Here is a 57,671-nt window from a genome sequence, read left to right as displayed (position 1 = left end):
AAAAATAAATACAATAATTAAAATAGCGAATCCGCCAAATAAAATTAAAATAAAGCTAGAATCCCAGTCATACTTTTGTCCACCAAGTTCGAGCGCAAACATTAACGAAACTACTGCACCAACTAAAGTAATTGCGCCAAACCAATCAATTTTTTGCTTTCTATGAACTCGTGACTCTTTATAAAAGAATGTAATAAAAATAAGTGCTAAAACGCCAAGCGGTAAGTTAATGTAAAATACCCAGTGCCAGCTAATGTAATCTGTAATATACGCACCAAGCAACGGACCAAAAATACTTGATAAACCAAATACTGCTCCGAATAAACCACCCATTTTTCCGCGCTTTTCAGGAGGGAAAATATCAAAAACGATCGTAAATGCGATTGGTACTAATGCCCCGCCGCCAATACCTTGAATCGCACGATAAATACCTAACTGTGTAATGTTTTCAGCAGTACCACAAAGTGCCGAACCAATCATAAAGACGATTAAACCGAAAATAAAGAACCTTTTTCTACCATACATATCTGATAGTTTACCGAATATCGGCATACCTGCCATTTCTGCGACCATATAAGCAGAAACGACCCACACAAAGTTTTCAAGGCCTCCTAAGTCACCAACAATCGTTCCCATCGCTGTTACGACAATGGTATTATCCATTGATGCCATTAAAATACCTAGCAATAAGCCCGCCACAACAAAGCCGATCTTATTATTCTTCTCAACCATATCTCTTGCTCTCCCTCATACTACTTATATTTGTTTATGTTCTTTTACGACTGCATTACCTTTTTGGTTAAAACTAGTATGATATTCTACAACACTAATTTCACACCCAGGGCCAATTGTGACCTTGTTTCCTCTTACAACTTCAGCAATCGTATGTTCTAAATAGATATCATCTCCTTCAATAATTGAGGTTTGGAGGTTTCCGGCATGACTAGTAAAAGGAATGAATCTCGCTTTTTTACGAACTATAATTTTTTTACCGCCAATTTCTCTCACTTTACTTCCCTCATAACGAAGTGAAATTTCAATATTTTCAGCATTAAGCAGGCCATCACTTTCAAGACCACCAGTTAGTGATAATTCTTCTACTTCAATATCACCTTTCACATTTAAAGCGCCTTTTACATCTACGAAATCACCTGAAAACTTTCCTGTAATATCTATCATACCTCTAACTTTTGTTTTTTCAATATGAGCATCACCATGAATTTGAGTATTTCCGTATACTTTTACATATTCTGCATCTACATTTCCTTGTACTTCACTATCTCCATACACGACATAATTTTTCACTTTCATATTACCGTGTACATCACTCGTACCATATGTTTTAAATTCATTACAGCTCATATCATTAGAAATTGTTCCTTCGCCGCGAATCTTCACTTTGTTATAATTCCCACCTGCTGAACTACCAGAACCATTGACAGTAAGACTATGTTGATGTTCCATATTACTTTCTCCCTCCCATTAAACCTGTTTAATTTCTTTTACATTTGCGCTTTTATCAACAGTAAGAACACCCGTATATTCAATGATTTCAATCTCACAGTTCGGTCCTACTGTAACATTGTTTCCTCTTACCGTTCTTATATGAGCATAATCAATATCGATATTGTCACCTTCTAATAGTTCAGCCTCTAACTGCAAACCAAATACTGATTTAAACAGTCTACTAAAAGTACTTAGTCTATGTTTTACTTTGATCGTTTGACCACCAATTTCTTTCGCTCGACATGTACCGTGAATATTAATATTTATTTCATCGGCGCTTAATAATCCACCAATTGTAAATTGTCCTTCTGAAGAAAAAGTATCCACTTCACAATTACCATCAATTGTCGCTTGACCATTGACTTTAAATTCTTCACCAGTGACATTTCCACCTATCGTACCTTTTCCTGCAATTTTCAAACTGTTCGCCTTCACATCTTGAGTGATTGTTGCTTTCCCATCAATTCGCATTGTTTCTGCATGAACTGTACCATCGACTTTACCTGATCCACTAATTCTTGCATTTCTACTTTTCAAATTTCCAGTAACGGCACCATAACCGTTACATTCAAAATGATCACATTCAATATTTCCAGTAACAGTCCCTTTTCCGTTTAATTGCACTTTATGAAACTCGCCGCCATTCGATGAACCGTAACCATTTATAATCAAATTATCTGTACGCATACTTTCTCTCCTCACTACAACAGTTTAGTTTTTAATGCTTCGGTATATTTCATAATCGCTTCGCGTAAAACAATTTTGGTTCCTTTTTCAAAAATTAAATCGTCCACGTTTGAAACTAAGAAACATGTAGAAATCCCTAACTTTCGGACGATGATTAAATCACAAGTTTTATGCTTAATCGCTTCATAATTTTCACGTAAAACTTGCAAGACCATTTTTCCTTCTTCTAAACTAATCTCTCCCGATTGTAGTAATTCTTCTAACATATACACATAAAGAATATCTACAAATTGAAACTCTGTTGCTTTATTCGTTTGTTCTATAAAGAATTGTAAAACTGTTTCTGATGCAATCTCTTTACGTAAGACGTCTTCCTTTGTTAAAAGGATTTCTCTCACACTCGGTGAAAACATATTCGCTAGTTCATCAAGTGATAAATCCTCTTTCATCGTTTGGATTTTATCAATACGCTCTAATATCTTTTCTTTCGGAAAAAATGTCTCTTGACCCGTGAATGTTGACTTTCGTACAAACCAATCTTCCGGTATTAAATTTTTTCTTTTCCACCTATATAACTGTCCGTATGAAATACCAGTTAGTTCTAATAAATCTTTTTTTGAAATTAAATCTGTACTCAACTGTATAACACTCCTTCCTGATAACAATGTAACATAACACTGTTACGCTGTAAATGGACTTTTATCATAAGTAGCGTAACAATGTGTAAAACAAACTTACTTCACATACAAAAAAGGCCCTTATACATCTCATGAAAAATGCATAAGAACCTTTATGTATCAAGATTTAAACCATGTTTCATAAAAATCAATCCACCCTTGTGAATTAATCATTATATTTTGTACTTTTTCGTGAGAAGTTACTTGTTGTTTGTTACGATATAAAGGAATAATATGAATTTGACGTAACAAAGTGCTCTCAATATCACATAACAATGTAACTCTATTCTCTACTTGTTCTTGTTTAAAATACGGTGACAACGTTTTATGAAAGTCCATGCTGCTTTGACCATGAATAAAACTGTTTTTTGTAAGAAACATATATAGTAGACTATCTTCTATTTGTTCGCTAATTGTTGCACTATCATGCATCATATCAGCCTTTTGTATCGTACTTATTTCCAATAGCTCTTCTGTTTCAAGAAAATTATATTCTACACAAATCCCGTACTTCGCACACTCTTTTTGTATCCATTGTGCATCTTCAACGTGATCTCGTCCTGTAAATGTGTAGAGCTGTAGCACTTCATTATGATAAGTACTCCTTTTAATTAAACTTTCTACATCTTCCTCAATCTCTACAATGCTTTCGCCTGCTAATATTAGTTTTTTTACCACTTCTCCACGTTCTCCGCCAAGTTCTTGAACGATTTTATCACCATGAATAATTTTATATAGCGCCTTTCGAAACAGCTCGTCTTGTATTGGTCCATCTTTTACAAGATTGCACGTTACATATGTCACGTTCGATTCAAGCCGAGACAACTCTTTATTAGGAGTTTCTTTATCTTTATACTGCGCCTTTACTAACACATCATATGTATTTACATTTTGTTCTACATTCAATAGTTCAATTCGGTCAAAAAAAGGTCTTTCACGGTAATATAAATCATGTACTTCCAATACAAATAAATGTGCATTTTTCCCGCGTAATATAAAAGGCCCTGTACCAATGAAGTTTCCAGCTTCATCTTCATTTACGATAGAACACTGTTCTGCACTAAGCATATGTAAAAACATCTTATTCTCCGCAAACAATTGAATTTCAACAACATATTCATCTACTGCACGGACACTTTCAACATGTTGTAACATCCATGCGTGTGGGTTGTTTTCAGCTTCCATAAATCGATTCAATGAATGTATAACATCACGTGCAGTCAGTCGTTTTCCATTATGAAGATGAACGCCTTTTCTTAAATAAAATGTCCAAACCTTTTCAGCATCATTATATTCCCAGTGAAAAGCAAGTCTTGGTTCTATAGAGTTTGTTTCCTCATTTGCATATACGAGTGTATCAAAAATATGTTTAACCATATGACATTCTGATCGCATCGTAGCGTAAACCGGATCTAAAGCGATGTCTAGATTCATTTGTACTTGCAAACGAAGGACATCCCTTCTCCCTTCGGATGTCCTTTCTATTTTATGACCAAATATTGAATCAATCCATGACTGATATTCACTTTGTACTGATGGAAATTGCGAGCTATAGCGTTCCACAAATTCAATTCCGCTCCTCACATCCCCTTTTTTAGTTATTTCTTTTCTCTTATCTAAAATTAATGGCGCTGGATGCTTTTGAAATATTACTTTAGAACGATTCCCTCTTCCTCGTCCAGGAAACCAAGTAATCCAGTTGAACTCATTTAATTTTTTTATAATCAATTTGCTATTACGCTCTGTACAAAATAATGTTTCGGATATATTTTGCACTGTTATTTCTAATTGTTCTCCTTCTTTTTTCCCTTTCCCATAGGCAATCCATAGCTCAATGTATTGATCTAAAATAAACATCATATTCCCCCTAAAAGGTGAAAAATACTTCTTATTCTTTCTACCCTTTTTCCAATTCTCCTTTCATCTTATCATTTCAATATAGAAAGGAGGAAATAATATTGAATCATCTCTTATTACGTTACAATAAACCAATCATCATTAGACTGTGCGGTGAATTATTAACTCGAACAACTGAATCAATGTTAGCTATCATTATGATTATTTACGTTAATAAGATGCTAAACGGCAATATTATGATGACTATGCTTATTTTCGGGTTACAACCACTTTCAGACATTATATTTACACTTATTGCTGGAAGAGTGACTGATAAATATGGGCGAAAGAAAATTATGTTACTCGGCTTATTGCTACAAAGCGTTGCAATCGGTAGCTTCATCTTTGCTCAATCCGTTTTTATATTTGCTTTGTTATATGTCATAAATGGGGTTGGCCGTTCCTTATATATTCCTGCTCAACGTGCACAAATAGCTGATTTAACAAAACATGGGCAGCAAGCAGAAGTCTTCTCTCTTCTGCAAACGATGGGAGCAATAGGTACCCTAATCGGCCCTTTAATTGGTACTATTTTTTATAAGACTCACCCTGAATATGTATTTACGGTGCAAAGCATTGCACTTATAGTATATGCAGTCGTTATTTGGACGCAGCTTCCAGAAACCGCGCCAACCATGACAAAACCAACGCAAAAACTTGAAGTATCATCTCCAAAACAATTTGTACACAAACATTACACCGTTTTAGGACTTATGATTACTACACTTCCTATTAGCTTTTTTTATGCACAAACTGAGACAAATTATCTTATTTTCGTGAAACATACACTTCCGGATTTCGAACGCATACTCGTTTTTATTACAACATGCAAAGCTATTATGGAAATCACTCTACAAGTTTTCCTCGTGAAATGGTCTGAACGATTTTCTATGGCTAAAATCATCATTATTTCTTATGCCTGCTATACAATAGCTGCAATTGGCTACGGGCTTTCAGCAACAATCGCGTCACTATTTTTTACATTACTCTTTTTAGTCATTGGTGGAAGTATTGCTTTAAACCATTTACTTCGATTCGTTTCAGAAATCGCTCCTACAGATAAACGTGGATTGTATTTTTCAATTTACGGCTTACATTGGGATGTATCTCGAACGTGCGGTCCTGTACTTGGTGCAGTTTTATTAAGTAAACTAAACGGTAGCATGCTATTTTATATTTGCGCTTGTTTCTTAATAATTGGGGGCATTATTCAAGCTCTTTTTGTTCAAAATTTAGAGCGTAATAAAATAAAAAAAGACATTTCAGAACATACTCCCCATGTTTTATAGGCTGCATTCCTCACCCTTTTAACAGTAAAAAGAAGGATGTCACAAAAGTCTCGATGACCTTTGTGACATCCTTTCTTTATTACCCTGCCATTTTATTAATACTATCCTCAGGCGAAAATACCGAAATATGATTTACCTTACCAGTCGATTTTGGAATAATGAATTTTAACTCAAACTGATTGTTTACTTTATATACATATATTTTATCTTCCCCATTTACTTTAACTGAAGCTGGTTTTCCTAATGCTTTTTCTATTTCTTGTAATGTAATTGATTTTAGTTCTGCGTGATAGGAGCGTACATCAAAAACTTGTGATCCTTTATTAAAACCAAAGGAAACATTTTTATTTGTAAAGGTAGCGTACATTCCATTTCCTGCTTGTTCCGTTGTATCTGCTTTCCCCCACGCTTTTTCTATTTCTTCAATATCCCCTGTATGAGCTGCGAACGGAACGTTAGGTGCTTTTCCTTCTTTCGCTAATTCAAATAATTCTTTAACATAGTTAATTGATTTTTGATTTATTACTGTATCTTTCGTGCTTACATCTGTGCTTGATTTTGTTGATCCTTCATTATTTGATTTTTCATCAGGCTCTTTCTTTTCTTGAGAAGTATTATTCTGTTCATTTTTACTATTTTCCGTTGTTGGGTCTGTTTCCTTTTTTTCGTCCGTCCCTTTACATGCTACTAATGCAAAAATGCATGTAAAAGCGAGAAATAACATACCTATCTTTACATACACTTTCATACATTTCAGCCCCCCTATCATAATCCGATTCATTTCGATAACCAATCCATTACACTACTTTTTAAATTGTGTTTGTTCCAAAAAGTAAATACTTCACTCTCTCCCAATGCTTGTGCAACATATTCTACAAAAGCTGTTCCTAAAAAATAACCGAGTCGGTTGTATCCAAAATATTGTCCACCAGATAACCGAAACCACTCTTTCTCTTTTTCCAACGTCCAGCCTTCTATATAATCTTCCCAAAAACGATCCTTTATTTGTTCTTCATTTTCTATACAATATTGTAACCAACGTTCACCATCATTGTCATAGGAGTAATATACTGATTCATTTAAACCTTTCACAATTTGCTTTGATAAATAAGTTGCAATACCTTCACGATACAAACTAACTGCCGCGTCGGTCCACTCAGCTTTTCCCCAATCCATTCCATCATTTTGCAACATAACATTATGATATATATGTCCTATTTCGTGAGCGACAATAACGTGAAGATGATTTGAATCTGGAGATAATTTTTCTGCCGCAAAAAATATGTCTCCAATAATCTCCCTTTCTACAAAGGCATTAGAGCCAAAAGCTCCAACAAATAAATGAAATTTCATATTTACATCAAAGTTAAATTTGTTATGATATTCATTCGTTATCACTTGAATAATAGTCGGTAATGTTTCTGCAATGATACGAATATCTTCTACTTTTGTGGGATATAGGTTAATGGCATTAGAAAGACGTTCTTTCGTTTTAGGACAATGATACTTAAAGTATTCTTCAAATATCTCTGGATACGAAGTGAAGTATTGATTAAGGACTGTTAATTCTACGTCGGTGCTTTCCCATAATTTTAAAAAACTTGGAATTGTATTATTTATCATTTTTCCCATCTCCTTATATATCCCTTCTCGCCATTTACACTACAATCCTTCCTTAAATATAGAAAAAGCAACAAAGAAAGATGAGCTTTCTTTGTTGCTTTTTCTGTTTAATCAAACCATCTATCACCATCAGAAATCCATTTACCATTTCATATCATATAATTATCAAGATATTTATAAATTAAAGTAAAAGTATTGTATATTTTGCTTGAGAAAAATGAAAAAAGCTACCCAAAAAGGCAGCTTTAAATATGTATTTTTACACTTCGATTGACTTACCATCTTCAACAATATGGTAAAGTAAGTGAGCTAAATGATGAATCGGACCATACTCTTCCTCTTCTTCATCTGTTTCACCTTGGAATTCAAGATCATTTAAGTATAGTGCTAAAAATTGATAGTATAATTTTAAATCAAATCCGTAGCATGCAGTTGGCTCTTCATGATCTCCTTCGTATTGTAACATTAAGTATTGATCATTTCCTTCTGCATCTTCTGCATCAAAGAATACGAAGAATCCAACGTTTGTATCTAAATCAAATAGATGACGAGTACCTTTTTCTGTCGCTTTATTAAAGTCTTCTTCACTTAATTTATGTACTATTGTCGCTTTAGCATTATCTTCTTGATGGAAATTTACTGTAAATGTTTTCAATGCTGACACCTCCTGATTGTATAATACTAGCATAACATATAAAAAGGACTGCTTACAAATGTAAACAGTCCTTACATTCATTTTCTCATTGCTCGTAATAAGAAGCTTACAATGAAAATTAAAATAATCGCACCAATTAAAGCTGGAATAATTGCAAATCCGCCGATTACCGGGCCGAAACTACCAAGTAATTTCGTACCAATCCAAGAACCGATAATACCAGCAATAATATTACCAATTACACCACCTGGTACATCCCTGCCAGTAATTAAGCTAGCTAGCCATCCTAATATACCACCAACAATTAATGACCAAATCATATAATAACCTCCTTTAAATTCACCAATCAAAATATAATTAGAAACAATTGCTTACCATTAGTTATGTTACATTTTTCATTAGTTATTCATACAGATCAACTATTAGATCATTTCAAAATAATGAACGAACAGTTTTTTCAATTTGCGGTTGATACCCTCCATATTTCACATATTAGGGACAGTCAGGCTTTAATATTGTCCGCATAAACTCTTCTTTAAATGCAGGATAGTTAAAACCAACCGCAATTCTTTGTATTGGCCGATCATCAAACCTTGTTGGCTCAGCTATTTTTCTAAAGTCAGCCACACTTTGTCCTCTTGTTACGTCATTTGTCGTACTAATCCAAACTGCAGATTTTTTATATTCAAAAATATCATCATTTATAAACGAAATGAACGGAAGTAAATCGTGAATCGGACTTCCAGCAATACCCGGGTATTCTTTTTTATAAAAGTTCTCATAATAAAAATCAATCATTGTTTTAATAAGCTTTGCCTGCCCTGTTCCTTCTTTATTAATAATATCCACCATTTTTGGAGTAATAAGGGCTTCTTGCGTTACATTTAACGGATAAATTGTCGCATTCTTTGCATACTTCATTACAATATTTGCGGCGATTGAATCTCCATAAAAATTCGCTTCTGATACAGGAGTAACGTTACCAGGAAATAAAAAAGCACCTCCCATTATATAGTAGGAATATACTTTATCCATTACATTTGGATATAATAAAAATAATGTTGCCAATGTTGTTAATCGTCCTGTCGCTACGATAATAATATCTTCTGGACAAGGCTCAATTAATTTAATTAATTCACAAAAATTTTCCCGTTTACAGATCCTCATATCAGATGGAATAATTGGTCCTAAGCCGTGATCTCCATGAATTTCAGGAAAGAACAAAGGTTCTTCAGCTGTCATCGATCTTGCTGCACCTTCAATGATTTTTACTTCTGTAGCATAGTATTTTTCTAAAAAGTACACATTTTCCGCTACGATTTCTCGCGACACATTTCCATATTCAGCAATAATACCTATAATATCTAATTTACATGTTTTATTTGCATAAATTAACGCCACAGCATCATCAATACCAAAGTCTCCAAAAAAGATGATTTTCTTATTAACTATCCTCACCCCTCTTCAGCATACTCTACTATTATTATTATGTAAAAAAGACAAGGCTGTGAAACGATGCAAACTAAAAAAGCCGCCTATTTATTGGCGACTTCAATCTTTTTATAAGATAAATATGCTAATACATTTTTACTTGAATCATATTTTGGATTATTTCCTTTTCTCGGTTCTCTCATATGTGTTTTTTCAAATCCAGGAATATCCGGCATTTTCTCCATAAATTCAAGCATTTCTTCTTCAGTTCCTTCAATACGTACGCGAATCATTATTACTTTTCCTCTATTCTCATTTTCTCAGTACTAAGTATAACGTACTTTGAAAAGACTTCAAGAAATTTATCTTTTTAATGTCGCACTTTTTTTACATATAAACAATGCCATTTCAGTATAAAACGATATAATTTTATTATTTTCATATTGGATGTTAAAGAATTCTTGCATTTCAAGTGATGTTTTCATCATACATTCTGTTAACTTCACGCGTTTTTGCAAAGGTACATTCATCATATCGCACCACCAGTCAAATTCAAATTTCTTGTCAAAAGTAAGACATGACTGCATTTGCAAACCGTTTCTTTCTAACAAGGTAATCCATTCTGTTTTTTTCAACGCTCGTTCATGACTCGGATCCCGCTTTTTTTCTATAAAATTATAAAATGTATCGTATTCATTATTTTCCGGTGAAACATTATCTATTAAAATAAACAATCCATTATCTTCTAACGTCCGATTTACTTCATAGATAAACTGAGCTGGATTCGTAAAATGATGTGCTGCAATTCGGCATGTTATCACATCAAAAGAACTATCAGAAAACGGTAAACTTTCAGCATTTCCAGCGACAAAAGATACATTTTCATGTCCATTACTTATAATAAAGTTTTTCGCATTCTCTAACATTTTTTCTGTTAAGTCTAAAGCAACTACTTCTTGAAACAATGGAGCTAATACATTGGCAACATGTCCTCCGCCAGTAGCAATATCAAGAAGACGATTATTATGACGAGACTCAACTTGTTGAACTACATATTGTAAATCCGGTCCTTTAGCATGAATTTTACTCTTTACATACTTTTCCGCATTATTACCAAACTGTTGTTTTACAAGCTCTTCTTTACTCATTTTATCATCTTCTTTCTATTGTTATTTACATATATGATTCATATAATAATTAAAGTTCTCTTTATTTATTTTCAAATCCTCTTTTCAGCTCACTTCTTATCACTCTGTCCTATCATCAACATAATATAATTTTTACGTTTTACTATTAAACAAAAAAGCTGACTTCCCTTTAGAAATCAGCCTTTATATTTGATCACCTTTATACTTTTACAAACTATTATAATGTTTCTTTCTCCTTATCCTTTCCGGAAACTAAATTTCCTATAGCATCCGCTGTTACTTCTACTACAAATTCACAAATACCTGCTACAACTTCTCCAATTACTTCATCCATCTTTTTACCCCCTTATTTTATGTAACCTATTTGTAGTATAGAAGAAATTAGCGATTGTAAACTATCTGAAAAGATGACATAAACCTTACAAATTTGTAAGCTCTAGCATTTTATTACTTAACCGCTTTGAAACTCCAAGTATTTTTAGCAGACATATAGGCCATCATAATACGAAGCAAGTAATAACACAGTGTAAGGAGGCGTTTCATATATATTACGTAAAATTAATTAAAGGTCAATCTTTCTACGCTTTTAATCATCGTTTTTTAGTGTCTGAAGAAGAAAAGGTTTCCGAAAAAGTTTATAATTACTTACGGCGCAATGAATTTTTCGAAGTACGTAAAGAAGAATATTCTGCTTAATTACAAAAAGCATCCAGAAAAACCTCACTTTATTGTGATATATTCTTGATGCTTTTTTGTGAATTACTCCTTTTCAACAATTGTTATCGACTCTATTAAAATATTCTATTATTTGTCCAAGCTATTTCATCACTACTTTCATATTTTAGTATATGAGGAGGTGACGAATATGACTCATATCATTGATTACCAAGCTACTCAACCTATAAGTAAAACGGGTGAAACCACTTTTGCAATCCCAGCTTCTCCAAATAAAGCAATTCTAGCAAATTTGAGATTGAGAATTTCAAGTAGAGATTCACGTAATAATCGAGTAGAATTAATCGCTACAGTCGGTGTAGAAGGTATAACTGGGACTTCACAAGTTTTATTCCGAACTTTCCGTGATAACTTTGAAATTTTTAATGGACAAGTAGGTATTGAATCTACAGATTCTGAACAATTCTACGTACAAACATTTCAAGCTATAGATCAAAACGTTAGCAGTGGAACACACCAATATTCATTAACTGTAGAAAACCTTACTAGCGGTGCAAGTGCCGAGGTTGTTGGTCCTATATCTTTTAGTGCTTTAGCTATTGGACAAGAGCGTAAATGCTGCTAAGTGAATCTAAAGTATAATTTTGTAATTGAGAAAAGCGAGACGTAGTTATACGTTCTTGCTTTTTTATTTTTTCGATATTTATCCCTACTATTAGTTATGTTTCAATCATCTGGTATTTACATTTTGATTTGCTTATTTCATCAATTAACGAATCATTTTTTGACAAATCAAAAAGATTGAAATCCACTCATGAAACACGTAATATAGACTCTGACTCTAAAAAAGTTCGTTAAAAATAATACATAAAATAAGGAGGTTTTATATACGAGTTTTTCATTTTAAAAGACGGAGAGGTTTTATATTATGTGGCGTAATAAAAATGTTTGGATTGTTTTAATTGGGGAGTTTATTGCTGGTTTAGGTTTATGGCTTGGTATTCTTGGTAACCTTGAATTTATGCAAAAATATGTCCCTTCTGATTTCATGAAATCAGTTATATTATTTATCGGACTATTAGCCGGTGTTCTTGTTGGACCTATGGCTGGTCGCATTATTGATCAGTACGAAAAGAAAAAAGTTCTTCTTTATGCTGGGTTTGGTCGCGTTATAAGTGTTATTTTCATGTTTTTCGCTATCCAATTTGAAAGTATCGCCTTTATGATTGCATTTATGGTTGCTCTTCAAATTTCAGCAGCATTTTATTTCCCTGCATTACAATCTGTAATCCCACTCATCGTACGCGAGCATGAGTTATTACAGATGAACGGTGTACATATGAATGTAGGTACAATCGCCCGTATTGCAGGTACTTCACTAGGTGGAATTCTTTTAGTTATAATGAGTTTACAGTATATGTATGCCTTCTCAATGGCAGCGTATGCTTTATTATTCCTCTCAACTTTCTTCCTACAATTCGAAGATAAAAAATCAACAACACCTAGTAAACAAGCTGCAAAAAATAATAGCTTTATGGAAGTATTTCGGATTTTAAAAGGAATTCCGATTGCTTTTACAGCACTTATATTAAGTATTATCCCTCTATTATTTATAGCTGGATTTAATTTAATGGTAATTAACATTAGTGAAATGCAACATGATCCAACGATTAAAGGATTTATATATACAATTGAAGGTGTCGCATTTATGTTAGGTGCCTTCGTTATTAAACGTTTATCTGACCATTTCAAACCTGAAAAATTATTATATTTCTTCGCTATTTGTACCGCTTTTGCACATCTATCATTGTTCTTTAGCGATATAAAATGGATGTCTCTTACATCATTTGGTTTGTTTGGTTTTAGTGTCGGATGCTTCTTCCCTATTATGTCGACAATTTTCCAAACGAAAGTGGAAAAAAGCTATCACGGCCGTCTCTTCTCATTCCGTAATATGTTTGAGAGAGTTATGTTCCAAATTGTCTTACTTGGCACAGGCTTCTTCTTAGATACGATTGGATTGCAATATATGGTTCTCATTTTCGGTGTTATTTCATTATTAATTATTTTCATATCGCTATCTAAACAGAAACAGTATGAAAAACAGCCGTCGCAATCTGCGAATTTATAACATAAATATTTTAGGCATGGATTTATTTTTATATTAATCCATGCCTCTTTCTTTTATTATAATCCCAATTATTACGTTTATTGAAATTATTTAAAGGAGTACTCTATTTTGATTTCGAATATAGTATATAAATAAGATATATAGGAGGTGCGCAAGTGTCTGATGGCATCCAGTTATTTATTATCTTTATTTTTGTAATAGTTATGTTTAGTATCCTAAATTTTTTAGCCCTCTCCCTCTCTCAACATAACTTTAAAAGAAGAATTGTAGCGGGTTTCACATTTTTACTATTAACTCCCATTGTTTTTTTGACCACTTTAACATTTGCTCCTATTTTTAACAAAGATGGATTTGGATCTGCTACTTTAGCTTTTATCGTTGCTAGTATTTATATTTCAAATGGAATAATCATCCTTATTTCCTCTACCTTTATCCCTAAAAAAACATAATAAAATATATGCTACTAGGCATACATACTAGTATTACGCTAGATTCATGCCTTTTTATTTTCACTATGCTTTTCCAAATGTTTATGTGAAATTAAATAATTCTTTATAAAAATTTAAACTTTATTTATTACAATATTCCTATCGTATTCGCACGTTTATTGAAAATGAAAAGAAAGGAGTACAAAATGAAAAAGGTTCTATTAATTATTCCATTATTTATTATACTACTTAGTGGATGTAGCAATAATGATATATACGGTTCTTGGGAAGTCGTTAACAACAAAAATGGTCTTTGTCCTACATCTTATAAATTTGAAACAGTTGTAAAAGAAGAAAAGAAAGAAAAAGTTGTTCAAAACTTAGTGGAGATGCAAACAACAAAGAAAAAAGAAGATTTATACAAAGGTTCATTTGTAAAGGATTCTAATGTATATCACATTGATTATGGTAATTCGTTTACATCGGATCAAACTTTAGAAGTTGTCGATGACAAATTAAATGTATACTTTTATGCAGTTGAAAAATTATGTACATATAAAAAGAAATGATGACACTTCATATAAGACGCAGAAAATATTTTCTGCGTTATTTTACTTTACAACGCTTTCTTAAAAATGTTACCTCTTTTAAATCTTTTAATTCGAATGTAATATTATATAAGAACCTTTTTTACTGTGAAGTGGTTTTTTTGAGAAGTTTAAGTTCATTAATTGTATCAACAATTTCTTCCATTATCCTAACCCTATGGAATGTACTTTCATTTTATGAAAAATTCACGACAGGAAATTCATACTATTGGCTTAGTGGTATAGTAGGCTTCGTTTTCGTGTTCTTTTTCATCCAAAATATGTGGGATATACTTAACAAAAACTATAAAACATCCTAAACCGTATAGAAAGATATAATGGACAGTTCAGCTAACCGATTTACCTTATTTACAGCGCCCTTTCAAAAGAGACTAATCCTTCCTCTAAATTTGTCAATCGTTTTAATTTTCATAAAAAAATGATAAAATGTAACCATGTGTTTTCAGAATAATTAAAAACGCAGAAAGAAAACACTGTTTTTAGGAGGGGTTTTGATGACTTACACGTTAGCAACTAGAATGAATGCATTCCAATCTTCTATATTTAGTGAATTAGGGGCCTATAAAAAAGAAAAAATTGCAGCAGGTCATAAAATGATTGATTTAAGTATCGGGAATCCTGATATGCCGCCTGCTGATTTCGTAAGAGAAGTAATGGTACATACAGCAAATGAAAAAGAAAGCTATGGATACACATTAAGTGGTATTCAAGAATTTCACGAAGCTGTAACTGAATATTACAACAACACTCATAACGTTATATTAAATGCTGATAAAGAAGTTTTATTATTAATGGGTTCACAAGATGGACTCGTTCATTTACCTATGGTTTATGCAAATCCGGGAGATATTATATTAGTTCCTGATCCAGGATATACAGCTTATGAAACAGGAATTCAAATGGCTGGAGCAACATCTTACTACATGCCTTTAAAGAAAGATAATGATTTCTTACCAAACTTAGAAGCAATCCCTGAAGAAATCGCCGATAAAGCGAAGATGATGATTTTAAACTTCCCAGGAAATCCCGTTCCAGCAATGGCTCATGAAGATTTCTTTAAAGAGGTAATCGCATTCGCGAAAAAGCATAACATTATTGTTGTCCATGATTTTGCTTACGCTGAATTTTATTTTGATGGTAATAAACCAATTAGCTTCCTCTCTGTACCTGGTGCTAAAGATGTTGGTGTCGAAATCAACTCTTTGTCAAAAAGTTATAGTTTAGCAGGTAGTCGTATTGGATATATGATTGGAAATGAAGAAATTGTTCGTGCGCTTACTCAGTTTAAATCAAATACAGATTACGGAGTGTTTTTACCAATTCAAAAAGCGGCATGTGTTGCACTAAGAAATGGTGCTGCTTTTTGTGAGAAAAACCGTGGTATTTATCAAGAACGTAGAGATACTTTAGTCGATGGGTTCCAAACATTTGGCTGGAATGTCGATAAACCAGCTGGTAGTATGTTCGTCTGGGCTGAAATTCCAAAAGGCTGGACTTCTATAGACTTCGCTTATGCATTAATGGATCGTGCGAATGTCGTCGTCACACCAGGTCATGCATTCGGACCTCACGGTGAAGGTTTTGTACGTATTGCACTCGTTCAAGATAAAGAGGTGTTACAACAAGTTGTTGAAAACATTAGAAATAGCGGCATTTTTTCTCTTGAAAAAGTAAATGAATTAGTTAAAAATTAATGGTAACTCCCCTGCTTAACTGTAGCAGGGGTATTATTCATTGGAGGTACTTTCATATGCATATTAAAGACACTCTTCCCCATCGTTATCCATTTTTAATGATTGATAAAGTAACAAATGTAAAACAAGGTGAATCCGTTACGGGATATAAACTCATTACAAATAACGAGTGGTTTATAAATGATAGTCAAAAACATATGCCTCATATGTTAATTGTAGAAGCACTTGCTCAGCTTAGTGCATTTGTACATACAAGTGACTCTGAAGGATTAGGCTTTCTCTCTTCTTTAGATGGAGTTGCATTCCACGGAAAAGCATATCCCGGTGATAAACTTGATTTACATTATGAACTAACTCGCAATCGCCGAGGTTTTATTCTCGGTAAAGGCACCGCAACTGTTAATAATCAGCCGATTGTAACTATAGAAAAGCTATTAGTATATCAAGCAGAATAAAAATGATGTAATTCGACGGGGGGTCTATCTCCTACAAATTCGTCTCATCAACATGAACAGAGTAAACATATTACGTAGTTAGGAGCAGGCAAATGGAAAGTACTATCGGTATCGATGCTGGAGGAACATTAACGAAAATTGCTTATTTGAACGAAAAAAAGCAATTAGCTTTTGAAAAATTTTATTCAAATGAACAAGATAAAATAATAGATTGGCTCAAGAACAACACTCGTATAAAACAAATATGTATTACAGGTGGTAAAGCAAAAAAATTACAGCAACTACTTTCAGATTCATATAAAATAGTAGAACTAAACGAATTTGAAGCTACTCTTGTAGGTGTCCGATACATATTAAAAGAAGAAAAATATGATATAAACAACTTTATTTTAACAAATATCGGTACAGGTACTTCCATTCATTACGTTTATAATGACAAATATATTCGCGCTGGTGGAACCGGTGTTGGTGGTGGTACTATTATGGGACTTTCAAAATTGTTAACAAACATAGATCATTTTGAAGATGTGATTCCTTTAACAAAAGTAGGTTCTAGAAAAGAACTAGATATTACGGTTGGAGATATTTATGGTGGCATTCTCTCACCTATTGATAATAGCTTAACTGCAAGCAATTTTGGTAAAGCCGCTATTGCAGAATCAAATTATAATAGCTCAGATATACTCGCTACTGTACAAGGACTTGTCGGTGAAGTTGTTACTGCATTAAGCCTTCAATTCGCCGAAACAAAAAACATTAACCATATTATTTATATCGGGTCCACTCTATGTAATAACGTACACCTTCAAAATATTATTAGTAGCTACACAAAATATCAAAATAAAACACCAATCTTTTTACGAGATGGTGGTAATAGTGGCGCGATTGGTGCTTTACTTCGTGTTACGAATTAAAAAAGCTGACTTTTGTCAGCTTTTTAAAATACGGATTTTAGACGCTAATACAGTCTATAGATGTAAAATCTTATCTTTGCTACTGTAAAAAAACAACTAGTTCCCCTGCAAGAGGTGCTTATTGGAGTAACATTCGTTAACTGTAGTAAAAAAACACTTATTACCTTTTTTAAATAACATTTCAAAAATCCATTAATTAACATACTAACTTAATTATTAAATTACTGTAGTTTTTTTGAGTAATATACTGAGAGTAAATTAAATTCCACATGCAATAATATTGAAAAAGCAATTGATAGTGTGGAATCCGTAATCATACCATATATGACTCCTCCTAAAAATGCGAACAGCATAAATTTTATGCTAGTTTGATTAAAGCTGTAATATTGCAAGTGAGCTATAGCAAATAGAAAGGAAGATATTAGGATTGGTACCGTAACTGGTATGTAAGCTACTTCAGAATAAGGTAATGTTGCGAATGAGTTGTTAAGTATTGGTATAATCATCCCTCTAAAAATTACTTCTTCAAAAATAGGGTACATAATTACAAAGTTTAAGATATTCTTTTTTCCACTTGGATTATATCCTGAGTATCGTGAAATGAAAATATTCGTTACTACAGCAATCAAGATTAATACAACAATTGATTCATAGTGAATTGGTAAACGGAATACATAATTATCTTCATAAAAATAACTAATTATCGTCAGTAGAGTTCCCCATATATAAATAATCTCATTTTCTATCTTGCGGTACAACGTTTTTCCAATAACAACGCCAACTGTAATATCAACAATTTTATATGAAAAAGCTAATAAAACAGCAAGTGCTAATGTAATAAAGTAGCTCATATTAATTTATCACTCATCTCATAAGAAACTCTTTTCAATTCATGCATTTGATTCACTCCAGCACCGCTAACTTATTCCCTATATTATAAAATTTTACCATATAGTGGTGGTTTCGAGTGGAAAATTAGTTATATACCATATAATGATTACATTAAAACAAAGACTTCTCTATTGAGGAGGCTACTGAAAAAGTCCACATAATAAGAAAAAGGAGCCCATCACCTACTATATACAGGTGGTGGGCTCCTTTGTTTTTCTATATACTGATAAAATACACGTTATTTTTTCAAAGCAATCACTTTTTCAGTGCCTTCCTATTGAGAAGTCTTTGTTTTTACACTGTGTGATTACTATTTTCCCTCCAAACCTTCCTGAATTTCATATAACAAGCAATTCTCCAAGGAATAATATACGAGACTGCAACGACGTAAAATAATAAACCAATCGTTTGTTGATCTAAATCAACAATATATTGCCTTGAACCATATCTTAAAATAACGATTGCAATAAAAGTAATTAAAAAAGCTGCACTTTTTTTCGTATAAATATTCCCATCCTCTCTTCGTTCGTAATTTGTTAGAATTATAAGTGGTACGGCGAAAAGTACACCAATGAATACCGCCATTATAACTTGTAAGATAGCTAGATGTACGGGGCCAAAAAACCATATAATCCCCGGGGTTAAAAATAGTAATGGCCATAACATACGTTTTCCCGTTCCCTTTATTGGCTTATACATAGAGCGGTAACGACGCCAAAATATTAGTAGTGCGATGCATAAAAAGACGGTTATTAATGAGGATGTATCTCCCATTTGTTTTTCCTACTCTCCCAAAAAATATACTTAATTACACTTTAAATCGTTTGCTCAAATGATACTTTTCGAATAAATATACCGCTAGTCACGATATAGACGATAGTTAATACAATTGAAATAACAATAAAGTATGGGATATCTATTAAAGATAGATTAGATGTAGCATTTAAATCCTGTATTCCTACTTCTGCATAAAGCACACTATTCAATGATATAAAAAATGTTCCGCCTATCATAAGACCAATCCACTTAAAACGTTTCTTAATTACTACTGCTACTTGAAAGAAAGTTGCTATTGTAACATACAATAATAGTTGTACAATAAACTGTTTAATTGAGTGTTCTCCAAAACTAATATTTACTGTACTATACAATGTATTTTGTAAAAAAATTACTTGAAGGAATGAGAAAACCGCAGCTTGTAATATGATATAGCAAACTGATCCAATGAAGAACTGTAATCTCGTTACTCCAAATGAAACTGCTAAACGAAACACATCATCTTGTATAATAAAAGTACTTACTACTATAAACAATGTAATTACAATCGAAGGATTATTTAATATATGTTGTAAAAACCCTGCTCTTATTTCTTTTAAATCCATTACACTTGTAATTCCTTTTATAAGTAATACTGTAATCCAAAATATTAAAACTGCTTTATAATGAAAATTTATATGTAACTTTAACTGCTTCATTAACATCGTCATTTCACTTCACCACCAGTTATGTGAATAAATAGTTTTTGTAATATAATTCTATCAACTACTAAACCTTCTTTTTCAAGAAAATAATAATCTTCATTAGAAAGTTCTTCCCATAAAACAACAATTCCCTTATTTCCATAAACTTCTCGATTTAGAACTTTTTTATTGATTGAGAACGCATCCACTTTATCTTTTTGTCCTGAAATAATATGGCCTTGTTGCAATAGAACGTCCACCGATGATTGAACAACAAGTGCACCTTCTTTTATGATGATTACCTCTTCGATCACATGAGTTACTTCTTCTACTAAATGTGTTGATAATATAATTGTTCTTGGATACTCGCCGTAATCTTCTAATAGTAAACTATAAAATAACTCACGATGTGCTGCGTCTAAACCTGTCGTTGGTTCATCAAAAATTGTAATTGGCGCTCTACTTGCCAGTCCTTGAATAATTCCGACGACCGTTTGCATACCATGTGGTAGTTTGTGATATTTCTCTGTCATATTAAGCTGAAATTTGCCCGCTAGTTCTTCAGCATACTTTCCATCCCAATTTTTATAAAACATGCTACACATCTTAAAAATTTCTTTTACTCTATAACTTAAATGAGCTTCTTCTTTCACCTTAACGAAACAAATATTTTGCATTGCTTTACTATTTTCAAAAACATTTTCACCAAATGCTAATACACTTCCACTACTTGAAATAATTTGGCCTGCAAGTAAATTTAATAGTGTCGTTTTTCCTGCTCCGTTTCTTCCAAGCAAACCATATATTTTATGCTCTTCCAATGAAATCGTTACTTCATTTACTACTACTTTCTTTTTATATTTTTTCGTTACACCTTTCGTTTCAAGTGCAATCATCCCTCTTTCCCCTCCTTCGTAATTTTTTGAATCATATCCATTAATTCATCTTTCGATATTTCTAGCACTTTTGCTTCTTCCCACACTTTCGGTAAATATTCAGTCATAAAAGTATTTTGTCTTTTTTTTAGTACGACTTCTTTCGCTCCTTTTGCAACAAACATCCCGATCCCTCTCTTTTTATATAAAATTCCTTCATCAACTAATACATTCACCCCTTTAGCTGCAGTAGCTGGATTTATTTGTAACATCTTCGCAAATTGATTTGTTGATGGAACTTGTTCTTCTTCAAGTAATATGTCTTTTAAAATATCAGATTCAATGGTTTCTGCAATTTGTAAGTATATTAATTTATTTTGCTCCAGAGTAGGTTTCACAATTTCACCACCTTAGGTTCTTAGGTTCATTACTTATGTAATTAACCATATCACATTAAATTATTTATTTCCATAAATTTCTTAAAAAAGAGAATCATTCATTTAAGAATGACTCTCTTTCAAAAGGCTAGTAGTTTCAACTTTTGTTTTCAAATTCTTTTCATTTATACCATTTTGACAAAAGTTAAATTGTTGTCCTTTTATTGACTTTGTACGATCTACTATTTGCCCTAAATGATAACTTGTATGCTCCACTAAATGTAATAAACTATGAATTTCAATATGTCTTTTTTCTTCCCATGCTTGTATATATGCTTTTCCACATTCATCAAATACTTTTTCAACAGTTTTTAGCAAAACTTCAGTACGTTGTCGTTTTACTGGAAAATACTCCTCAATTCCCTTTCAAAGACTATATTTGGATTTTTATAACGACTAGTATTTCTCTGTATATGTTCACAAATATGCAGTACGATTCCACCAATTGAATTGACAGAATCCTCTTGTTTCCATAAATCTTCTTCACTAACGAAGCTAATTGCCTGTACTAACTTAGGTAAATAATGATCCTGCATTCTATGATAAGTAATTTTGTATACTAACTCCACCTTTTCTCCTCCCATCATTTTAACTGCTGCACTGGATATTTAGTAAATAAAAATTCCCGAAACTCTTTATCATTCATAACCATTGTAATTTTTTCGTTATTATCGTTTAGGAACTTTACTACTTTCTTTTTATCCCCTATATCATTTTCTTTTGGGAAATTATCAAATTTTCCATACAGGATTGATAGTATTTCTTCTCTTTTTATCGTAAAATTTTTATTTTCTACTTGAAACTCGTAACTTTTCGCATTTGGTACTAAAATAGCTAAATAAATAACGTTAAAGAGAAAATTCTTCTCCATTGTGTCCTTGCCATCAAACCAATACGTCTCAACCATGTCTTCTGTCAGAGTTCCATTCCCTTTTGCACCATAATTCACCTTTATGCTTTCATTCTCTAAACTTATACTTTGAAATGTTTCACCACCGGGTAAATTTTTAACGATTGCAACCACATCTGCATTATTACCAACATATGTCCCAGCATATTTCTTAAAATCACCAGGTTCAAAATCAGATATTTCTTTTATTCTTTCTCCGCTAGAACAAGCAGTAATAAATAAAAAAATTGTTAGCATAACAATTACATTACGATGCATATATTTCATTTAGCATCCCCCATTTTTATCGCTATTTCGTTAATTACAATACTTCTCGTCAAATCCCTTTAAAACATACGCACTTTAATCAAAATTAAAAATTTTCAATTTTCATGTTTACAATTATCCATTAATTGTATATACTTACTAACGTAAGAAAAATATTTTAAAAGGAGGTCGAAGGAAATGATGAAATTACAATTACATGCTTTAACTTTAGCGTTAACTACACCTGTGTTTTCTGGACAATTAAATATGAATTCGACCACCCTAATGGAGAATTGAAAATCGTACTTTATTTCTATTAATTCTTAAATTCGCCACAGGAGGTCGTATACTTTCCTGTGGCTTTTTCACGCCTGGCCATAGGAGAACTATATCTTCCTGTGGCTTTTTTGTGCGATTTTTTAGTCTCTTACATTATTTTTTAAAGAAAGGAGCAACATTCGATGACTATTAGCGTATTGTTTTTAAGTATTACGATTCAAAGAAATACAATTTCCAAAGATGAATTTCTTCATAATGAGCAAATTGAAAAAGCTATGAATGATGTTAAGGAGCGCCAAGCGCTTTATTGTGATCACCTGTAATTCCTTTTTGAAAGGAGGAATTCATTTATGACTTTTCATATTTTCTTTTTTACAACTATACTTCAGAAAAACACTTTATCTGAAGTTGAAATCATTCGTAAAAAACAATTAAAACAACTGACTGATAAAATGACTGACATTAAAAGTTCATACTATACGCATATGTATTAAAAATATAGTTTAAAGGAGCAATACCTTCATGAAATTTAAAGCATTCTTTTTAACTATCACGATTCAAAAACGTAAGCTTTCTCAAAACGAAATTTTACGTGAGCAACACATTCAATCCATTATGGACGAAGTGAAAGAGCGCCAAGCTTCTTATTACAGTCGTCTTTTCTAAATAACTTTTAAAGGGGCAATACCTTCATGAAATTTAAAGCATTCTTTTTAACAATCACCATTCAAAAACGTAAACTTTCTCAGAAAGAGATTTTGCGTGAACAACATATTCAAACTATTATGGACGAAGTAAAAGAGCGCCAAGCCTCTTATTACAACCGTCTTTTCTAAATAACTTTTAAAGGAGAAAAAACTAATGAAATTTAAAGTATTCTTTTTAACAATCACGATTAAGAAAACTAAGTTCTCAGACAGTGAAGTTTTGCATGATCATCAAATTAATAAAGCTATGGAAGATGTAAAAGTGCGTCAAAGTCACTACTGTAGCCATCTATAATTCCTTTCGAAAGGAGGAATGTATCATGAAGTTTCACCTTTTCTTTTTAACAATTACAATCCAGAAAGAAATCTTTTCTGAAGATGAATTAAAACAAGAACAACAATACAAAAAGATTATGGACGAAATTCGAGATCGTAGAAGCATATACTACACTCACCTATAATCCTTTAAAAATATAAAACTTGAAAGGAGTCGATTATGATGTTGATAGCACGTTGTAAGGAAATGATTTGGATAGTTCAGAGGGATTCCACATAGTTTTATTGAGGCTATATCATACAAGTTTACCGTTACATTTGATACGTAATAAATATAGTAAAATTGTATTCATACACTTTTTAACATTGATTAACAAACAAAAGATACACCACTTAAAAAGCGGTGTATCTTTCTGAACATATACTATTTTCGATTACTTCGTTTCGTCTTAAACAGTCTCACTAAGTTCGATACAACTGTTTTTGTTACTGCGTAAACCGGAACTGCTAAGATCATTCCGATAATTCCGGCAAAGTTACCTACCCCTAAAATTAAAATTATAATTGTTAACGGGTGGATATTTAATTTTGAACTCATAATACGCGGTGAAATGATGTTACTTTCAAACTGCTGTACAATTGTTACGATAATAATTACGTACAACGCTTGCATCGGAGATACGAACAGACCTACAATAACAGCTGGTGCTGCACCGATAAATGGACCTAAGTTAGGAATGATATTTGTAAATGCTGCTATAATTCCTAAAACGAAAGCGTACGGTAAGTCGATAATTAAATAACCGATAAAAGTAAAAGCACCTACAAATATACAAACGAGCGCTTGCCCTTGAATATATGCAGATAACGTTTCGTTCGTTTCCTTAATGATACGAAGTCCTTCTTCACGGTAAGACTCAGGTAATAGACTAACTGCTTTCCCTGGAAACGCATGTCCATCTTTAAACATATAAAATAAAATGAACGGTACTGTGAAGATAACTAATGCCACGTTCGTGATAATACCAAATAAAGCCGTTGCACTCGACGTAATTGTGTTTGGTATATCCTTTAAGTATTCAATCGCATTTTTCTCAATTGTTTCAATGGAAACATAATTTTGTGTAGATAACCATTCAAACAATCTATGATGGGATAAATCTTGTATGTATAGTTTTCCCTCTTTTATATAACCTGGCATATTTTTTACTAAATCCATTAGCTGTTGTGAGATCGTTGGAACAACTACCCCAACTCCAACCGCAGTTAATGTTATGATAAAAAGATATAACAGCAAAATCGCTAAATTTCTAGGTACTTTTTTATCCTCCAAAAAGACTAATACCGGATTAAATATGAAGTATAAAAAAAGCGCGATTAAGATTGGGAAAAACAACGTTGATATGAAGATACCAATAGGTTGAAATAGAAACGATATTTTTGTGCAAATAAATATGATCGCTACAACCATTAGCACTTCTAATGTCCAAAAGTGCACTTTCGATTTCAAAAAAACGTCCTCCTTTAAACTAGCACTTCTCTTCATTGTACCAAAATAAGCAAGAATTTTACATAATATTTTCCTTTACAATATTCCAAAATACCAATAAATACACTACAATGAGATTACATACAAATTTGCAGGTAAAGGTGATAAAAATGACACAATGCATCATTTGCAGAAAAGATACGAAAGAACTTAGTGAACAATATGTCATCCCAGAAATATTATGTGGATATTATTTCACAAACTCAATTTGTGATACTTGTCATGAACAAATGACAACAAATATTGATCGCCCCTTAATTCGGCATAAATTAAGTCAATTTAAGATTGAGCAAATGAAAAAACAGATTGACTCCCCACTCTATACGAATGAGCATGGTGAGGAACTTGCGGCCGCTGAGACAGATGTTGTTGAAGTAAGTGATGAAATACTTTATTCCAATGCATTAATTATGAAACTATGTAAAAAGCACGATATTTCACTACATAATGAAATTTGGAAGGAAGAACGTGTAACGAAAGTAGCCAGCTCTATTCAACGTGAATTACTTTTAGATAACCGTAAGTATAAAATGAGTGTATTAAAAATGGCTTATACTTTCGCTGTACAAGCAGTCGATAGCTATTTTGAAGATCCAGATGCGATTGATATTTCTAACATTCTATCAAATGCGGACTTCATGGAATTAAAAGAAAAGAATATTGTTCGCGATTTAAGCAAAAGTTCTTTATGGAATACATTAAATACAAATAGCGAAAACCATTACTTTATTTTATTAAGTGATAAAGATGGCCTGTTCTGTTTCATTCGTCTATTTGATATTTTTGACGTTGTCGTTCATTTATCAGAAAAGAGATATGAACTTCCATCACCAATTGTCGGCGTAAATAATGTAAATAAGCAAGAATTTTACGTCCAAACTTTAAAACAGTATATGGACGGGCTCTTTAGAGAAAAAGCACCTTCTATTTAATCGGAAACAGAACATACGGTCTCCTTTCTTGATGAAAAGACACTGTGTTATAATAAGTATGAAAAGAACAATACAATCACATAAACTAATTATAAATTGTATATAAATAAAAAAGACTAGTGTGCGGCTACACACCAGTCCACGTAACTTAGCAGATTGGATTGTTCATTTATCCTATTTGTTTCTTACAAACAAAACAACCCACATTCTATTGGCATAGGTGGGTTGTTATTTTTTGAGTTTGTCTATTAAAACGACGACGAACGTTAACAATGCAATGAGAAACAGTCCACCTTGCAGTAACAACGCTATTTCACTCACTTATTATCACCCCCCTCCTACTCGGAGAAGTGATAATTGAACAACCAACCGTACCTTAAGTTACTATTTAATTTTACCATATTTTCTAATAGTTTACGATGAAAACCCGTAAGTGAAATACTTGCGGGTTTTTTTATTTCTCATTATTTTTTTAGTACATATGCATCAGCTATCATTTCACCAACAATTTTATTTTCTTGTTGTTTATTCAAAAAGTATTTTTTATGGTTCTTAATCCACTGTAACCAATAAGAAAACTCACATGCCAAATGCATTTGATGCGATTTAATAAGGCTATTAGGACAAAGTACTGGGAACTCAACAACTAGAATTATTTACATCTTAATATATGTATATTTAAATTTATATTGAACTCCATCAATAATAGTACCGTCTTTCATACGTGCAACACCTGTTGATTGGTATTGATAACACTTATTTCTATGTGTTTTCAATACCGTTTCGTCACTAAAAACAATAAAAAATGGAACTAGGAGTGGAGAATTACCAGTAGTTTCGATAACTTCTAATTCATTTTCCCCAAAGGGTCTTAGTACATAGTGATCCGGACAAGCCGATAAATTCACTTGATTATTTTCATGTGATTGTTCAAGCATAAAACTATCAGTTCCATTAATCACGTATTCTATTTTCAAATCGATTACACTTTATTTTAGCCGCACCATTTCTGTCTCTACAATCATTTGAGGAAGCGCCTTTTGAATGATTCTCTCTAATACATAAAGAGCTTCATTCACATAGCCACCCTCAAAACCCTCTAAAGGCTCAGGTAACTCATCTTCATCTAAAATAAAATATTCTCCGCTTGGAAGTATCAAAATATCAATAATTAAGTCTTCAAATGAAACTAGTTCGTCTGTTATTTGCGTATTTTTTACAATATTAAAATAAGAGCCTAAATACATTCCTTCCTTATCTCTCCATATGTATAAATTGTACGGACGATCTTCCCAGTAGTATGCAATGGTGTAACTTCCTTTTGGGATTGTTAAACTTGCACTATGTACAGTCATTGTAAATGAATACTGAACCTCATGAAATAACACGACACTTTGCAACTGCTTTTCAAGTAATAAGCAAGTGTGATCTACTATTGTCGAGTCGTACCGGATTTTTCTTTCTACAATTTCACTTTTAGGTGTTAGTAATTTATTCATTCTTTGTTTCCCCTTATGCTATTTCTAATCTTAATTATATCTGTTTATATAGTGATAAAGAAGTGTTTGGTCCCAATTAAACAATAAAAACTCCCTCTTATTTTAGAAGGAGTTTTTCACAGTCCATGTTTCATATTTTTTTACTTCTAATGGAAGCTCATTTGTTTTCAGCCACTCTAATGCGCTACATACAAGCGGAGATGAATTGTCTTCTGTAATGCTTTCTATAGGAATCCATCTAGCTCCTAATGAATCTTGTTCTTCAAATTGTTCCGGTACTACGAATTCACCTTCGCACCTTTCAACACCATAGAAAACTGCGATATGATGTACATGTGTGTACTCCTTAAAATTTAATGGAAATTGAAAATCCATTGTACCTATTTGTTTTACTACCGTTACATTTAACCCAGTCTCCTCTTTAATCTCTCTACGAAGTCCAGCTATTAATGATTCCCCATCTTCTAAACTACCACCAGGTAGATCATACCGCTTTCTATATGGACCCTTAATTTTATCGATTACTAATATGTTATTGTTTTCGATATAAATGCCGTACACACCAAACGCACGATGAAAATTAGTAGCATTATTCATGATTCAATTTCTCCGTTACCACATCATAAAATTTCTGCTCCTCATCAACATTTAATTGAACACGACTTACTGTTTTAGAAAATCCATATAACAACTGAGCTTTCATTGGCTCTTTTAGTATTATTTCAAATGTTGGAGGTTCCTTTATAAATTCCATTACAGTTGCGTCAAGAACCTCTTTCTTTTTCTTTAAAAGACCTCCTTTATAAAACGTAATTTTATCAATTTGTGTAAATGGTATAATGATTTTCTTTCCTAATCCAATTTGAATAATTACTTTTTCTTCCGCAACAATAATTGGATTTTTACGCATTGCTTGTATTTCAGCTAAAAAATAAAACATTGCATATACGTTTAAAATAAGTAAGATCCATGCTACAACTGGATTCCATTGATGAAGCAAATAATGAAAACCGATACTTTCTATTAAGGTCGCATGGATCATCATGATATATACACCTATTGCACCAGTCTTTTTGTGATAAGAGTATACGGATTCACCTTCTGGCACTTTTTCACGCCACGATAAAAATGCATAATAGATTAACTTACACTCTGTTACAATGACATCTACTAATTTATTTCTTTTCATAGTAGCGTCAAACGCAGCATCAATCGCATAAGAAAATGAAAAATACTCTCTTTTATATTCTTTATATCTTTTTACTATGTTAGGAAGCATTCTAACAATTTTATACAAAAGGAATAACTCTAAGCATACAAATGCAATTTCTCCCGCAATTATAATATAAGAAATATATGAAAAAGCTTGTAAATAGTCACTTGGAATAATAAACTTTGCAAATATATAACCTGCTATTACAACAGGAAATATATATGTTAATGAGTATCTTTTTCGAATAATTAAGAAATACGTGATGACCGGAATTACAAACATACAATCTAACAAAGAACCAAACACTACTTCTTTCGGAGCATCTGACACAATTGGAAGGGCATACAATAAATAGTTTGATAACAAGATTAAAGATATTAGTCCAAACCAAATACCTTTTCGCCTTCGCGATAGTACGACATTCCTACGTTCACTCCTTTATTTAAAAACCTCGTTTAAATGGTCTTTATAAAAAATTATTTAACTCCGTCTACTTTTACAACTGTTTCAAGTAATAATTTCATTGCAGATTCATGTTCGTTTACATTATATTTTGCTATTGATAAAAACACTTTCATCACGTCATTCTCCGGGAACTTTTGTAACCCTGCTTCTAAAATAGTAATTGCTTTGTCATACTCACCTATACAACGATATGTACTGCCAAGACCAATATAATCACCACAAAGCGATTCACCTTCAAGCCCCATTTGCAATTGCCTGTTCATAATACGGCTCAGCCTCTGTTTCAAGTTCCATTACATCATGTATCCAGACACATTGATAAAGTACTTCTGCATCCCTTGTAAAGTTTGTTAATCCAATGAGTATCTCTTTAAACTGCGCATATTTCTTTTCGTTCCGGAGTTTAATATTCACTCCTCACCAATTATTCTCTGGCTTCACATTCAATTAAAGTCTCGCTCATTTATATACTATGCGGATTCATTCTTATATAAAAACTAAATTTTACAAAGTAGTAATACGATTACATAATACCTCTAACCTTTTAACAATTTCTTTTGCTGTTTCATCTTTCCCATTACATAACTTCCCTGTACCATCTTGTCCAATTACGTAGTGTACAGCTCCGCGCGAATATAAAGAATGTGGTGAATTTGCAATCATTACACTCGCCTTCGCTTCTTCCATTCTATTTTTCGCTCTTTCAAACAGTTCTTCTTCATTTACATCGCTTTCAAGTTTAAAGCCAACGAGTACCGTTTCTGGATCCCACTCTTTTATTTGTTTTAATACTTTCGGTGCCTTTTGAAAATGTATAATTGGCGCTATATCACTTGAGATTTTTCCATTCATATCAAGAACATTACCCTCTTGATCACAAATCTTGTCCACAATCCAATCAGATCCAGCCGCTGCCATAATAACCGCATCGACTTTTTCATGCGTAATGATACTTTTCATTTTATCTTGTAAATCAACAATTCCTTCAAATGGGTGTAATTCCAATTGATTATTTATATCGTTCGGTTTTTCAGCGAAATAACCGTGTAAATATATAACATGTGCCCCTTTATTTATAAGCTCTTCGGCGATTATTCTCCCAATTGTTCCTTTTGCCATATTTGTATGTCCGCGTACTTGATCCCACTTTTCTAAACAACCACCGCTTGTAATTAATACCTTTTTCCCCTTCATTGTAACCATCCCTTACTAATTTTTCTTACGAAACCATTCTGTTCCAAAGTCAACTATATCACGTTGTTTCATAAGGCGACACGTTGCGTTTCCTATTTTCCCATTTGTTACAGTTCCCTTTTGCTCAAACTCTACACCGATTTCAACAAACTTATCAGAATCGTAATCCATATCAACAAACTCTTTCCAAACTCTTTCACCATTTTCAATAATAGGTGCTCCTACTTTTATTAACTCACATGCACCAGAACGTACTTCAGATAAATGTACAGAAGTATTGGAATCATATCCAACACCAATTAATAATATGGACCCATCTAAATCATATATTTTTCTTAATGGAGATTCCTCTCCTAAACTCATCGATAGTGACTGCTTCATCGTTATTTCTTCTGCATGTTTTCCCCATGCAGCGAAACTTCCTAATGGATGGTTGCTACGTACTACATTCGGATATGTACGAAAACATCCAACTACTTTTCCCATTGCCCTTGTTGGTGTTATATGTGGCTCAAACGCTGGGACATTATCTCGAATAATTTGCCACCATTCTTCAGGTACAGGCGGTCTTGACCAATGTTTCGGATCAGATAAATCCGAAGATTGAGTTGGCATAATAATTGTTCCCTCTTCCGTAATCACTTTCATTAATGCCTCTACTACCGCAACTGCTCCGCCAGATACCCAGCCAATAGAACTTAACGAAGAATGTACAATAACCGTCATTCCTTTTTCTAATCCTAATTTTCTTAAATCATTTGTAATTGTTTTGATTGTATTCGGCAATGGTGTACTTGCCACTATATCATTCATTTTCACGATTGTTCCCCCATTTTTTTAAACTACTACATACATATATTATCATATTTTTCTTAATTTTTAACTTAATCATTTTTATCAACACATTAAATGGTAATATATTGATTTTATATAACAAAAGAAGAACAATGAAGGCGTTACATTAAAACAATAAAAACACTATATAAACGAAAGAACCCATCAAAAAAGATGAGCTCTTTGTTTCATTTATCCTTCAATCGTAACCCCTGTAAACATCGATAAGTTTCCTGTTATTTTCTCACCTATACGTAAAAATAACCCTGCTGCTCTCCCGCTAATACAGTGTGAACCAACTAATAGTTTACCAGTATACGGACCGTCCCATGTGTCAATTGTATAGTCAGGCATTTCTATGTATTGTTGATATATTTTACGCTGTTCAAAGTAATACGCTGTTTTATCTTCAGCTAATAGTTCATTATTTTCGAATATAGATACCCCTCCGCCTTCACGGCCGTATAAAGGTTTAGAAACATATGATTCATTTCTTTCTATAAAAGGTTTATTTGTAAAATATGTTGGCAGGAAGTAGTTCTGAATGGTTCCTCGCTCTTCTTCCTCAAAGAAAACTTCATCTTCGTAAAGTTGCCAAATTAATGCAAGTACACTTTTATTTTGCATAAGAAAAGCTGCCGGTGGATTTATAATTTTCACTCTTCCTTGCGCTATATGATCTAAAAACTGAAGTCCAATTCTTTTTCCATTTTTATCGGCATCTGAAACTAAATATTCAATTGGATATAGTCTATATAAATAATGGATTCGTTCACCATTTGGCGTATATAGACCATCATCTGCAACGACAATATCTTGTACACCTATATAATCCGTTGATTGATCTAAACAATAGCTTCTTAAAAATTCAACTGTTTGATGGTCTTCATCGTGCCAATCATAACTAGTAAAATATATTGTCTCTATAGGACTTATATTATAGTCATGTTTAATTTGTTCCCATGCCTGCACAATATGCTCTTCTATATGATTGGGATGATTTACATCGTGATAACGGCACAACACTTCATTTGCGACTGATGGCTCTAAATAACCTGTCGGTGTATCACAATTTACTTCTATTAACTTTATATCTTCACCATTTACGATAAAGTCAAATCTTGTAAAATATGAAAACAAACCAGTATGTTTCATTCTCGCAATTTCCCACGTTTCAGCTGGCAATCCTAGTGTTTGAAAATCTTCTGTCGAATTTACAATATATTGATACGTTCTATATAACACATGCATAATTTCTTCTGTCGCTTTTGAAATAGCAGTATAAGTATTTACCGGCATACGATACATACCCGTTGCCATATATTGATTCCATTCTTCATTTTCTAATAGACTCGGCCATGTAAAACCATTCCGACCAGCCTCTTCCGCAAGTGAAAACCATACTTTCATATACTCTTTCTGCTCTTGTTCTGTATACATGATCCTATTATCCTTTCGTGTTATGATCCGGCTGGAGCTTTTGCATTCCCAATTCCACTAGTACCAGAATTCACTTTCGGCGTTTGTGTCGTAGATGATTTCGGTGTATTTGTATCTGGTGTCACTTTATTTGAGGAATTTGGCTGTTGTTTATTTAAATCCACTTTATTGGAAGCATTATTATTGTTACTATTAGTTCCTCCGTAATATCCTCCACCACCGCTGCCACCAGTTTTACTTTGGTCTTTTTCACGATATGGAACAATATTATTTGCATACGGTTTCTTCATTATATTTGGTTTTGCTGTATAATTCATATTTGAAGTTCTGCTTGCTAATAAATATCCTGCGACGAATGGAAGTATTGGTAAATGTGAATTTTCATTATACGATGAAAATGATGGATTAATTTCCTTGCATAACTCATCATTTTCTACATTTTCATTAGTAGGAGTTTTATCGTCACAATTTAATGTTTCTTGTTCATTCCCTTGTTTTCCACCATCTGTTTTAACAGCAGTACTTTCTTTCTGTGCAGTTTCTTCTTCATAATCACCACAGCCTGTTAATAAAAAAGATGACACCCCTATTGAAGTAGCGATTTTTATAAATTTACTTTTATCCATTCTCATGTGTTACACACCTAATTTCTATTATCTATATTTTTCCAGATACCTTTATTATATAATGTAAATATCATTTTTTTCAAACTAAACACAATATGTACATTTGCATATTTTCATACTATTTTTCCAAATAACAATGAAACCTTTCAATCCCCAGATATTTTTCTCCTAAACTTTTAACCTGAAAACCAATTTCCTTATAAAATTCTACTGCCTCATCGTCTGTCTCTGCCTCGAGATAAGTCAATTGATGTATTCTTAATACTTCCTTTATCATTTGCAACGCAATTCCTTTATGACGGTATTGCGGAACGACTGCTATGTGGCATATTCTCGCTTTATTTTCTCCGATTATTTCAATACCTATGCAAGCCTTTTCTTCATATCTATGCAAAATCCCTTTATTCCTTTCATAAAATAAAACTGCTTTCTTTTTGCTAGTTTCACTTGGGCCGACTGCATACAGTAGTACATTTAAAATGGGATCTTTCTCAATTTGTTCAACGTGTTGCAAATTCATCTCTTCATTCCTTTCTATGAAAAAAGATTAGCTCTTTATATAAAGAACTAATCTCATCACGCAGTTATTTTTTCTTCTTTCTTCACAACGACCGCTACATAACTATGTAGTATCATTCCGATAATAACGAGACTCATACCAATCCAAGATAAAGATGACGGAATTGAAGCAGATAGCAAGATGAGTTCTCCTACTAGAGCAAATAAAACTTCACCGGACTGTGTTGCTTCCACTGTTGCTAGTTTTTGAGGATCATCTTTTACAAGATCTGTCGCAAAGAAGAATAATACCGTTGCGATTAAACCAGAACTAACTGCTACAATAAAACATTGGAACACTTGACTACTTGACGGTAGCCCGCCTGTTAATACTTCATAACCAGATAGTAAAAACCAAAATGGTAGGCTTGCTAATGTCATACCGAGAACTCGCTGGAATACATCTAGTTCCCCATTACAAACTTGCATCATTTTTCGATTTCCAAGAGGATAGGCAAACGCTGCAATAAGTACTGGAACGACACATAAAACGGTTTCACGAATTCCTAATGAAGAAGCATGTTCTACTTGCATAAGTACAACACCACATAAAATAATACCCGACATAACTAATTCCTTCATAGGAAGTTTTTTATGTAATGGATCTACAGCAAAAAATGGTGTTAACAAAATCCCTGCAACAATCGTAATTTGCCATGTTGATGCAACGAGCCAACCAGGTCCAAAAGCCCCAGCAAAACTAAGTGGTGCATAGAAGAGACCAAATCCAACAATGCTCCATACTAACCATTCTCTCGGATTGTTTTTCATATATTGAAAGAGTTGCTTTAAGTTTCCTCTATACATGACAATAAGTAAAAGCATTGGAACCATAAAATAATACCGTAATGATGCACTCCAAATCCAGCTTCCACCTTCTAAGTCCATCGCCCGGTTTAAAACGAAGGTAAAGGCAAAGAAAAATGATGCCAATATCCCTACTGCAATAGCTTTCATTATAAAACTCCTTGTTTAGTTTGTTCTTATACTATACAACAAATTCAATATAATTAAAATTCGAAATCTTTAACACGTATGTATTCTAGCTCTATATTGTTTCCTTAAATGACTAATATGAGCTTGATGGTACCGATTATGATCAGCCATATGCCATATCCCCCACCTTATAGTCGCATTTTCTCCCTTTTCGTAAAAAACTTCTCGTGTTAAATCATTTTCTGTTAGTTTCATACATTCCTCATAAAACATAAGTTGCACAGCTTCATAATCTTGCATTAATTGTTGCAATGTCTGTTTTCTTAAACTTGGCAGTTCCCCTACTTCATTTAACATAGGTCCATATATATTATCAAGTGCCAGTGGAACTGCTTCTCCTTTTAAGCGGTACACCCAATGTAAATCGACAACTGCTAAATGTTGAAGTAGTTGTCCGATACTATTTCCATTATTTTCTGACCCTTTAAAAGACAGTTCTTTCTCATCAGTACCTTCTACTAACTTTTGCAATCGATTAAATGTATTAGCAACTGTCGCATATAGAATTGCTACTTGCGGGTTCATATTTTTTTCTAAATGGAGATCTTTCATAATAAACTCCCTCTTTTAAAGGAATAAAACCATATGTTCATCATCACTATACACACCATTCATCTTTATAGCTCTCTTTTCAATCCCATACGTTTTAAAGCCCATTGATTCATACAACCTTTTTGCTGGCTCGTTTGTGGATACAACACCTAAAGTCAATTGTTCCAAGTTCATTTCTCTTGCTCTTTCAATTGCCTTACGTATTAATTCACGTGCAAGGCCACTTCTTCGATTGCTTGCATCTACATACATCGCAACAATATGCCCTTTATGTTTATATGCCTCTTTTTCTTCTGTTAGTAAAGTGACAACTCCAACTAATTGATGCCCCTCATTAAAAGCACCAAATGTACAGCTTGTAGTAGCTGTTAAATTACTTTCCACTCGCTTAATTGGATTTTCCTGACGAATCGCCTCTTCATAAGTTGTTACAAATGCCTCCGGGTTTACTTGTAATGCTTGTAAACGTAAGTCCCAATATTTTTTTGCATCTTCTTTCATAAGTAATCGAATCATATTTCTCCAGCCCCTTTATGTTAACATAATATTTTTATAAACTACTATTTAAAGAGTCGTATTCTTCTCTTAACATACTATAACGATAACAATGAATGAACTTCCCTTGACGTAATCGATCATTTCTCATTAACCCTTCACAAACAAAACTAGCCTTTTCATAACTCTTTCTAGCTTGAAAATTATCTTCATCTACACGTAGCCAAACTTTTTCTAATTCAAATTCATAGAACGCTAGATGTAACATACTATATAAAGCCGCTATCCCATATCCTTTACCCCAGTATTCTTTATCACCAATCGCGATTCCCAGTTCTGCATTTTTATTTGTTTTATCAAAGTTTTTAAGATCTACCCATCCAATATGTATGCCGTGCTCTGTAGTGATAGCTCTTTGTTCATAGCCATTTTTCCGATTTATACATGCTTCAATCCATTTTTTCGTTTCTTCACGAGTAAACGGTGGATATTGATCTGGTACAACTAAATGTTTTGTTACTTTTGTATCTAATGACCATTGATATCGATCTTCTACATCATCTAGTGTCAGTTCTCTTAAATGAACGAATGGTACATTCATTGTGCTATCCCCTTTTTATTTTCCTATAGAAAACCCTTCGAACATTCTTCCTCCATACTGTTCTAGCGTTTTTTCTGCAAAAGTAATTAATTTTCTTTTCTCTCCCGTTGTATAAAAATGATCAAACGCCGCTACAAATTGTTCTGCGTATTGTTCATCATATCTTCTAAGTACCCTTATAAACCATTTTGAATTTCCAAGCCATTTACCATTTACTCTTAATACATATTCATGTAATAAATCAGCTAATAAATTCGCGATAAATAATTCTTCTTCTCTTTTTGTTGCCCCAATAAAATCATCCAAAGTATCCGTAATAAAATATCGCTTCTGCTTCATCATTTCTTCGGTCCATTTAGCTGGTCCTTTATTTAGTAAATCATTTGCTTCTCTTTTTAATTCCTCAACAATTTCATTCTCACCTTTTAATACAATCCCCTCTGAAACTAATTGTGGTAACGAAGGTCTCCCGCGATCACAATCCATTTTAAAAAAGGTTTTATAAGTTTCAAAATTATGTACAAAAACTTCAACAGGCCATCCATTACTATAGAAAGATTCTCGATAACAAGACGTTAAACTTTGATCAACTATTACAATGTCCAGATCAGATGTTTTTGTCGCTTCTCCTCTTGCAACGCTTCCTCCAAGTAAAGCTACATCACAATTCGGAAATTGTGATGTAATTATGCTTTGTGCCGCTTCCATTGGTTTCATAACCGTTCCCCTTTTCTTATTTCACTCTCTTTTTTTCAGCTCTTTCTCTCGCTTTTTTTATATACGACTCTGCGTCTGGTGTCTTGCATGACGTTGCCCCGTGATCAACCTGTACTTTTCCAATTTCATGTGCAATGTCAATCGCTTTTCTCTCTAAGTCTTCATTACGAATCCCTATCGCAATTAAAGCACTATTCATCGCTTCTTTTTTTCTATTTTTTTCATGATGTATATTTTCTTTAATCTCTTCTAGATATGGAGGGAAGAAATCATCATGTAACGTTTTATTTTTAATCGCTATATTTGCTAATAAAGACCAGCCTGCTCTTCCAATCCATTCATCTTCAGACTTTGTCCATTCTTCCATTCTTTCTATCGCAATTGGCGACGTACAAATAGCGGTCATCAAAACGTCCATTAAACAATAATAATTAACTTCCTGCACCCATTTATTTAGCTGTTCTGTCGTAACTTTCTTTGAATCTACAATCATCGTTGCTAAAGTCATTGCATCCATATTTTTTGTTTCCCATAATAAAATTGCTAAATCATGATCTTTTTTTATCTTCTTTTTTAACAATTTTAAATTGGCAAAACTAACTCCGAATAGTGGCTCTTTCGCTCCGTGATTTTTATACGTTTTACGATTTTGTTCTGTTCCATATTCCTCTAGTTGCTGCATTACTTCATCAAGTAACATATGCCCACCTCTTTATCTTTTATGTTGACTTCATATATGTATGTACGATATATTCTACATTACTTTTTGGTTTTCCTATATGTATTTTTAAAATACGGTATGTGAAATTTTAAATTTGCTGCAGATAACTAAAACAACCATGAAAAACCTGTACATTTTACATACACAGGTTTTTCATTTCATCAATTTCACATAGTGTGAGAAATTGAATATGAAAGAACATTTATTTGTTTGATTTTCTCTTTATTTTTTGTAGACTCTTTACATCTGACCACTCTTCTATAGACCCTGCGTCCGGAAAAACTGTAACTACATTAAAATTCGCACCTTTTTCTTTTCCTATTTGTTTAGCAGCTAATAAATTCGCTGCCGCAGAAGTTCCTATTTTCATACCAGTTTCATTATAAAGTGAAACTTTAATCAGTGGGGGGTTTGTTCATCCCCCACTGATTATTAGTTGAACCAATCGGACTTTTACGGACAGTTGATCCCCCACCTAACTTCTTTGCTTCCGCTGAATTTTGAGGTGGGGGTCTTACTGCCGTTAAAGCGGGATAAAAACGTGCCATTTCATACAAGGTCTCTTCATATGAATAAGTCCATTGTTTTTCTATCAAATTGTCTTCCTGTTCTATAAAATGCTGTTTCCTTCCTAAGCCCAACCCACCTGATCCAGCATATTTCTTTAAATCATTTGGTGGTTGTTCGGAACCATAAGGCAATTCAGCAGGCATTACTAAATGTAACTCAACATTTTTAGCAAACTCATCAAAATACTTTAATGTCATACTTCTCTACCTCCTTCATAAATCATATATATTGCATTTATTTTTAGCAAAAATACTATCTACTTTTTAATAACTCCCTTAACTAAATCTTCTTATATAAAAATCCCTACAAATGCTGTAGGGATTTTTGACTAAATCATTTTGTTACATACGAATAGGGCTTTTTTATTCAAATGCATTCATAAGCACAATTCTCCAACCATCTGGATCCTCTATTGTGGTCCCTTTCTCTATCCAATACGGATTTTCTGGTTCCACCTCATGATAGCCCATATTACTTAATCGATTCACTATTTTTTCAATTTCATCTTTATTAGGCATATAAAAAACTAGTAAATTATCTTTTGTCGGTGCCGGACATGGACTTCCATTAACATACGTTGTAAACTCCAAATGATACTCGGCATCCGGTAATCCAAACATAACCCCATCATATCCTTCATGATTGTGAAATTCTCCTATACGCTTCAATCCTAACCCCGTCTCATAAAAACTTATAACTTCTTCAAATTTATCTGTTGGTCTTGCAATTCTAAATTGAACCCAATTCTTCATGCAAATCTCCTCCTTTTCATTTTCCAAAGCTTTATAATAACCATTGTATATTACATATATTTCCTTTAACATCCCTCATTAGTGTGAGAACTGCCTAAGTTAAAAGACCTATTAGTTTATAAATAGTAGGACTTTAGTATTAAATTCATCCAAAATTAATTATATAAATATCGAAATAAAATAAATATTTCTTCCTTATATTTTATTTCGTATGAAAAAGTTCTCCTTGCAGGGCCTTTATATACCGTTCAGCAGATCTTTGTACAACCTTATTTGCATCTTCCACCACACCCTGAAATGCATTATATAGCCGACTAAATTGGATAGTTTTCACTTTCTCTGCTATATCTCTAACTTTATTCGCTGGTAATGGGATGAGATTTGGATAACTATACATAAAACTTACCCATTTTTGATCGGAAACTACTTGTATAATATCACCTGATAACAAAATTCCTTTCCCTTCGTTACCGTCTTTCCAATGCATAACAGTCCCGCCCTTAAAATGGCCTCCTAAACGATGCAATGTAAGTTCTTCTGATAATATCAAATGTTCCCCAGACCAAAAACTAATTTGTTTACTCGGGCGAACTACCCACTCTTTATCATCTTCATGAATATAAATAGGTACATTGAATGTTTCCGCCCATTTTACTTGTGTAGAGTAATAATGTGGATGAGAAAGTGCTATTGCTTGAATACCACCTAAATCATATATACTCTGAATCGTTTTATCATCTATATAACTAATACAATCCCACATAACATTTAGAGCTTTACTTTGTATTAAAAATGCTGTTTGTCCAATTGCAAATTTAGGTTTTGTAGTAATGCTATACAAACCACTTTCTTCTTTTATTATTTGATTTTTGTATAAATTGCTATTTTTCATAGTTTCTAATGTTGTCCATGACTGCCCAAATGGACTAACATATTGCCTTTCCTCATTACAAATTTTACAACGAGAAGGTGCTTCTTCATTTTCGGGATACTGTACTCCACATGTAGTGCAAATATAATTAACCATATTCCCACTCCCTTTTTGAATTTAATTGTTTCTATACCAATATTTTAATAGAAAACAAAAATATTCGAATCAATAATTAGAACGAAAATGAAGTGATACGAAAGTATGAAATCTTGCATACTTTTGACCAAACTTTTTTACTCTTGTAAAAAAGTTTTTTTGCATTTACCTACCTATAATTGCTAATATAGTAGAGTAGAACTTTTATAGAGAGAAGGAAAATTATGCACAATGGAATTCGAATGACAACTTTAGTAAAAAGGGCTATGTTGATTTGCGCGGGGGTATTATTTACATACGAAGCGACTTTAGGATCAGCACATACTGCTCTAGCAAGTACAGAGGATGAAGCAAAATCTGTTCAACTTGTAAGCGAAATTCAAACATCTCTTGCTCCGAAAGAAGCTCCAAAACAATATAATGGGCAAGTTAGAAAAGTAGCTTACTTAACATTTGATGACGGTCCTGGAAAATATACAGCTGAGCTTTTAGATATGTTAAAGAAAGAAAATGCAAAAGCAACATTTTTCCTAATTGGTTCAAACGTAAAAGCATTCCCTGATCTTGTAAAGCGTGAAGATGCTGAAGGCCACTACGTTGGGATGCACAGTATGACTCATAACTACAAGAAACTTTACACAGAGGGTCATTACGTAGATGAGATGAAAGAAGATCAAGGCTTAATCGCTGGCGTTCTAGGTAAATCACCAGTATTAACTCGTCCTTCTTACGGGTCAATGCCAGGATTAAATGAAGCTCTTCGCAACAAAGTTGTCGAAAATGGGTTAAAAGTTTGGGATTGGACAATTGATTCTTTAGACTGGAAATATAACAAAATGCCTGTTGATGCTGCATCAGCTAAAATTGTGGAAAACGTTCTAAATGGTGCTAACAAACCGACAGAAGTTATTCTTATGCATGATATTCACCCGCAATCCGTTAAAGCAGTACCTGGAATTATTAAAGGACTGAAAGAAAAAGGATATGAATTAGAAAGTTATAGTGAGAACGAACATTTCCCATTAAACTTCTGGCACGATAATCGTATGTAATGAAAAAGACTTGATTTCCTTTAGCAGGGAATCAAGTCTTTTTATCGTTTTGGGAATTACTCCTCGTATATTCGACTCAAAATCCCCCTTTCCTTCGTAAAAAAGTACGGCGTTTTCATGCTAAGGAAGATAAATCTATTAATAACATCAGAAGTAATAACTGGGATAATAGAAAAGAAAACCGTATTAAAAAGATGAATCGAAAATTAAGAAAAAGAATCGAAAAGCAAAAAAGATTGCAAAAGCGACTTATACATAATTAAAACATATATATCAAAATACAGTAAGAAATTATGGATTGAATATACAAATTCAATCCTGTTTTTTATATTATCAACACTTTAGCACATATTACTCTTAAGGAGTGATATGTGTATGGATTTTCTTTCAGCTGAATATTTGTCAGCTTTGCTTGCCATTATTGTAATTGATTTAGTTTTAGCGGGTGATAATGCCATTGTAATTGGATTAGCAGCAAGGCGATTACCGAAAGATCAACAAAAGAAAGTTATTATATGGGGAACTATCGGGGCAATCGTGATTAGAGCCCTCGCTACCTTAGTTGTTGTTTGGTTATTAAAAATACCTGGATTACTTCTAATTGGTGGTGTACTCCTTATATGGATTGCTTACAAATTAATTGCTGAAGGCAAAGATCACGATATTAAAGCTGAAGAAGGTTTTTGGTCTGCTATTAAAACCATTATTATAGCTGATGCGTTAATGGGTATTGATAATGTACTTGCTGTTGCTGGCGCTGCGCATGGCAATTTTTCTTTAGTAATCATCGGACTATTGGTTTCAATTCCAGTGGTAGTTTGGGGGAGTACATTAATTTTAAAATGGGTCGACCGGTATCCTATCATTATTACAATTGGAGCAGCTGTTCTAGCTTATACTGCCGCGAAAATGATTGTAGATGAAAAATGGTTCGCTGGATTTTTCGAAAGTAACCCTTTTATAAAATGGACATTCATCATTATTGTCATTGCCGGTGTAGTATTCTTTGGAAAGATGAAACAAAAGACTAAAGATGTTTCTATTTAATAACTTCGCTCTATTTACAAACAAAAGCGCTACTCATATGAGTAGCGCTTTTTAATATTTATTTCGTTTCTCCGTCTTCAGTCGTCTTTACCTTCGTTTTATTTTTATCACGATGGTTATAATTGTACTTCGAACGATCTACCGGTGTAAATCCTTCCGGTGTGTAGAATCGTAATAAGTCACCATTTACGACTTGGTCAGAGTATTTTAGTGATTTTTGAACCATTTGTTCATTTTGTTTTATTTCATCTGTAAATTCTACTGGTTTTCCAGTCATTGTATCATAGTATTTGCCGTTCAGTGCAGTAACTGTTGGACTTACGTAGTTACCGTTTCGGAATGGAACAACTTGTTTATGCTCTGGTGATAATAAATCTGATCCGAATTGGACATAATTTTTCGTATCTGTACCTAGTAAGTGTAATAACGTTGGCAGAACGTCAATTTCACCGCCGTATTGATGTTGGACGCCGCCTTTCACTCCTGGTACACGAACGATTAACGGTACACGTTGTAACTGTGCGTTTTCAAATGAGTTCATTTCTTTACCCATTACTTGTGACATTGCTGCATTATGATTATCTGAAATACCATAATGATCACCGTACATAACGATAATTGAGTTATCGTATAAACCAGATTGTTTCAAGTAATCGATGAAACCTTTTACAGATTCATCTAAATAACGTGCTGTTTGGAAATACGTATCTACAGATGAGTCACCTGTGTTCGCTGGTTCAATTGTCGCTGCCGCTTTATCAATCGGATAAGGGAAGTGGTTCGATAACGTTATGAATTTCGTATAGAACGGTTGTTTCAATGTTTCTAATAACGGAATGGATTCATTAAAGAACGGTTTATCTTTTAAGCCATAGTTTACTACATCTTTTTCGTTCATATCGTAGTATGACGCATCAAAGAATTTATTGAAACCAAACGATTTATAAATATCATCACGGTTCCAGAACGTTTTGTAGTTACCGTGGAACACTGCTGATGTGTATCCTTGTTGCCCTAAAATAGCTGGTGCTGATTGATACGTATTATGAGATTTCGTTGTAAATACAGAACCTTGTGGTAAACCAAACATTGAATTCTCTAGCATAAACTCCGCATCAGATGTTTTCCCTTGCCCTGTTTGATGGAAGAAGTTATCAAAGTAAAGCGTATTCGTATCTTTTGTAAATGAGTTTAAGAACGGTGTAACTTCTTGACCATTTAATTTATAATCGATTAAGAAGTTTTGGAATGACTCTAAATGAATATAGATTACGTTCATTCCCTTTCCTTTACCGAAATACTCAGGATTTGGACTTGCATAAGTTGATGTTAAATAGTTTCTTACTTCTGTCATATTATCTCCATCAGCTAATGCACGTTCTGTTGATGCTTTCGCACTTTGAATTCCATCATAAATTGTGTAGTTATACGCCCCTAAATATTTCACAATATAATTTCGGTCAAATGTTCTTGTTAATAATTCAGGACGGTCGGATTCTGCAAGTCCTAAGTTAACACTGAATAATAAAATACCTGCTACAAATACTAAAGATAATTTATGTTTCGCAACACGAATTGGTTTTGGATTTGCAAATTTCGTTGCTACTAACACAATTAAAATAATTGTATCTAAGAAGTATAGCGGATCATAAAGATGTAACAACGCAACGATACTACCACCTAAATCTCCAAAGTTATTCGTTTGTGTTAATGTCGGGAACGTAATAAAGTCACTGAAAAAGCGATAGTATACGACGTTTGCGTATAAAAGAATCGACAATAACAAGTTGATAACAATTAACCAAATATAAGATCGTTTCCCTTTTGCAAATAATGCAAGCCCTAAAAATAGAACTGCTGAACTAAGCGGGTTGAAAAACAGCAAGAATTTTTGGATTGTGTTTGAAATTCCCAAATTAAATTCTGTTACATAAGCTGCATATGTTTTGAGCCAAAATAAAATAACGGCAAACAGAAAGAATCCAAAATGATTGCTTAGCACACTTTTGCTCTTTAATAAGAATTGTTTCATTTCTCCACCTCTTTTGATCATCCAAGGCTTATTTTTTTATAAGTCTGTCTCTCTATTCAATTTTTTATCTTCAAATAGATTTTATTTATTTAACTATATGAAGAATACTAGTAATTATAATTTGAAGCTAGTATTTATTCAACTATTTCTTTCTAGACATTTTGACCTTGGTTTCTATTTAACAAAATAAATTTGTAACATTTCCTGTTTTCTCCCAAGATTCATCCACTAATTATGACATCACATACTATAAACCTTTATTCACTGCTTCGCAAATAAATATGTCTCCAGTTCTGGAACATTAATGTAATATAATAAAATTCACAATAGATAGCACTTGTTTTTTCGGTGTATATTAAATTCCTTCCTGTATTTCAAGTTTATTCATGATGCAGCCATTTCTCTATATGCAACATCAAAAGGTCTTTCCTCCTCTAAAGTTATTTTTGTATAATTATTCACAATTTATAAAAAAAACCTCACTCTCGTTATGAGAGTGAGGTTTTTCATCATTTATTATTGACCTTTGTACATTGCATCTACTTGTTTTTGAAGTTCTTCATTTTCTAAGAACTCATCATAAGTAGCCTCTTTATCGATTACACCGTTTGGCGTTACTTCGATAATGCGGTTTGCAATTGTTTGTACGAACTGATGGTCATGAGATGTGAATAACATTGTACCTTTGAATGCAATTAAACCGTTGTTTAATGCTGTAATAGACTCAAGGTCTAAATGGTTCGTTGGGTCGTCAAGTGTGATTACATTCGCACCACTTAACATCATTTTAGATAACATACAACGAACTTTTTCGCCTCCAGATAATACAGAAACGTTCTTCTTAACTTCTTCACCTGAGAATAACATACGGCCTAAGAAACCACGTAAGAAGCTTTCTGACTCATCTTGTGGAGAGAATTGGCGTAACCATTCAACTAGGTTAAGATTACTGTTTTCAAAGTACTTAGAGTTATCTCTTGGGAAGTAAGATTGAGAAGTTGTAACGCCCCATTTGAATGAACCGCTATCTGGCTCCATTTCACCCATAAGAATTTTAAATAATGTTGTCATCGCAATATCGTTACGACCGATAAATGCAACTTTATCACCTTTATTTAAAGTGAAGTACACATTATCTAACACTTTTTCGCCATCAATTGTTTTAGAAAGACCTTCAACAGTTAATAAGTCATTTCCTACTTCACGCTCAGGTGTGAAGCCAACGAATGGGTAACGACGTGATGATGGTCTAATATCATCTAATGTAATTTTATCTAATAATTTTTTACGAGAAGTTGCTTGTTTCGCTTTAGATGCGTTTGAGCTAAAGCGCGCAATGAAGTTTTGTAACTCTTTAACTTTCTCTTCTTTTTTCTTATTAGCATCTTGTGTTAATTTTAAAGCTAATTGGCTTGACTCATACCAGAAGTCATAGTTACCAACATAAAGTTGAATTTTACCGAAATCAAGATCAGCCATGTGCGTACATACTTTATTTAAGAAGTGACGGTCATGGGATACAACGATTACTGTATTTTCAAAGTTCATTAAGAAGTTCTCTAACCATTGAATCGCTTTTAAGTCCAAGTGGTTGGTAGGCTCATCTAGTAATAGAATGTCAGGTTTACCGAATAAAGCTTGAGCAAGTAATACTTTTACTTTCTCTGCCCCAGTTAATTCTGACAATTTCTTATCATGAAGATCTTCACCAATACCAAGTCCTTTTAATAAGATTGCAGCTTCTGACTCAGCTTCCCAACCGTTAAGCTCAGCGAACTCACCTTCAAGTTCAGCAGCACGCATACCATCTTCATCACTAAAGTCTTCTTTCATGTAAATGGCATTTTTCTCTTGCATTACTTTGTAAAGTTGCGTGTGGCCCATAATTACTGTTTCTAATACTGGGAACTCTTCATATTCGAAGTGGTTCTGTTTTAATACTGCTAGACGCTCACCTGGCGTAATATGTATGTCACCTGTTGATGGTTCAATTTCTCCAGATAAAATCTTTAGAAATGTTGATTTACCAGCACCGTTTGCTCCGATTAAACCGTAGCAGTTACCTGGCGTGAATTTTATGTTAACATCTTCAAACAATTTGCGATCCGCGAAACGCAAACTAACGTTACTTACTGTAATCATTTGTGTCCTCCTACTAATACCGCTTATTTCAGCGTTTTCTCACCGATTGTCTTAAAAAATCGTATATTACGACTCAATTATTGTAGACTATAGCTATTATATAGTAGAAGCTGGATGAATAGCAACGATTGATTGCTATTCCTTTCTTTCCAAACTCGAATAAAATCTTTGTTTTTAATTATGTCAAAGTTACATACACACTTTAAGTAGGGGGTATTTTGAAGAAAATATTTATAATTGGAGTATTATGTTTATCAATTGAAATAACACAATAATTTGTATGCATTTCGCATTATAAATAGCAAACTAAAACGCTCAAAAAATATTCTGAGCGTTTTTATTTCCTTCTTCAACTAAAGCATCAGTTGTGTAAAAAGCTATTTCACCATTTGTATTGTTAACTTATCTTTTAACATTGATCTATATGAGTCAATTTCATATTTTGTATTATTGATTTTTTCTTTTTTCATTTTTAACATATCGAATATTTCTAACTCTAAATTCCTTCTAGCTTCAAGAACTTTTATCGCTCCTTCTACACCTGAATGGTTATGTTCTTTCCCATAGCCTTGGTTCGTGTAATAATCGACAATTCCTGTGGACCATTCTGGAGTTCTTTCTTTTAATGCCTTCCTAAATGAAAATTCAAGATTATCTTGTTCTACATACAACAACATTGGATTTAAATTCTCTATGATTTTTGCAACTTTCATTACATAATTTATTATTTTTTCTTTTTGTTCACCATATTTAATCATCCCAATCGTTAATGGATTTTGTATGAAACAACATTCAAAGATATAAACCTTATTGTCTTCTAGAGCAATTTCAGCAAAGTTATGCCATTTGTCAGCAATTAATTCAACATTTTTATCGAATGGTAATTCATATATATCGTTTTTAAAAATATCATTAAATAATTCGTCCGAAAACTGGTCACCAAACTCATTTTTTATCTTTCTATATGGTAATAAATAATTGCTTCCTTTTTTTAGAACTCTTTTAAGAAGCACTTCTTTAAAATCTCCACTGTAAGATACTAATCTATCGAATTCAAATTTATTAAAACAAGATACACCATCATAGTCGGCTGGATGGTTCAAATTTCCCTCTAAAAATAGTTCAACTTCAATTTTATTTTGGCTTAGAATTTCATTTATTAGCTTTGCAGTGGTTGATTTTCCAAATCCAGGTAAACCTTCTACTATTATTAGTTTTGTATTCATAGTTTTAAATCCCTTCCTTCAAAGTATTTAACCAAGAATAAAAAAATCACTTACTCCACTGCAATCACCCCTTCAAAATATGATATTCACCATTTCCTTTGAAAAATCATTCTTAAAGCAACCTGACCGTTAGTTTAAGAACATTTTTTCACAATCTCTATTATTATTTTAACATAAATTTTCCATTTACCTTTAAAAAAAGATAGTCCACCATTATTTGAGTGAAATATCTAAAGTAAATTATATCTTTTAAATCAAATACTTTGTCAGTAATCCCCTATCGTTGTGTTGGTGTTTTTACTGTTTTCTTTTTCTCTTCCTTTGCTATTTAACTATATAAAAGTGCTTAAACACTGTAATAAAAATAAAAAAAGGATGCTAAATCATATGTGATTTACATCCCTAATTTGTGTGTTATTTTATATTTTCTCTTCTATAACTGAACCAGTTACTTTTAAAAGGGTATTCTTTTATTTCCTTTCGCTTAATTTCTTTGCATAATCCTTCATTTTACTCGTTAACCCTATTAAAGCAGGTAACAATATTGGCATCACAATGATAGCTAATAGTAATAGTGCAACACCAACAACGGATGCTACTTGTATAAGCGTCAATACACCTGAAGGGATTAATGCAGCAAATGTACCACCTAAAATAAGTGCCGCTGATAATACGACTCCTCCAATATGACGAGAAGCAGTTACAATTTTCATCGCTAGGTCCCCTTCTAACTCATTGTATCTCATCATTACAAAAATACTATAATCCACTCCTAAAGCGACAATCATTATGAAACTAAAGAATGGGACATTCCAGCTTAATGAATCTACATGTAATACATGCGTACTAATTTGTTCGCTTATACCTAGTGATGCAAAGTACGCTAATATTAACGATCCAACAATAAAGATTGTGTTTAATAATGAACGTGTAATCACGATTAGTACAATCGTAATTCCAATTAACATAATTGTAGCTGTACGTAAGAAGTCTTGCCCTGTTACTTCTTTTAAATCAACGTTTCTAGCTGTCGTTCCTCCAATTGCTGTTTTCGCATCATTTAATTTGGTCCCCTTCAAAGTACCATCTATCGTATTATTGATTTCTTGAATAATTGGCATCGCTTCTTTTGAATACGGATTCGCGTCTAAAATGATTGTCATTTTAGCAGTTTTTCTATCGTGTGACATGTACGTATTCAAAGCTTTTTGGAAATCTTCTCCCTCTAAAACTTCTTTTGGAATATAAAACTTCTCAGAGCTTTTTGATTCATTTAGCTCGCCTAAATATTTCTGTGCGTCATTTAGGCCGTTACTTACTTTTCCAAGCCCTTCTGTACTTTTAGATAAGCCTGATTGTAATTGCCCCATCTTTTCTTGCAAGTCTTTCAGCCCAGTTAATAGCTGGCCTTGCCCATCATTTATTTTTGTTAATCCGGTTTGTAACTCTGATGACTTGTTCGCAATTTGTTTTGAACCTGAGGCACCTTCATTTAATCCATTTTTAAGATCAGCTGCCCCTTTTTGTAATTTAGTAACTCCATTGCTCATTTCTTTTAAGCCATTATCGACTTTCAATAACGATTGATTCGCTTCTTTAAATGAACCCATAGCTGCTTTATGCTGCGTCGCTAATTCATTTAATTCTTTTGATAGTACACTTAATTGCTTTTGAGCCTCTTTAGCAATTCCTATCGTTTGCAGTATGTTCGGATCATTTGCTAATTCTGGTTTCGTTTGAATGAAATTGGTCATTAACATTTCAATTTGTTCGTATCCTTTTTTCGCACCATCAATCGCTTGAGAAATGCTTCCGAAGTATTGATCGTAAGAACTTAAACCTTTTTCTAACTGTGCATAACCAGCATGAAGCTGTGATATTGCATTAGATAGGACATTTATATTTTCATTTACTGAAGTTAACCCACTCTCAATTTGCTGTGCTCCTTGTGCCCCATCGTTTATTCCATTCGATAATTGATTCAATGCTGTCCCTAAAGCAGATACACCATCTTTCGCCTCTTTCGTTCCATCAATTAACTTTTGAACATTTGCGAGGCCGTCTGAGTCATTACTACCCATTTTATTTTTAGCATCCGTTAAACCATCATTGATTTCTTTTATGCCACCATTTGCATCTCCTAATCCTGTATTTAGTTCTCCTGCTTGTTTATTTATATATAATTCTTTTATTTTATCTCCAGTTGGACGTGTCGGTGCATATACCTCTGAAACACCTTTCACTTTCGAAATTTTATCAGTTAACTCATCTAAAGTTTGTAGAGACGTTCCTTCATCTAATTTTTTGTTAGATTGAATGACTAACGTACTTGGTGAAGAAAAACCAGGCGGAAAATACTCTTCTATTACGTTAATCCCCATCTTTGATTCGTACTTATTGTCTACTTCAAATAAATCATTGTAATTAAGTGTATTAGAATATTTTAATACGAAAGGAATCGATATCACAAATACAATAATTAAAGCTACAAATGGTCTTGCTACTGAGTTTTTCGCAAAGAATCCCCATAAGCGACTATCTTCATGACCTTTAAATGTTTTAACTGGATAAAACATTCCTTTTCCTAAAAGTACCATAAAAAATGGATTTAAAGTGGTTAAAACGAGTAATAATACGAAAACACCAATCGCTACCGCTGAAGTAGATTGATATAGTTTAAAACTTGCTAAAGCGAGTGATGCAAAACCAATTAGCACTGCTATCCCGCTATATAAAACGGTTTTACCTGCCGATTTAAATGTTTCTTTCGTAGCTAAAAATGCGTTTTCTTGTTTACTTAATTCTTCTTTAAATCTCGTAAATAATAAAATGTTATAGTCTGTACCCACTCCAAACAGAACGACAACTACAAAGACTTGCGTAAAGTTTGAAAACGGAAAATTAAATTGATCTACAAGATGAGCAATAATCCCCATTGAAACTAAGTACGATACACCAACTGTAAGAAGAGAAACAATCGGAACAACAGGTGAACGGAATACAGTGATTAATACTAAAAGAATGAAAATGATTGAAATAACTTCAGTCTTTTTCACTCCCTCCTGAGAGGATTTAAGAAAATCACCCGCTATTAAGTCACTTCCTGTTAAGTACGTTTTTACCCCTTTCGTTTTTATTTTTTTATGAAGATTATTTGCAACTTTTGATATTTCACCATTCTTTTTATCTATTGATATTTGCGTTAAAATAGTCGTATTATCTTTAGAAACTAATTGTTTCTCTAAGTCTTTATTATCTAAATGTGAAACAACACCCTTTATTCCTAATTGCTCTTTTTCATTTTGCAGAGCGTTGATTGTTTTTGTTATTTCCTCTTTTTGCTCAGTTGTTAAAGCTGTTTTACTTCCACTATTAAAAACAGCTATAATGTCATACTTTTCAGTCCCGTCTTTATCCATTTCTTTTATCATTTTGTCAGCAATACTACTTTGTTCTGTATTAGGAATCGTAATGTGCCCTTTTTCTTTCACTAATTTATCCATATTTGGCATCGTTACGATCATTGTAATAGTAATAACTATCCATAATAGAAAAGATAAACTTCTCCAATTTCTCAGCTTGCCCATTTTAATCATCTCCCGTTTTGAAACTATCTTTCGGAATGAACGTTCATTCCTATCATTTCATTCTATTACATTATTTTGTAAACTCTATTAAACTCCCCTTTCCGGAATGAATATTCATTCCTATCCTTATAAAGCTATAGAATCAAATGATTCTAATAGCGTTCCAAGAGCTTTCTTCCAATTCTTTTACTAATTCTTTTGAGTATTCTAATTGCCCTGTTGCAATTACCTTCGTTAGTTTTTCTAGCGGTTGATATACAATAATAATTAAAGCAACTGGAGGCAATGGACGAAGAAAACCTTTTGCGATTCCATCTTCAATAATATTCATAAAGAAGCCTATAAAATCGTCAAATATTTTCTTACTCTGTTCGTCAAGAAAATAACTATCGCAGTGGGAATTGGTAAATAAAAAAGCATCCACATTATTTCTCGCAAATTCAAATAAACGGTTATACGTATGACTAAACTGTTCACGAATATTTGCTTCAACAGGAAAATCCGTTTTTATTATTTCAGAAAGCTGTAACATACTTTTTGAAAATAATGAGTTAACAAGTGCCTCTTTATTTGCAAAATAGCGATAAATAGTACCCGCACCGACATTTGCTTTTTCAGCGATCATTGGAATTGTCGTACCATCGTAACCACGCTCTGCGAAAAGTTGCATCGCAGCATCAAAAATATCCTCTTGTTTGTTTTTAGCCATTTTTTCCACCTCTATTTTCAGGAATGAAAATTCATTCCGTTTTTAATTATAAATTACATGGATTAAAAGTCAAGTGCGTGACAAAGTATCGTTACGTTTTTAATTCCTTGTTTGTGAATAAAATTATATCAGCGATTTTCAGGATATATCGACTTCCCGACAAAAACTGACAATATAACAGAAAGCCGTCCCAAGATTTTGTTTAGGACAGCCCAATTTCCTATTTAAAACTTAAAAGAAATCATAAATAAATGCTTTACGTACTGGAACTATATTCTCAAATGCTTGTATTTCCTCTTCGCTTCCGCTAATTAATTCTAGTTCATTAAGTTCTAACGGGCGTTTATAGCCGAAGATTATTGTAGATAATGCGTTTATATCCAGTTGAATTCCTTTATCTATTGTTTCCTCTTTCATAATTGTTATTTCATGATTTGCAAGCCTCACTGAAACGTTATTCCACGGTGCAAATGAATCTGTAATATGTAAAATCACTTCTTGCTGTGCATTGTTCCAGTTCAACTCATATTGTTTGAAGAACTTCTCCACATCTACAATTCTGCCCATAAAATACGGCTTTATTTCTGCCTTCACTCGCGGCTCTTGCAATGTATATAACAACGGTTCGTTTTCACTTACTGTCATTTCAAGTTCTTTAATCATAGAATCATGCTGGCAAATATAGTTCCATAGACCATTTCGCGCTTCATTATGCAGTGGAACAAATTCGTCTACTGTCATTTTGTTGTTTTCAATTTTATATAACATGTAGCCAGCTGCCGTTTTATTTTCATCGTAGTAAATTGCTAATGTTAAATAATCATAAACAGCTTGTAACCACCATTTTTCACCACGAACTAGCATACCGGAAAAACGTCCTGCAAATGTTTCATAAAGCTTTTCGACCTCTTCTGGGTGATTTTCTTTATTGAAACGTTTCACAGTACCATTCACTTGTTTTTTCATAACTAAATCAATCTTTGTCATATGACATACAAGGAGATCCGCACAAAGTTCCCAGCCGTATTTACGGTAAAATGCAACAGCAAATGGATGTAGCATCGATACTGTATATCCATCTTTTTTCATCGTTTGAAGTGAGTGTTGAAGCAATTCTTTTACATACCCGCTTCTTCTGTATTCTGGATACGTCGCTACCCCTGCAACGCCTCCCATTTTAAATTTTTCTTTTCCTATGTATATATGAAACGGAATAAGATGAAGTTTTGCTGCTAAATCTTCACCTTCCATAATACCGTATATTTCATGACTTTCTTTCATCTTTGTAAGTTGTTGCTGCAATCGTTCCTCGACAACTGTATATTGAAAAGCGTATTCTGATAGGCGTAATGCTTCTCTAAATTTATCTTCTTTTAATCGTATAACGTTCATATATTCCTCCTCCATTCCTTATTTGAATTGTACCATAATTCTAAACATTACAGTGCGGTGAATGAAATTATACCGACTTAACGACACAAACCCAATATAAAAAAAGCAGATACATCCCGTATCTGCTTCTCATTACTTTATTTAGCTAACTTTTGAAGTTCTTCGAAGAATGTAGGATATGATACGCCTACTGCTTCTGCATCTTCAATTGTTGTTTTTCCTTCTGCGATACATCCAGCGATTGCAAGCATCATTCCGATGCGGTGGTCACCGTAACTATTTACTGTATTGCCTTTTAGAGCTGATTTCCCGTAAATAATCATCCCGTCATCAGTTGCTTCTATGCGAGCTCCTAGCTTTGTTAATTCTGCAACGACTGTATCAATACGGTTCGTCTCTTTAACTTTTAATTCATGCGCATCTTTAATTACTGTAATTCCCTCTGCTTGCGTTGCCGCTAAGGCGATAACAGGAATTTCATCGATTAATCTTGGGATAATATCTCCGCCAATTTCGATTCCTTTTAATGAAGATGTCTCTATTGTAATGTTTGCAGCTGGTTCTGATGCTCCTTCGTTAATTGGCTCTACAGTGAACGTAGCACCCATTTTCTCTAAAACATCAATAATACCTGTACGAGTTGGATTCATCCCTACATTTTGTAATACTAGTTTACTATTTGGAATGATTGCGCCCGCTACTAAGAAAAATGCTGCAGATGATACGTCACCTGGCACTTGAATGTCTGTTCCTGTTAACTTTTGTCCACCTGCAAGTTTTACTGTTTTTCCTTCGCGAGTTACTTTAACGCCAAATGCTTCAAGCATTCTTTCCGTATGGTCGCGGGAAATATGTGGTTCTGTAACAGCTGTTACACCTTCTGCACGAAGTCCTGCAAGTAAAATAGCTGACTTTACTTGTGCGCTTGCTACAGGCGAAGTGTATTCAATTGCTTTTAAATCTCCGCCACGTATTGTTAGCGGTGTAAACGTTCCTTCTTCGCGGCCATCAATGATTGCGCCCATTTGCTTTAATGGATTTGCAACACGTTTCATCGGTCTTTTTGCGATAGATGCATCGCCTTGTACGCAAGAGAAAAATGGTGTATTTGCCAAAATTCCTGACATTAAACGTATTGTTGTACCAGAATTACCAACATCTAATACAGCTTTCGGTTCTTGTAAGCCTTCTAATCCTTTACCAACTACAGTGACTTCATCACCATTTTGCACGATGTCTACTCCCATTTCTTTAAAGCAAGAAATCGTACTTAAACAGTCTGCACCGGGCAAGAAACCTTTAATTGTTGTTTCTCCTTCTGCAATCGCGCCGAACATGACAGCGCGGTGTGAAATCGATTTATCTCCTGGAATTGTAATGTTGCCATTTAATCCGTTATTAACAGGTTGTATTGTTCTTCCCTTCACGTTTTCACCTTCTCATTTAAATTGTTTCATAAGTTTGGTATTTTTCTTCTCCAAGCGCTAGCTTTGCTTTCATACGATCTTCTTCTCTTTGGAAGCTAATACGTAATACCCCAAGCAACCCTTCACGCGCTTCTAATATTTGCAAGTTCGTAATACTAATTTCTTCGCGCGCTAAAATACTCGTAATGTGAGCCAATGCCCCTACTTTATCTAAAACATCGACGTATAAGTCGTGATAGGCAGGAATTGCCCCTCTCTTTCGTACTGGTAAAGAGTCACGGTATTCTTTCGCGTCTGCAAAATAGTTTTGAATCTCGCCTGCATCTCCGGTAGAAACTGTATCATATAAATCTTCCATTTCAGAGATCCACTCTTTTAATAATACCATTAAATGCTCACGATTTTGCTTAACAATATCACTCCACATTTTCGGACTACTAGATGCGATACGTGTAATGTCTTTAAACCCTCCGGCAGCTAGTTGATGAATGAGCGGATTATCTCCTGCATGTTTCTCTACTTGCTTTACTAATCCAGCGGCAATAAGATGCGGGAAATGACTTACAATCCCTGTTACATAATCATGTTCTTCCGTATTTAAAACAAGGAAATGTGACCCTGTTCCTTTTAACCAATCTTTTAACTCTCCCACATGTTCATTTGGTACATGATTCATCGGCGTTAAAATATAAAATGCATTTTCAAATAAATGTGCTTTTGCACTTTCAACGCCCGTTTTATGAGAACCTGCCATCGGATGTCCACCAATGAAAGAAACTTCCTTTGAAAATAAAGCTTCCGCTTCATTCATAATTGTTCCTTTTGTGCTACCAACATCAGTCACTATAACATCTTCTCGTAAACGGAATGACGCAAGTTTGTGTAATAGCTTCTTTGTTTCTTCAACTGGAGAAGCAAAAACAATTAAATGCGCCTCTTCACATGCATGTTGTAAATCTACTGCTATTTCATCTACTACGTGTAATTCTTTTGCACGCTCTACTTGTTCTTGAAATATATCATAACCTGCTATCGTTACATCGTGCTCTTTCTTAATTGCTAATGCGAGAGAGCCTCCGATTAAACCAGTTCCAATTAAAACTACCTTTTTACGCATTTGCCTCATCTCGAGACTTTCTTTTTTTATTTTCAAAGTGTTGTTTTAACACTGAAATCACTCCTTCATTTTGCTCCCTTGTTCCAACTGTAATACGGACACCATTCGGGAACGGGCGAATAATAAATCCTGCGTGTGCACAAGCTTCATAAATCTCTCCAGCATTCTCAACAGGCAAAAAGATGAAGTTTGTTTGCGATGGATAAAATGGAATATCATTTTTCTTACAAAAGCTCTCGTATTGTTGTAATCCCTCTGTATTCACACGAACTATTTCTTCAATAAACTCGTCATCACCAAAAGCAATCGTCGCTGCTTTTTGCGCTAATGAAGATACGTTAAATGGCAAACGTACGACATTTAATTTCTCGATTAACTCTTCCTGTCCAATCGCATATCCGACGCGGAAAGAAGCTAATCCGTACGCTTTAGAAAATGTTCTAAGTACAAGAATATTTTTATGTTTTTCTAAAAGCGGTAATGTCTCTGGGAAATCTTTTGCTGTTACGTATTCATAGTACGCTTCATCAATGACAATTAACGTATTTTCACTAATCCCCTCAATAAATTGAGTTAATTTTCGATCATTCACATATGTGCCTGTCGGGTTATTCGGATTACAAATCCATACGATTTTCGTATTATTATTTACCGCTGACGAAATTTCGTCCAAATCGTATACACCTTTATTTAATGGAACTTCTTTCACTTCACAACCTTCAATAATTGCATGATGACGATACTGCGGGAATGTTGCCCCAGCCGTTACGATGTTATCTCCTGCTTTAAGTACTGCACGGCTTATCATTTGAATGACTTCATCTAACCCACTACCGCAAAGTACTTGTTCCATTTGTACATGTAACTTATTCGCAATGGTTTGACGGAGTGTTGTAGCACCTCCGTCAGGATATAAAGCATGTTCTAACCACGATTTTTGCAACTCATCTAAAACACGTGGTGAGCAGCCAAATGGATTTTCATTCGATGCTAATTTAACAAATGAATGATTTCCATATACTTCTTTCATTTGTTCAGGTGATTTACCTGGTTTATATGGTTGTAATGATGATAGTTGCTCTTTTACTTGCATGTTAAAACCACCTTTTTATTAAAATTCTTTTGCGTATTTTTTATGTTGCGTAATGTTTTGCTGAATTAAATCCATACGATCTTTTCCGAATTGTTCGACAAGCGCATGTGCAAGTTCCCACGCTACAACAGATTCAGCTACTACACCTGCTGCTGGTACTGCACAACTATCAGATCTTTCAATACTCGCTTGGAAAGCTTCTTTCGTA

Annotated in this window: 64 protein-coding genes and 6 pseudogenes (2 of these 70 cut by a window edge); 19 read left to right on the top strand and 51 right to left on the bottom strand. The window is 33.4% G+C overall.

The features are described 5' to 3' along the window. From CO726_RS06510 to CO726_RS06490, 5 genes are all read right to left on the bottom strand, one after another. Nucleotides 1-732, bottom strand: the 5' end (the start) of a protein-coding gene (locus CO726_RS06510) for an MDR family MFS transporter (RefSeq protein ID WP_099683721.1). It extends 804 nt beyond the left edge of the window; only the first 732 of its 1,536 coding nucleotides appear in the window; its start codon is at nucleotides 730-732; the stop codon falls past the left edge of the window. Nucleotides 733-756: 24 nt separating this feature from the next. Then, complete coding sequence (locus tag CO726_RS06505) at nucleotides 757-1,464, bottom strand: polymer-forming cytoskeletal protein (RefSeq protein WP_099683720.1); 708 nt, start codon at nucleotides 1,462-1,464, stop codon at nucleotides 757-759. 18 nt (nucleotides 1,465-1,482) lie between these two features. After that, complete coding sequence (locus tag CO726_RS06500) at nucleotides 1,483-2,193, bottom strand: bactofilin family protein (protein WP_099683719.1); 711 nt, start codon at nucleotides 2,191-2,193, stop codon at nucleotides 1,483-1,485. A 14-nt stretch (nucleotides 2,194-2,207) separates the two neighbouring features. Then, nucleotides 2,208-2,831 (bottom strand): YhbD family protein, encoded by a 624-nt coding sequence (locus CO726_RS06495; protein WP_099683718.1) that lies wholly within the window; start codon nucleotides 2,829-2,831, stop codon nucleotides 2,208-2,210. Nucleotides 2,832-2,990: 159 nt separating this feature from the next. After that, nucleotides 2,991-4,727: an ABC transporter substrate-binding protein gene (locus CO726_RS06490; RefSeq protein WP_099683717.1), complete on the bottom strand. Its 1,737-nt coding sequence runs from the start codon at nucleotides 4,725-4,727 to the stop codon at nucleotides 2,991-2,993. Between the two features lie 101 nt (nucleotides 4,728-4,828). Between CO726_RS06490 and CO726_RS06485 the strand changes: the two genes are divergently transcribed. Then, nucleotides 4,829-6,055: an MDR family MFS transporter gene (locus CO726_RS06485; RefSeq protein WP_099683716.1), complete on the top strand. Its 1,227-nt coding sequence runs from the start codon at nucleotides 4,829-4,831 to the stop codon at nucleotides 6,053-6,055. A gap of 79 nt (nucleotides 6,056-6,134) precedes the next feature. Here the strand turns inward: CO726_RS06485 and CO726_RS06480 are convergent, their stop codons facing one another. From CO726_RS06480 to CO726_RS06450, 7 genes are all read right to left on the bottom strand, one after another. After that, entirely contained in the window at nucleotides 6,135-6,803 is a 669-nt protein-coding gene (locus CO726_RS06480; protein ID WP_099683715.1) for a YjgB family protein, read from the bottom strand. A 29-nt stretch (nucleotides 6,804-6,832) separates the two neighbouring features. Further along, nucleotides 6,833-7,678, bottom strand: coding sequence for an aminopeptidase (locus tag CO726_RS06475; protein WP_099683714.1), 846 nt, complete (start codon nucleotides 7,676-7,678; stop codon nucleotides 6,833-6,835). A gap of 259 nt (nucleotides 7,679-7,937) precedes the next feature. Further along, nucleotides 7,938-8,333 carry a cytosolic protein gene (locus CO726_RS06470; RefSeq protein ID WP_136699422.1) on the bottom strand — a complete coding sequence of 132 codons (396 nt, stop codon included), beginning with the start codon at nucleotides 8,331-8,333 and terminating at the stop codon, nucleotides 7,938-7,940. A 77-nt stretch (nucleotides 8,334-8,410) separates the two neighbouring features. After that, nucleotides 8,411-8,653: a GlsB/YeaQ/YmgE family stress response membrane protein gene (locus tag CO726_RS06465; RefSeq protein WP_000638308.1), complete on the bottom strand. Its 243-nt coding sequence runs from the start codon at nucleotides 8,651-8,653 to the stop codon at nucleotides 8,411-8,413. A 172-nt stretch (nucleotides 8,654-8,825) separates the two neighbouring features. Continuing rightward, on the bottom strand, nucleotides 8,826-9,791 hold the full coding sequence (locus CO726_RS06460; RefSeq protein ID WP_099683713.1) for a nucleoside hydrolase: 966 nt from the start codon (nucleotides 9,789-9,791) through the stop codon (nucleotides 8,826-8,828). A 77-nt stretch (nucleotides 9,792-9,868) separates the two neighbouring features. Further along, nucleotides 9,869-10,057 (bottom strand): DUF3970 family protein, encoded by a 189-nt coding sequence (locus CO726_RS06455; RefSeq protein ID WP_000621879.1) that lies wholly within the window; start codon nucleotides 10,055-10,057, stop codon nucleotides 9,869-9,871. Nucleotides 10,058-10,126: 69 nt separating this feature from the next. Further along, complete coding sequence (locus CO726_RS06450) at nucleotides 10,127-10,912, bottom strand: class I SAM-dependent methyltransferase (protein WP_099683712.1); 786 nt, start codon at nucleotides 10,910-10,912, stop codon at nucleotides 10,127-10,129. A 543-nt stretch (nucleotides 10,913-11,455) separates the two neighbouring features. Between CO726_RS06450 and CO726_RS06440 the strand changes: the two genes are divergently transcribed. From CO726_RS06440 to coaW, 8 genes are all read left to right on the top strand, one after another. Then, nucleotides 11,456-11,608 carry a YqbF domain-containing protein gene (locus CO726_RS06440; protein ID WP_098759891.1) on the top strand — a complete coding sequence of 51 codons (153 nt, stop codon included), beginning with the start codon at nucleotides 11,456-11,458 and terminating at the stop codon, nucleotides 11,606-11,608. Nucleotides 11,609-11,777: 169 nt separating this feature from the next. Further along, nucleotides 11,778-12,212, top strand: a complete 435-nt coding sequence (exsC, locus tag CO726_RS06435; protein WP_099683711.1) for an exosporium protein ExsC — start codon at nucleotides 11,778-11,780, stop codon at nucleotides 12,210-12,212. A 303-nt stretch (nucleotides 12,213-12,515) separates the two neighbouring features. Then, nucleotides 12,516-13,718, top strand: coding sequence for an MFS transporter (locus tag CO726_RS06430; RefSeq protein WP_099683710.1), 1,203 nt, complete (start codon nucleotides 12,516-12,518; stop codon nucleotides 13,716-13,718). Between the two features lie 155 nt (nucleotides 13,719-13,873). Then, nucleotides 13,874-14,167, top strand: coding sequence for a hypothetical protein (locus CO726_RS06425; RefSeq protein WP_098759894.1), 294 nt, complete (start codon nucleotides 13,874-13,876; stop codon nucleotides 14,165-14,167). A 185-nt stretch (nucleotides 14,168-14,352) separates the two neighbouring features. Next, nucleotides 14,353-14,715 (top strand): hypothetical protein, encoded by a 363-nt coding sequence (locus CO726_RS06420; RefSeq protein WP_099683709.1) that lies wholly within the window; start codon nucleotides 14,353-14,355, stop codon nucleotides 14,713-14,715. Nucleotides 14,716-15,248: 533 nt separating this feature from the next. Beyond that, nucleotides 15,249-16,448 carry an LL-diaminopimelate aminotransferase gene (locus tag CO726_RS06410; protein ID WP_136699420.1) on the top strand — a complete coding sequence of 400 codons (1,200 nt, stop codon included), beginning with the start codon at nucleotides 15,249-15,251 and terminating at the stop codon, nucleotides 16,446-16,448. Nucleotides 16,449-16,504: 56 nt separating this feature from the next. Further along, nucleotides 16,505-16,903 carry a 3-hydroxyacyl-ACP dehydratase FabZ family protein gene (locus tag CO726_RS06405; RefSeq protein ID WP_098759898.1) on the top strand — a complete coding sequence of 133 codons (399 nt, stop codon included), beginning with the start codon at nucleotides 16,505-16,507 and terminating at the stop codon, nucleotides 16,901-16,903. A 92-nt stretch (nucleotides 16,904-16,995) separates the two neighbouring features. Beyond that, nucleotides 16,996-17,817: a type II pantothenate kinase gene (gene coaW, locus CO726_RS06400; RefSeq protein WP_099683706.1), complete on the top strand. Its 822-nt coding sequence runs from the start codon at nucleotides 16,996-16,998 to the stop codon at nucleotides 17,815-17,817. A 221-nt stretch (nucleotides 17,818-18,038) separates the two neighbouring features. On the opposite strand, the gene CO726_RS06395 is transcribed toward coaW, so the two are convergent. The 7 genes and pseudogenes from CO726_RS06395 to CO726_RS06365 form a co-directional block, all read right to left on the bottom strand. Beyond that, a complete protein-coding gene (locus CO726_RS06395; protein ID WP_099683705.1) occupies nucleotides 18,039-18,668 on the bottom strand; it encodes a CPBP family intramembrane glutamic endopeptidase in 630 nt (209 codons plus the stop codon). 334 nt (nucleotides 18,669-19,002) lie between these two features. After that, nucleotides 19,003-19,482 (bottom strand): CcdC family protein, encoded by a 480-nt coding sequence (locus CO726_RS06390; protein ID WP_099683704.1) that lies wholly within the window; start codon nucleotides 19,480-19,482, stop codon nucleotides 19,003-19,005. Between the two features lie 41 nt (nucleotides 19,483-19,523). Further along, complete coding sequence (locus CO726_RS06385) at nucleotides 19,524-20,195, bottom strand: DUF4052 family protein (protein WP_099683703.1); 672 nt, start codon at nucleotides 20,193-20,195, stop codon at nucleotides 19,524-19,526. Then, complete coding sequence (locus CO726_RS06380) at nucleotides 20,192-21,064, bottom strand: ATP-binding cassette domain-containing protein (protein WP_099683702.1); 873 nt, start codon at nucleotides 21,062-21,064, stop codon at nucleotides 20,192-20,194. Before CO726_RS06380 ends, CO726_RS06385 begins: the two co-directional genes overlap by 4 nt. After that, nucleotides 21,061-21,441: a GntR family transcriptional regulator gene (locus tag CO726_RS06375; protein WP_000805194.1), complete on the bottom strand. Its 381-nt coding sequence runs from the start codon at nucleotides 21,439-21,441 to the stop codon at nucleotides 21,061-21,063. Before CO726_RS06375 ends, CO726_RS06380 begins: the two co-directional genes overlap by 4 nt. 102 nt (nucleotides 21,442-21,543) lie before the next feature. Continuing rightward, nucleotides 21,544-22,049: pseudogene (locus CO726_RS06370) on the bottom strand (DinB family protein). A gap of 14 nt (nucleotides 22,050-22,063) precedes the next feature. Continuing rightward, on the bottom strand, nucleotides 22,064-22,657 hold the full coding sequence (locus CO726_RS06365; protein ID WP_099683701.1) for a DUF4825 domain-containing protein: 594 nt from the start codon (nucleotides 22,655-22,657) through the stop codon (nucleotides 22,064-22,066). Nucleotides 22,658-23,097: 440 nt separating this feature from the next. On the opposite strand from CO726_RS06365, the gene CO726_RS06355 reads away from it, so the two are divergent. From CO726_RS06355 to CO726_RS06330, 6 genes are read left to right on the top strand one after another with little or no spacing between them, the layout of a single operon-like run. Next, entirely contained in the window at nucleotides 23,098-23,238 is a 141-nt protein-coding gene (locus CO726_RS06355; protein ID WP_000156187.1) for a YrzI family small protein, read from the top strand. 27 nt (nucleotides 23,239-23,265) lie between these two features. Continuing rightward, complete coding sequence (locus CO726_RS06350; RefSeq protein WP_099683700.1) at nucleotides 23,266-23,409, top strand: YrzI family small protein; 144 nt, start codon at nucleotides 23,266-23,268, stop codon at nucleotides 23,407-23,409. 28 nt (nucleotides 23,410-23,437) lie between these two features. Continuing rightward, complete coding sequence (locus CO726_RS06345) at nucleotides 23,438-23,581, top strand: YrzI family small protein (protein ID WP_000668972.1); 144 nt, start codon at nucleotides 23,438-23,440, stop codon at nucleotides 23,579-23,581. A gap of 26 nt (nucleotides 23,582-23,607) precedes the next feature. Further along, on the top strand, nucleotides 23,608-23,751 hold the full coding sequence (locus CO726_RS06340; protein ID WP_098759908.1) for a YrzI family small protein: 144 nt from the start codon (nucleotides 23,608-23,610) through the stop codon (nucleotides 23,749-23,751). Between the two features lie 25 nt (nucleotides 23,752-23,776). Next, nucleotides 23,777-23,917 carry a YrzI family small protein gene (locus CO726_RS06335; protein ID WP_099683699.1) on the top strand — a complete coding sequence of 47 codons (141 nt, stop codon included), beginning with the start codon at nucleotides 23,777-23,779 and terminating at the stop codon, nucleotides 23,915-23,917. A gap of 25 nt (nucleotides 23,918-23,942) precedes the next feature. Next, a complete protein-coding gene (locus CO726_RS06330) occupies nucleotides 23,943-24,083 on the top strand; it encodes a YrzI family small protein (protein WP_098759910.1) in 141 nt (46 codons plus the stop codon). Between the two features lie 239 nt (nucleotides 24,084-24,322). Here CO726_RS06330 and CO726_RS06325 read toward each other — a convergent pair whose 3' ends face one another. Continuing rightward, nucleotides 24,323-25,408, bottom strand: a complete 1,086-nt coding sequence (locus CO726_RS06325; protein WP_000837884.1) for an AI-2E family transporter — start codon at nucleotides 25,406-25,408, stop codon at nucleotides 24,323-24,325. A gap of 149 nt (nucleotides 25,409-25,557) precedes the next feature. Between CO726_RS06325 and CO726_RS06320 the strand changes: the two genes are divergently transcribed. After that, a complete protein-coding gene (locus CO726_RS06320; RefSeq protein WP_099683698.1) occupies nucleotides 25,558-26,379 on the top strand; it encodes an HNH endonuclease in 822 nt (273 codons plus the stop codon). 228 nt (nucleotides 26,380-26,607) lie between these two features. Here CO726_RS06320 and CO726_RS32220 read toward each other — a convergent pair whose 3' ends face one another. The 21 genes and pseudogenes from CO726_RS32220 to CO726_RS06210 form a co-directional block, all read right to left on the bottom strand. Next, entirely contained in the window at nucleotides 26,608-26,700 is a 93-nt protein-coding gene (locus CO726_RS32220; RefSeq protein WP_088113308.1) for a putative holin-like toxin, read from the bottom strand. 143 nt (nucleotides 26,701-26,843) lie between these two features. Next, nucleotides 26,844-27,347: pseudogene (locus CO726_RS06310) on the bottom strand (hypothetical protein); the annotation flags it as partial. 21 nt (nucleotides 27,348-27,368) lie between these two features. Next, nucleotides 27,369-27,878, bottom strand: coding sequence for a ribonuclease FAU-1 family protein (locus CO726_RS06305; protein ID WP_099683697.1), 510 nt, complete (start codon nucleotides 27,876-27,878; stop codon nucleotides 27,369-27,371). A gap of 102 nt (nucleotides 27,879-27,980) precedes the next feature. Beyond that, on the bottom strand, nucleotides 27,981-28,475 hold the full coding sequence (locus CO726_RS06300) for an NUDIX hydrolase (RefSeq protein WP_099683696.1): 495 nt from the start codon (nucleotides 28,473-28,475) through the stop codon (nucleotides 27,981-27,983). Further along, a complete protein-coding gene (locus tag CO726_RS06295; protein WP_245916582.1) occupies nucleotides 28,468-29,460 on the bottom strand; it encodes a hypothetical protein in 993 nt (330 codons plus the stop codon). The genes CO726_RS06300 and CO726_RS06295 overlap by 8 nt, the downstream gene beginning before the upstream one ends. A 69-nt stretch (nucleotides 29,461-29,529) precedes the next feature. Then, a pseudogene (locus CO726_RS06290) lies at nucleotides 29,530-29,970 on the bottom strand (tetratricopeptide repeat protein). 90 nt (nucleotides 29,971-30,060) lie between these two features. Next, a complete protein-coding gene (locus CO726_RS06285; RefSeq protein WP_099683694.1) occupies nucleotides 30,061-30,750 on the bottom strand; it encodes a phosphopantothenoylcysteine decarboxylase domain-containing protein in 690 nt (229 codons plus the stop codon). Between the two features lie 15 nt (nucleotides 30,751-30,765). Then, on the bottom strand, nucleotides 30,766-31,563 hold the full coding sequence (aacC, locus tag CO726_RS06280) for a BA2930 family N-acetyltransferase (RefSeq protein WP_136699418.1): 798 nt from the start codon (nucleotides 31,561-31,563) through the stop codon (nucleotides 30,766-30,768). Between the two features lie 213 nt (nucleotides 31,564-31,776). Further along, the gene (locus CO726_RS06275) at nucleotides 31,777-33,024 is read right to left on the bottom strand and encodes a glutathionylspermidine synthase family protein (RefSeq protein WP_099683693.1); all 1,248 of its coding nucleotides are present in this window, start codon (nucleotides 33,022-33,024) and stop codon (nucleotides 31,777-31,779) included. Nucleotides 33,025-33,044: 20 nt separating this feature from the next. Next, on the bottom strand, nucleotides 33,045-33,656 hold the full coding sequence (locus CO726_RS06270) for a hypothetical protein (RefSeq protein ID WP_099683692.1): 612 nt from the start codon (nucleotides 33,654-33,656) through the stop codon (nucleotides 33,045-33,047). Between the two features lie 112 nt (nucleotides 33,657-33,768). Beyond that, the gene (locus CO726_RS06260) at nucleotides 33,769-34,170 is read right to left on the bottom strand and encodes a GNAT family N-acetyltransferase (protein WP_099683691.1); all 402 of its coding nucleotides are present in this window, start codon (nucleotides 34,168-34,170) and stop codon (nucleotides 33,769-33,771) included. Between the two features lie 56 nt (nucleotides 34,171-34,226). Beyond that, complete coding sequence (locus CO726_RS06255; protein WP_099683690.1) at nucleotides 34,227-35,165, bottom strand: DMT family transporter; 939 nt, start codon at nucleotides 35,163-35,165, stop codon at nucleotides 34,227-34,229. Nucleotides 35,166-35,234: 69 nt separating this feature from the next. Then, complete coding sequence (locus tag CO726_RS06250) at nucleotides 35,235-35,756, bottom strand: DinB family protein (RefSeq protein WP_099683689.1); 522 nt, start codon at nucleotides 35,754-35,756, stop codon at nucleotides 35,235-35,237. A 15-nt stretch (nucleotides 35,757-35,771) separates the two neighbouring features. Further along, nucleotides 35,772-36,272, bottom strand: coding sequence for a GNAT family N-acetyltransferase (locus CO726_RS06245; protein WP_099683688.1), 501 nt, complete (start codon nucleotides 36,270-36,272; stop codon nucleotides 35,772-35,774). A gap of 34 nt (nucleotides 36,273-36,306) precedes the next feature. Then, entirely contained in the window at nucleotides 36,307-36,852 is a 546-nt protein-coding gene (locus tag CO726_RS06240; RefSeq protein WP_099683687.1) for a GNAT family N-acetyltransferase, read from the bottom strand. 15 nt (nucleotides 36,853-36,867) lie between these two features. Next, complete coding sequence (locus CO726_RS06235; RefSeq protein WP_099683686.1) at nucleotides 36,868-37,569, bottom strand: nucleotidyltransferase domain-containing protein; 702 nt, start codon at nucleotides 37,567-37,569, stop codon at nucleotides 36,868-36,870. 16 nt (nucleotides 37,570-37,585) lie between these two features. Beyond that, entirely contained in the window at nucleotides 37,586-38,269 is a 684-nt protein-coding gene (locus CO726_RS06230; protein ID WP_099683685.1) for a DNA alkylation repair protein, read from the bottom strand. 223 nt (nucleotides 38,270-38,492) lie between these two features. Then, nucleotides 38,493-38,666, bottom strand: a pseudogene (locus tag CO726_RS06225) (cysteine synthase); the annotation flags it as partial. A 157-nt stretch (nucleotides 38,667-38,823) separates the two neighbouring features. After that, nucleotides 38,824-39,033: pseudogene (locus tag CO726_RS06220) on the bottom strand (cysteine synthase family protein); the annotation flags it as partial. 189 nt (nucleotides 39,034-39,222) lie between these two features. Then, nucleotides 39,223-39,612, bottom strand: coding sequence for a VOC family protein (locus tag CO726_RS06215; protein ID WP_099683683.1), 390 nt, complete (start codon nucleotides 39,610-39,612; stop codon nucleotides 39,223-39,225). A gap of 202 nt (nucleotides 39,613-39,814) precedes the next feature. Continuing rightward, nucleotides 39,815-40,639 (bottom strand): MBL fold metallo-hydrolase, encoded by an 825-nt coding sequence (locus tag CO726_RS06210; protein ID WP_099683682.1) that lies wholly within the window; start codon nucleotides 40,637-40,639, stop codon nucleotides 39,815-39,817. Between the two features lie 224 nt (nucleotides 40,640-40,863). On the opposite strand from CO726_RS06210, the gene CO726_RS06205 reads away from it, so the two are divergent. The 3 genes and pseudogenes from CO726_RS06205 (at nucleotide 40,864) to CO726_RS06195 (ending at nucleotide 42,738) form a co-directional block, all read left to right on the top strand. Next, nucleotides 40,864-41,691, top strand: a complete 828-nt coding sequence (locus CO726_RS06205) for a peptidoglycan-N-acetylglucosamine deacetylase (protein WP_099683681.1) — start codon at nucleotides 40,864-40,866, stop codon at nucleotides 41,689-41,691. Nucleotides 41,692-41,769: 78 nt separating this feature from the next. Then, a pseudogene (locus tag CO726_RS33130) lies at nucleotides 41,770-41,954 on the top strand (DUF3841 domain-containing protein); the annotation flags it as partial. Between the two features lie 112 nt (nucleotides 41,955-42,066). Then, nucleotides 42,067-42,738, top strand: a complete 672-nt coding sequence (locus CO726_RS06195; protein WP_099683680.1) for a TerC family protein — start codon at nucleotides 42,067-42,069, stop codon at nucleotides 42,736-42,738. Between the two features lie 58 nt (nucleotides 42,739-42,796). Here the strand turns inward: CO726_RS06195 and ltaS are convergent, their stop codons facing one another. The 10 genes from ltaS to aroC all read right to left on the bottom strand — a co-directional run. Continuing rightward, a complete protein-coding gene (gene ltaS / locus CO726_RS06190; protein WP_099683679.1) occupies nucleotides 42,797-44,770 on the bottom strand; it encodes a lipoteichoic acid synthase in 1,974 nt (657 codons plus the stop codon). A 516-nt stretch (nucleotides 44,771-45,286) separates the two neighbouring features. Then, complete coding sequence (locus CO726_RS06180) at nucleotides 45,287-46,912, bottom strand: ABC-F family ATP-binding cassette domain-containing protein (RefSeq protein WP_099683678.1); 1,626 nt, start codon at nucleotides 46,910-46,912, stop codon at nucleotides 45,287-45,289. Between the two features lie 377 nt (nucleotides 46,913-47,289). Further along, entirely contained in the window at nucleotides 47,290-48,138 is an 849-nt protein-coding gene (locus CO726_RS06175; RefSeq protein ID WP_099683677.1) for a P-loop NTPase family protein, read from the bottom strand. Between the two features lie 470 nt (nucleotides 48,139-48,608). After that, nucleotides 48,609-51,725, bottom strand: coding sequence for an MMPL family transporter (locus CO726_RS06170; RefSeq protein ID WP_136699416.1), 3,117 nt, complete (start codon nucleotides 51,723-51,725; stop codon nucleotides 48,609-48,611). 142 nt (nucleotides 51,726-51,867) lie between these two features. Next, nucleotides 51,868-52,434 (bottom strand): TetR/AcrR family transcriptional regulator, encoded by a 567-nt coding sequence (locus CO726_RS06165; RefSeq protein WP_099683675.1) that lies wholly within the window; start codon nucleotides 52,432-52,434, stop codon nucleotides 51,868-51,870. Nucleotides 52,435-52,665: 231 nt separating this feature from the next. After that, nucleotides 52,666-53,826: a GNAT family N-acetyltransferase gene (locus tag CO726_RS06160; RefSeq protein WP_136699414.1), complete on the bottom strand. Its 1,161-nt coding sequence runs from the start codon at nucleotides 53,824-53,826 to the stop codon at nucleotides 52,666-52,668. A gap of 137 nt (nucleotides 53,827-53,963) precedes the next feature. After that, nucleotides 53,964-55,253, bottom strand: coding sequence for a 3-phosphoshikimate 1-carboxyvinyltransferase (gene aroA, locus CO726_RS06155; protein ID WP_099683673.1), 1,290 nt, complete (start codon nucleotides 55,251-55,253; stop codon nucleotides 53,964-53,966). 16 nt (nucleotides 55,254-55,269) lie between these two features. Further along, on the bottom strand, nucleotides 55,270-56,370 hold the full coding sequence (gene tyrA / locus CO726_RS06150; RefSeq protein ID WP_099683672.1) for a prephenate dehydrogenase: 1,101 nt from the start codon (nucleotides 56,368-56,370) through the stop codon (nucleotides 55,270-55,272). After that, nucleotides 56,363-57,463, bottom strand: a complete 1,101-nt coding sequence (hisC, locus tag CO726_RS06145; RefSeq protein ID WP_099683671.1) for a histidinol-phosphate transaminase — start codon at nucleotides 57,461-57,463, stop codon at nucleotides 56,363-56,365. The genes tyrA and hisC overlap by 8 nt, the downstream gene beginning before the upstream one ends. A gap of 18 nt (nucleotides 57,464-57,481) precedes the next feature. Next, nucleotides 57,482-57,671 carry the 3' portion of a chorismate synthase gene (gene aroC, locus CO726_RS06140; RefSeq protein ID WP_099683670.1) on the bottom strand. Its footprint extends 983 nt past the window's final position, so 190 of the gene's 1,173 nt are visible here — the last part of the coding sequence; its start codon lies beyond the right edge, outside the window; its stop codon occupies nucleotides 57,482-57,484.

This window comes from Bacillus fungorum (genome assembly GCF_002746455.1).
Lineage (GTDB): Bacteria > Bacillota > Bacilli > Bacillales > Bacillaceae_G > Bacillus_A > Bacillus_A fungorum.
This window is presented reverse-complemented; position numbering and strand designations above follow the sequence as displayed.

Excerpts from the sequence above, each read along its gene's own strand:
- CO726_RS06505 (WP_099683720.1), bottom strand. The coding sequence starts at position 1,464 with ATGGAACATCAACATAGTCTTACTGTCAATGGTTCTGGTAGTTCAGCA.
- CO726_RS06500 (WP_099683719.1), bottom strand. The coding sequence starts at position 2,193 with ATGCGTACAGATAATTTGATTATAAATGGTTACGGTTCATCGAATGGC.
- CO726_RS06490 (WP_099683717.1), bottom strand. The coding sequence starts at position 4,727 with ATGTTTATTTTAGATCAATACATTGAGCTATGGATTGCCTATGGGAAA.
- CO726_RS06480 (WP_099683715.1), bottom strand. The coding sequence starts at position 6,803 with ATGAAAGTGTATGTAAAGATAGGTATGTTATTTCTCGCTTTTACATGC.
- CO726_RS06475 (WP_099683714.1), bottom strand. The coding sequence starts at position 7,678 with ATGATAAATAATACAATTCCAAGTTTTTTAAAATTATGGGAAAGCACC.
- CO726_RS06465 (WP_000638308.1), bottom strand. The coding sequence starts at position 8,653 with ATGATTTGGTCATTAATTGTTGGTGGTATATTAGGATGGCTAGCTAGC.
- CO726_RS06455 (WP_000621879.1), bottom strand. The coding sequence starts at position 10,057 with ATGATTCGCGTACGTATTGAAGGAACTGAAGAAGAAATGCTTGAATTT.
- CO726_RS06450 (WP_099683712.1), bottom strand. The coding sequence starts at position 10,912 with ATGAGTAAAGAAGAGCTTGTAAAACAACAGTTTGGTAATAATGCGGAA.
- exsC (WP_099683711.1), top strand. The coding sequence starts at position 11,778 with ATGACTCATATCATTGATTACCAAGCTACTCAACCTATAAGTAAAACG.
- CO726_RS06430 (WP_099683710.1), top strand. The coding sequence starts at position 12,516 with ATGTGGCGTAATAAAAATGTTTGGATTGTTTTAATTGGGGAGTTTATT.
- CO726_RS06420 (WP_099683709.1), top strand. The coding sequence starts at position 14,353 with ATGAAAAAGGTTCTATTAATTATTCCATTATTTATTATACTACTTAGT.
- CO726_RS06410 (WP_136699420.1), top strand. The coding sequence starts at position 15,249 with ATGACTTACACGTTAGCAACTAGAATGAATGCATTCCAATCTTCTATA.
- CO726_RS06405 (WP_098759898.1), top strand. The coding sequence starts at position 16,505 with ATGCATATTAAAGACACTCTTCCCCATCGTTATCCATTTTTAATGATT.
- coaW (WP_099683706.1), top strand. The coding sequence starts at position 16,996 with ATGGAAAGTACTATCGGTATCGATGCTGGAGGAACATTAACGAAAATT.
- CO726_RS06395 (WP_099683705.1), bottom strand. The coding sequence starts at position 18,668 with ATGAGCTACTTTATTACATTAGCACTTGCTGTTTTATTAGCTTTTTCA.
- CO726_RS06390 (WP_099683704.1), bottom strand. The coding sequence starts at position 19,482 with ATGGGAGATACATCCTCATTAATAACCGTCTTTTTATGCATCGCACTA.
- CO726_RS06385 (WP_099683703.1), bottom strand. The coding sequence starts at position 20,195 with ATGACGATGTTAATGAAGCAGTTAAAGTTACATATAAATTTTCATTAT.
- CO726_RS06380 (WP_099683702.1), bottom strand. The coding sequence starts at position 21,064 with ATGATTGCACTTGAAACGAAAGGTGTAACGAAAAAATATAAAAAGAAA.
- CO726_RS06365 (WP_099683701.1), bottom strand. The coding sequence starts at position 22,657 with ATGAAATATATGCATCGTAATGTAATTGTTATGCTAACAATTTTTTTA.
- CO726_RS06355 (WP_000156187.1), top strand. The coding sequence starts at position 23,098 with ATGACTATTAGCGTATTGTTTTTAAGTATTACGATTCAAAGAAATACA.
- CO726_RS06350 (WP_099683700.1), top strand. The coding sequence starts at position 23,266 with ATGACTTTTCATATTTTCTTTTTTACAACTATACTTCAGAAAAACACT.
- CO726_RS06345 (WP_000668972.1), top strand. The coding sequence starts at position 23,438 with ATGAAATTTAAAGCATTCTTTTTAACTATCACGATTCAAAAACGTAAG.
- CO726_RS06340 (WP_098759908.1), top strand. The coding sequence starts at position 23,608 with ATGAAATTTAAAGCATTCTTTTTAACAATCACCATTCAAAAACGTAAA.
- CO726_RS06335 (WP_099683699.1), top strand. The coding sequence starts at position 23,777 with ATGAAATTTAAAGTATTCTTTTTAACAATCACGATTAAGAAAACTAAG.
- CO726_RS06330 (WP_098759910.1), top strand. The coding sequence starts at position 23,943 with ATGAAGTTTCACCTTTTCTTTTTAACAATTACAATCCAGAAAGAAATC.
- CO726_RS06320 (WP_099683698.1), top strand. The coding sequence starts at position 25,558 with ATGACACAATGCATCATTTGCAGAAAAGATACGAAAGAACTTAGTGAA.
- CO726_RS06305 (WP_099683697.1), bottom strand. The coding sequence starts at position 27,878 with ATGAATAAATTACTAACACCTAAAAGTGAAATTGTAGAAAGAAAAATC.
- CO726_RS06300 (WP_099683696.1), bottom strand. The coding sequence starts at position 28,475 with ATGAATAATGCTACTAATTTTCATCGTGCGTTTGGTGTGTACGGCATT.
- CO726_RS06285 (WP_099683694.1), bottom strand. The coding sequence starts at position 30,750 with ATGAAGGGGAAAAAGGTATTAATTACAAGCGGTGGTTGTTTAGAAAAG.
- aacC (WP_136699418.1), bottom strand. The coding sequence starts at position 31,563 with ATGAATGATATAGTGGCAAGTACACCATTGCCGAATACAATCAAAACA.
- CO726_RS06275 (WP_099683693.1), bottom strand. The coding sequence starts at position 33,024 with ATGTATACAGAACAAGAGCAGAAAGAGTATATGAAAGTATGGTTTTCA.
- CO726_RS06270 (WP_099683692.1), bottom strand. The coding sequence starts at position 33,656 with ATGAGAATGGATAAAAGTAAATTTATAAAAATCGCTACTTCAATAGGG.
- CO726_RS06260 (WP_099683691.1), bottom strand. The coding sequence starts at position 34,170 with ATGAATTTGCAACACGTTGAACAAATTGAGAAAGATCCCATTTTAAAT.
- CO726_RS06255 (WP_099683690.1), bottom strand. The coding sequence starts at position 35,165 with ATGAAAGCTATTGCAGTAGGGATATTGGCATCATTTTTCTTTGCCTTT.
- CO726_RS06250 (WP_099683689.1), bottom strand. The coding sequence starts at position 35,756 with ATGAAAGATCTCCATTTAGAAAAAAATATGAACCCGCAAGTAGCAATT.
- CO726_RS06245 (WP_099683688.1), bottom strand. The coding sequence starts at position 36,272 with ATGATTCGATTACTTATGAAAGAAGATGCAAAAAAATATTGGGACTTA.
- CO726_RS06240 (WP_099683687.1), bottom strand. The coding sequence starts at position 36,852 with ATGAATGTACCATTCGTTCATTTAAGAGAACTGACACTAGATGATGTA.
- CO726_RS06235 (WP_099683686.1), bottom strand. The coding sequence starts at position 37,569 with ATGAAACCAATGGAAGCGGCACAAAGCATAATTACATCACAATTTCCG.
- CO726_RS06230 (WP_099683685.1), bottom strand. The coding sequence starts at position 38,269 with ATGTTACTTGATGAAGTAATGCAGCAACTAGAGGAATATGGAACAGAA.
- CO726_RS06215 (WP_099683683.1), bottom strand. The coding sequence starts at position 39,612 with ATGAAGAATTGGGTTCAATTTAGAATTGCAAGACCAACAGATAAATTT.
- CO726_RS06210 (WP_099683682.1), bottom strand. The coding sequence starts at position 40,639 with ATGGTTAATTATATTTGCACTACATGTGGAGTACAGTATCCCGAAAAT.
- CO726_RS06205 (WP_099683681.1), top strand. The coding sequence starts at position 40,864 with ATGCACAATGGAATTCGAATGACAACTTTAGTAAAAAGGGCTATGTTG.
- CO726_RS06195 (WP_099683680.1), top strand. The coding sequence starts at position 42,067 with ATGGATTTTCTTTCAGCTGAATATTTGTCAGCTTTGCTTGCCATTATT.
- ltaS (WP_099683679.1), bottom strand. The coding sequence starts at position 44,770 with ATGAAACAATTCTTATTAAAGAGCAAAAGTGTGCTAAGCAATCATTTT.
- CO726_RS06180 (WP_099683678.1), bottom strand. The coding sequence starts at position 46,912 with ATGATTACAGTAAGTAACGTTAGTTTGCGTTTCGCGGATCGCAAATTG.
- CO726_RS06175 (WP_099683677.1), bottom strand. The coding sequence starts at position 48,138 with ATGAATACAAAACTAATAATAGTAGAAGGTTTACCTGGATTTGGAAAA.
- CO726_RS06170 (WP_136699416.1), bottom strand. The coding sequence starts at position 51,725 with ATGGGCAAGCTGAGAAATTGGAGAAGTTTATCTTTTCTATTATGGATA.
- CO726_RS06165 (WP_099683675.1), bottom strand. The coding sequence starts at position 52,434 with ATGGCTAAAAACAAACAAGAGGATATTTTTGATGCTGCGATGCAACTT.
- CO726_RS06160 (WP_136699414.1), bottom strand. The coding sequence starts at position 53,826 with ATGAACGTTATACGATTAAAAGAAGATAAATTTAGAGAAGCATTACGC.
- tyrA (WP_099683672.1), bottom strand. The coding sequence starts at position 56,370 with ATGCGTAAAAAGGTAGTTTTAATTGGAACTGGTTTAATCGGAGGCTCT.
- hisC (WP_099683671.1), bottom strand. The coding sequence starts at position 57,463 with ATGCAAGTAAAAGAGCAACTATCATCATTACAACCATATAAACCAGGT.